53 protein-coding genes and 2 tRNA genes (1 of these 55 running past the window's edge) are annotated in these 57,671 nt (G+C 33.6%); 40 read left to right on the forward strand and 15 right to left on the reverse strand.

Going from position 1 to position 57,671, the window contains the following annotated elements:
* Window positions 1-39: 39 nt before the first annotated feature.
* Both J3T98_RS01300 and J3T98_RS01305 read right to left on the reverse strand, forming a co-directional pair.
* Window positions 40-312: a hypothetical protein gene (locus J3T98_RS01300; protein WP_220226181.1), complete on the reverse strand. Its 273-nt coding sequence runs from the start codon at window positions 310-312 to the stop codon at window positions 40-42.
* A 1,181-nt stretch (window positions 313-1,493) separates the two neighbouring features.
* On the reverse strand, window positions 1,494-2,189 hold the full coding sequence (locus tag J3T98_RS01305) for an XRE family transcriptional regulator (RefSeq protein ID WP_267353438.1): 696 nt from the start codon (window positions 2,187-2,189) through the stop codon (window positions 1,494-1,496).
* A 423-nt stretch (window positions 2,190-2,612) separates the two neighbouring features.
* Here J3T98_RS01305 and J3T98_RS01310 point away from each other — a divergent pair, with 423 nt between their 5' ends.
* The 21 genes from J3T98_RS01310 (at window position 2,613) to J3T98_RS01410 (ending at window position 19,355) form a co-directional block, all read left to right on the forward strand.
* Window positions 2,613-3,362 carry a hypothetical protein gene (locus J3T98_RS01310; protein ID WP_267356881.1) on the forward strand — a complete coding sequence of 250 codons (750 nt, stop codon included), beginning with the start codon at window positions 2,613-2,615 and terminating at the stop codon, window positions 3,360-3,362.
* A gap of 2 nt (window positions 3,363-3,364) precedes the next feature.
* A complete protein-coding gene (locus J3T98_RS01315) occupies window positions 3,365-4,018 on the forward strand; it encodes a hypothetical protein (protein ID WP_267331482.1) in 654 nt (217 codons plus the stop codon).
* Window positions 4,019-4,180: 162 nt separating this feature from the next.
* On the forward strand, window positions 4,181-4,591 hold the full coding sequence (locus J3T98_RS01320; protein WP_267356880.1) for an antiterminator Q family protein: 411 nt from the start codon (window positions 4,181-4,183) through the stop codon (window positions 4,589-4,591).
* 362 nt (window positions 4,592-4,953) lie between these two features.
* Window positions 4,954-5,262 (forward strand): phage holin family protein, encoded by a 309-nt coding sequence (locus tag J3T98_RS01325; RefSeq protein ID WP_267330257.1) that lies wholly within the window; start codon window positions 4,954-4,956, stop codon window positions 5,260-5,262.
* On the forward strand, window positions 5,262-5,702 hold the full coding sequence (locus J3T98_RS01330) for a D-Ala-D-Ala carboxypeptidase family metallohydrolase (protein ID WP_267361939.1): 441 nt from the start codon (window positions 5,262-5,264) through the stop codon (window positions 5,700-5,702). The genes J3T98_RS01325 and J3T98_RS01330 overlap by 1 nt, the downstream gene beginning before the upstream one ends.
* Window positions 5,699-6,052: a hypothetical protein gene (locus tag J3T98_RS01335; protein WP_267361940.1), complete on the forward strand. Its 354-nt coding sequence runs from the start codon at window positions 5,699-5,701 to the stop codon at window positions 6,050-6,052. Before J3T98_RS01330 ends, J3T98_RS01335 begins: the two co-directional genes overlap by 4 nt.
* Before the next feature lie 491 nt (window positions 6,053-6,543).
* Window positions 6,544-7,188, forward strand: a complete 645-nt coding sequence (locus tag J3T98_RS01340; protein ID WP_220226174.1) for a hypothetical protein — start codon at window positions 6,544-6,546, stop codon at window positions 7,186-7,188.
* A complete protein-coding gene (locus J3T98_RS01345; RefSeq protein ID WP_220226173.1) occupies window positions 7,178-7,363 on the forward strand; it encodes a DUF2635 domain-containing protein in 186 nt (61 codons plus the stop codon). The genes J3T98_RS01340 and J3T98_RS01345 overlap by 11 nt, the downstream gene beginning before the upstream one ends.
* Complete coding sequence (locus J3T98_RS01350) at window positions 7,353-8,852, forward strand: phage tail sheath subtilisin-like domain-containing protein (RefSeq protein WP_267361941.1); 1,500 nt, start codon at window positions 7,353-7,355, stop codon at window positions 8,850-8,852. Before J3T98_RS01345 ends, J3T98_RS01350 begins: the two co-directional genes overlap by 11 nt.
* Window positions 8,852-9,214 carry a phage tail tube protein gene (locus J3T98_RS01355; protein WP_220226171.1) on the forward strand — a complete coding sequence of 121 codons (363 nt, stop codon included), beginning with the start codon at window positions 8,852-8,854 and terminating at the stop codon, window positions 9,212-9,214. The genes J3T98_RS01350 and J3T98_RS01355 overlap by 1 nt, the downstream gene beginning before the upstream one ends.
* Window positions 9,214-9,513, forward strand: coding sequence for a phage tail assembly protein (locus J3T98_RS01360; RefSeq protein WP_065563249.1), 300 nt, complete (start codon window positions 9,214-9,216; stop codon window positions 9,511-9,513). The genes J3T98_RS01355 and J3T98_RS01360 overlap by 1 nt, the downstream gene beginning before the upstream one ends.
* A 148-nt stretch (window positions 9,514-9,661) precedes the next feature.
* Entirely contained in the window at window positions 9,662-11,950 is a 2,289-nt protein-coding gene (locus J3T98_RS01365) for a phage tail tape measure protein (protein ID WP_267361942.1), read from the forward strand.
* The gene (locus J3T98_RS01370) at window positions 11,950-13,320 is read left to right on the forward strand and encodes a DNA circularization protein (protein WP_267338525.1); all 1,371 of its coding nucleotides are present in this window, start codon (window positions 11,950-11,952) and stop codon (window positions 13,318-13,320) included. Before J3T98_RS01365 ends, J3T98_RS01370 begins: the two co-directional genes overlap by 1 nt.
* Window positions 13,317-14,351, forward strand: coding sequence for a phage baseplate assembly protein (locus J3T98_RS01375; RefSeq protein ID WP_267361943.1), 1,035 nt, complete (start codon window positions 13,317-13,319; stop codon window positions 14,349-14,351). The genes J3T98_RS01370 and J3T98_RS01375 overlap by 4 nt, the downstream gene beginning before the upstream one ends.
* Before the next feature lie 24 nt (window positions 14,352-14,375).
* A complete protein-coding gene (locus J3T98_RS01380) occupies window positions 14,376-14,939 on the forward strand; it encodes a phage baseplate assembly protein V (protein ID WP_267338527.1) in 564 nt (187 codons plus the stop codon).
* A gap of 54 nt (window positions 14,940-14,993) precedes the next feature.
* Window positions 14,994-15,407: a phage GP46 family protein gene (locus J3T98_RS01385; protein ID WP_267361944.1), complete on the forward strand. Its 414-nt coding sequence runs from the start codon at window positions 14,994-14,996 to the stop codon at window positions 15,405-15,407.
* Window positions 15,400-16,467, forward strand: coding sequence for a baseplate J/gp47 family protein (locus J3T98_RS01390; RefSeq protein WP_267361945.1), 1,068 nt, complete (start codon window positions 15,400-15,402; stop codon window positions 16,465-16,467). Before J3T98_RS01385 ends, J3T98_RS01390 begins: the two co-directional genes overlap by 8 nt.
* Window positions 16,458-17,048, forward strand: coding sequence for a YmfQ family protein (locus J3T98_RS01395; RefSeq protein WP_267361946.1), 591 nt, complete (start codon window positions 16,458-16,460; stop codon window positions 17,046-17,048). The genes J3T98_RS01390 and J3T98_RS01395 overlap by 10 nt, the downstream gene beginning before the upstream one ends.
* Window positions 17,041-18,099 carry a phage tail protein gene (locus J3T98_RS01400; RefSeq protein ID WP_267361947.1) on the forward strand — a complete coding sequence of 353 codons (1,059 nt, stop codon included), beginning with the start codon at window positions 17,041-17,043 and terminating at the stop codon, window positions 18,097-18,099. Before J3T98_RS01395 ends, J3T98_RS01400 begins: the two co-directional genes overlap by 8 nt.
* 13 nt (window positions 18,100-18,112) lie before the next feature.
* Complete coding sequence (locus tag J3T98_RS01405) at window positions 18,113-18,724, forward strand: tail fiber assembly protein (RefSeq protein WP_267361948.1); 612 nt, start codon at window positions 18,113-18,115, stop codon at window positions 18,722-18,724.
* 448 nt (window positions 18,725-19,172) lie between these two features.
* Window positions 19,173-19,355, forward strand: a complete 183-nt coding sequence (locus J3T98_RS01410; protein ID WP_065563258.1) for a hypothetical protein — start codon at window positions 19,173-19,175, stop codon at window positions 19,353-19,355.
* 442 nt (window positions 19,356-19,797) lie between these two features.
* Here J3T98_RS01410 and J3T98_RS01415 read toward each other — a convergent pair whose 3' ends face one another.
* The 7 genes from J3T98_RS01415 to J3T98_RS01445 form a co-directional block, all read right to left on the reverse strand.
* Window positions 19,798-24,783 (reverse strand): DNA repair ATPase, encoded by a 4,986-nt coding sequence (locus J3T98_RS01415; RefSeq protein ID WP_267361949.1) that lies wholly within the window; start codon window positions 24,781-24,783, stop codon window positions 19,798-19,800.
* A 106-nt stretch (window positions 24,784-24,889) separates the two neighbouring features.
* Window positions 24,890-26,992 (reverse strand): hypothetical protein, encoded by a 2,103-nt coding sequence (locus tag J3T98_RS01420; protein WP_065563261.1) that lies wholly within the window; start codon window positions 26,990-26,992, stop codon window positions 24,890-24,892.
* Window positions 26,993-27,020: 28 nt separating this feature from the next.
* Window positions 27,021-27,668, reverse strand: coding sequence for a hypothetical protein (locus J3T98_RS01425; RefSeq protein ID WP_267361950.1), 648 nt, complete (start codon window positions 27,666-27,668; stop codon window positions 27,021-27,023).
* Window positions 27,669-27,764: 96 nt separating this feature from the next.
* Window positions 27,765-28,457 carry a PspA/IM30 family protein gene (locus J3T98_RS01430; RefSeq protein WP_267361951.1) on the reverse strand — a complete coding sequence of 231 codons (693 nt, stop codon included), beginning with the start codon at window positions 28,455-28,457 and terminating at the stop codon, window positions 27,765-27,767.
* A 31-nt stretch (window positions 28,458-28,488) separates the two neighbouring features.
* On the reverse strand, window positions 28,489-29,130 hold the full coding sequence (locus tag J3T98_RS01435; protein WP_267330274.1) for a YjfI family protein: 642 nt from the start codon (window positions 29,128-29,130) through the stop codon (window positions 28,489-28,491).
* Between the two features lie 216 nt (window positions 29,131-29,346).
* Window positions 29,347-31,647: a TonB-dependent receptor domain-containing protein gene (locus tag J3T98_RS01440; RefSeq protein ID WP_065734405.1), complete on the reverse strand. Its 2,301-nt coding sequence runs from the start codon at window positions 31,645-31,647 to the stop codon at window positions 29,347-29,349.
* Window positions 31,648-31,724: 77 nt separating this feature from the next.
* Window positions 31,725-32,576, reverse strand: coding sequence for a heme/hemin ABC transporter substrate-binding protein (locus J3T98_RS01445; protein ID WP_267361952.1), 852 nt, complete (start codon window positions 32,574-32,576; stop codon window positions 31,725-31,727).
* Window positions 32,577-33,326: 750 nt separating this feature from the next.
* Between J3T98_RS01445 and hutW the strand changes: the two genes are divergently transcribed.
* The 8 genes from hutW (at window position 33,327) to J3T98_RS01485 (ending at window position 41,516) form a co-directional block, all read left to right on the forward strand.
* Window positions 33,327-34,754: a heme anaerobic degradation radical SAM methyltransferase ChuW/HutW gene (gene hutW / locus J3T98_RS01450; protein WP_416380600.1), complete on the forward strand. Its 1,428-nt coding sequence runs from the start codon at window positions 33,327-33,329 to the stop codon at window positions 34,752-34,754.
* Window positions 34,755-34,765: 11 nt separating this feature from the next.
* Window positions 34,766-35,266, forward strand: a complete 501-nt coding sequence (gene hutX, locus J3T98_RS01455; protein WP_065562481.1) for a heme utilization cystosolic carrier protein HutX — start codon at window positions 34,766-34,768, stop codon at window positions 35,264-35,266.
* 17 nt (window positions 35,267-35,283) lie between these two features.
* Window positions 35,284-35,922, forward strand: a complete 639-nt coding sequence (locus tag J3T98_RS01460; protein WP_267361954.1) for an NAD(P)H-binding protein — start codon at window positions 35,284-35,286, stop codon at window positions 35,920-35,922.
* A gap of 23 nt (window positions 35,923-35,945) precedes the next feature.
* Entirely contained in the window at window positions 35,946-36,932 is a 987-nt protein-coding gene (locus tag J3T98_RS01465) for a FecCD family ABC transporter permease (protein WP_267361955.1), read from the forward strand.
* A 13-nt stretch (window positions 36,933-36,945) separates the two neighbouring features.
* Window positions 36,946-37,722, forward strand: coding sequence for a heme ABC transporter ATP-binding protein (locus tag J3T98_RS01470; protein WP_416379931.1), 777 nt, complete (start codon window positions 36,946-36,948; stop codon window positions 37,720-37,722).
* 80 nt (window positions 37,723-37,802) lie between these two features.
* Complete coding sequence (gene zntB, locus J3T98_RS01475) at window positions 37,803-38,804, forward strand: zinc transporter ZntB (protein ID WP_267361956.1); 1,002 nt, start codon at window positions 37,803-37,805, stop codon at window positions 38,802-38,804.
* A gap of 36 nt (window positions 38,805-38,840) precedes the next feature.
* Complete coding sequence (locus J3T98_RS01480) at window positions 38,841-39,608, forward strand: GNAT family N-acetyltransferase (RefSeq protein WP_267361957.1); 768 nt, start codon at window positions 38,841-38,843, stop codon at window positions 39,606-39,608.
* A gap of 15 nt (window positions 39,609-39,623) precedes the next feature.
* Complete coding sequence (locus J3T98_RS01485) at window positions 39,624-41,516, forward strand: DNA topoisomerase III (RefSeq protein ID WP_267361958.1); 1,893 nt, start codon at window positions 39,624-39,626, stop codon at window positions 41,514-41,516.
* A gap of 77 nt (window positions 41,517-41,593) precedes the next feature.
* Here J3T98_RS01485 and J3T98_RS01490 read toward each other — a convergent pair whose 3' ends face one another.
* Window positions 41,594-42,283: a hypothetical protein gene (locus tag J3T98_RS01490; RefSeq protein WP_220226151.1), complete on the reverse strand. Its 690-nt coding sequence runs from the start codon at window positions 42,281-42,283 to the stop codon at window positions 41,594-41,596.
* 685 nt (window positions 42,284-42,968) lie between these two features.
* On the opposite strand from J3T98_RS01490, the gene mgtA reads away from it, so the two are divergent.
* Window positions 42,969-45,677, forward strand: a complete 2,709-nt coding sequence (gene mgtA / locus J3T98_RS01495; RefSeq protein ID WP_267361959.1) for a magnesium-translocating P-type ATPase — start codon at window positions 42,969-42,971, stop codon at window positions 45,675-45,677.
* 372 nt (window positions 45,678-46,049) lie between these two features.
* Here the strand turns inward: mgtA and J3T98_RS01500 are convergent, their stop codons facing one another.
* On the reverse strand, window positions 46,050-46,265 hold the full coding sequence (locus J3T98_RS01500) for a YdcH family protein (RefSeq protein WP_065562488.1): 216 nt from the start codon (window positions 46,263-46,265) through the stop codon (window positions 46,050-46,052).
* 102 nt (window positions 46,266-46,367) lie between these two features.
* On the opposite strand from J3T98_RS01500, the gene J3T98_RS01505 reads away from it, so the two are divergent.
* Window positions 46,368-47,885 (forward strand): helicase HerA-like C-terminal domain-containing protein, encoded by a 1,518-nt coding sequence (locus tag J3T98_RS01505; RefSeq protein ID WP_267361960.1) that lies wholly within the window; start codon window positions 46,368-46,370, stop codon window positions 47,883-47,885.
* 33 nt (window positions 47,886-47,918) lie between these two features.
* On the forward strand, window positions 47,919-49,004 hold the full coding sequence (locus J3T98_RS01510) for an AI-2E family transporter (protein WP_267332025.1): 1,086 nt from the start codon (window positions 47,919-47,921) through the stop codon (window positions 49,002-49,004).
* Between the two features lie 30 nt (window positions 49,005-49,034).
* Here J3T98_RS01510 and bcp read toward each other — a convergent pair whose 3' ends face one another.
* Together bcp and hemL are read right to left on the reverse strand one after the other, a co-directional pair.
* Window positions 49,035-49,508 carry a thioredoxin-dependent thiol peroxidase gene (gene bcp, locus J3T98_RS01515; RefSeq protein ID WP_065562491.1) on the reverse strand — a complete coding sequence of 158 codons (474 nt, stop codon included), beginning with the start codon at window positions 49,506-49,508 and terminating at the stop codon, window positions 49,035-49,037.
* Between the two features lie 69 nt (window positions 49,509-49,577).
* On the reverse strand, window positions 49,578-50,870 hold the full coding sequence (gene hemL, locus J3T98_RS01520) for a glutamate-1-semialdehyde 2,1-aminomutase (RefSeq protein ID WP_267361961.1): 1,293 nt from the start codon (window positions 50,868-50,870) through the stop codon (window positions 49,578-49,580).
* 158 nt (window positions 50,871-51,028) lie between these two features.
* Between hemL and erpA the strand changes: the two genes are divergently transcribed.
* The 6 genes from erpA (at window position 51,029) to aroD (ending at window position 55,481) form a co-directional block, all read left to right on the forward strand.
* Window positions 51,029-51,367 (forward strand): iron-sulfur cluster insertion protein ErpA, encoded by a 339-nt coding sequence (gene erpA / locus J3T98_RS01525; protein WP_065734199.1) that lies wholly within the window; start codon window positions 51,029-51,031, stop codon window positions 51,365-51,367.
* 194 nt (window positions 51,368-51,561) lie between these two features.
* Window positions 51,562-51,649 (forward strand) — tRNA-Leu (locus J3T98_RS01530).
* A gap of 22 nt (window positions 51,650-51,671) precedes the next feature.
* Window positions 51,672-51,747, forward strand: a tRNA-Gly gene (locus J3T98_RS01535).
* A 305-nt stretch (window positions 51,748-52,052) separates the two neighbouring features.
* Window positions 52,053-53,249: an MFS transporter gene (locus J3T98_RS01540; RefSeq protein WP_065562494.1), complete on the forward strand. Its 1,197-nt coding sequence runs from the start codon at window positions 52,053-52,055 to the stop codon at window positions 53,247-53,249.
* Window positions 53,250-53,748: 499 nt separating this feature from the next.
* Window positions 53,749-54,621 carry a shikimate dehydrogenase gene (locus tag J3T98_RS01545; RefSeq protein ID WP_220226146.1) on the forward strand — a complete coding sequence of 291 codons (873 nt, stop codon included), beginning with the start codon at window positions 53,749-53,751 and terminating at the stop codon, window positions 54,619-54,621.
* Window positions 54,622-54,716: 95 nt separating this feature from the next.
* Window positions 54,717-55,481 (forward strand): type I 3-dehydroquinate dehydratase, encoded by a 765-nt coding sequence (aroD, locus tag J3T98_RS01550; protein ID WP_267330280.1) that lies wholly within the window; start codon window positions 54,717-54,719, stop codon window positions 55,479-55,481.
* A 182-nt stretch (window positions 55,482-55,663) separates the two neighbouring features.
* Here aroD and J3T98_RS01555 read toward each other — a convergent pair whose 3' ends face one another.
* A complete protein-coding gene (locus J3T98_RS01555) occupies window positions 55,664-56,179 on the reverse strand; it encodes an endonuclease V (protein ID WP_267336912.1) in 516 nt (171 codons plus the stop codon).
* 194 nt (window positions 56,180-56,373) lie between these two features.
* Here J3T98_RS01555 and J3T98_RS01560 point away from each other — a divergent pair, with 194 nt between their 5' ends.
* Entirely contained in the window at window positions 56,374-57,030 is a 657-nt protein-coding gene (locus J3T98_RS01560; RefSeq protein ID WP_267361962.1) for a DUF421 domain-containing protein, read from the forward strand.
* 61 nt (window positions 57,031-57,091) lie between these two features.
* Here J3T98_RS01560 and J3T98_RS01565 read toward each other — a convergent pair whose 3' ends face one another.
* On the reverse strand, window positions 57,092-57,364 hold the full coding sequence (locus J3T98_RS01565) for a DksA/TraR family C4-type zinc finger protein (protein ID WP_220226142.1): 273 nt from the start codon (window positions 57,362-57,364) through the stop codon (window positions 57,092-57,094).
* A 152-nt stretch (window positions 57,365-57,516) separates the two neighbouring features.
* Between J3T98_RS01565 and msrA the strand changes: the two genes are divergently transcribed.
* Window positions 57,517-57,671: the beginning of a peptide-methionine (S)-S-oxide reductase MsrA gene (gene msrA, locus J3T98_RS01570; RefSeq protein ID WP_220226141.1), read on the forward strand. Its footprint extends 394 nt past the window's final position; only the first 155 of its 549 coding nucleotides appear in the window; the start codon lies at window positions 57,517-57,519; its stop codon lies beyond the right edge, outside the window.

Below are 57,671 nucleotides of genomic sequence, written 5' to 3' on the forward strand. Positions count from 1 at the left end.
AACTTTTTTATATGGGATAATTAATCTTTATTAAATTTATTAATATGATTGATTATTATATTCAAAGCGAGCTTGCGAATAACAGATGTCAACAATAAATTGGTTATAAATATCATCATCAATACTTTTACTTTCCAGTTTGATTTTGAGTAGTTCGATGATTTGCCAGTCATTGTCATTACCAAAGTTTTTAATTAGTTCTTCGGCTCGGCTTTCAATCCATTCATCCTTAGCATCTTGCATTTCAATATTGTTTAACATATTGCAGTAAGCGCTTTCGTAACCATTTTCAACCAATTTATGTAACTGCATAACTCACCTCGTAGCAATCTGTAGCATCCAGTAGAACAAGCAAAATAATCCACCTAAAATCACAAAGTATGTGCAAAAGAGGGCAAACTTTATTTCGCTGTCTGTTAACTCATAATCCTTGTGAAATCTATCTTTGATTTTCATATTCACAAAATCTTTATTAGTCATAATCACCTCGAAAAAAGACCTCGCTTGGAGGGCAAATAGGATGTAGTATTGCGCCGTCTTTCCGAGCTGTCAGTATTCATAAACTCGCTAGTAAAATTTTGTGAATAAAGTATTTGGTTGTATAGTGTGTTTTATTTATACACGAGAAACAGATATGAATATATTTAAGAGATTAGTTAAAGGCGAATTAAGCCTAGCAGTAACTTTTTGGGTGTTCGGTGTTTTATTTAGTGTGATTTTAATTGTAATTTACATTGCAACTACTTTTATACTCGACACATATCATGTTTCAACATTGTTCAGAATTAGCGTAATCTCATTTATTTATTCAATTAATTTTTTAAATTCGATTATGGTTCTCATTGGTATATTTAATCTATTAAAAAATAGTGGAGTTACGTATTGGAGAGTGATAGCTTTTGTTGTCTGGTTATGCGCTACTGTATATTCAGTGTATGATGATAGTAGCGACATATTACATTTAGTTACGCAGTAGTCTGAAACCCTTTATACCGGTATTTATTAAAATTTAAATGCACACTAAAGCACTATTAATCTAAGCAGGCAATTACAATAAGTTCCCTAATTATTAGGTCACCACTTGAGGAGAAGTGGCCACCATCAATTCTTTTCAAACTAGATATCTCTCACTGAAAGGCATTTAGTTTGATTGTATACCGCCTGTATTGAGTCACCGCCACAGTCCCGACGCATAGTTTAAAGTCGCGCCGTTCGACTATCAAATCAAAACCGCTGTACTTTCATATGCCCCAGCTAGCTACTTGAATCTCGTTAACTAGTTAAATAACTCGTAGTCTTGTTTAACTTTGTTGTTAAGTTGATTGGTTTTGATGTGATAATGATAACTTAGGTTATTAATTATGTCAATAATAAAAGTTATCAAATTTAAAATAAAGTTATCAAAGGTTGTTGGGTGAGGGGATCTTGATAGGTTAATGCTAGTCTTAGGTATGAAAAAAACCGCCGAAGCGGTTATTGTTATATCTTTATTATCAATCCAATATAGACGATTGCCACCAAACACGGCCTAAAATAGTTATTTCATCTTGAGGCACTATTTCATCATCATAGCCAATGTTATAACTTTTGATTTTTATTTGATTGCCAGGCACTTTTTCTAAAATTTTTATTCTTAATAATCCATCGTGATTGATTGCATAGATTTTGCCATCTCTAACATATGTATCAGCTTGATCGATTGCTACTGTAGAACCATCTCTAAATACAGGTTCCATACTGTCTCCATAGACAGTTAGACATACAGTGCATTCTTTATCAATGCCATATTTCCGCATAGTGGATTTGGATAAGCGTAATTTATATCCGTTATAATCCTCAATATCATCAGTGAAACCATCACCAGCTGCTAGCCGTACATCCTTATAAAATGGCACTTCAATCTCATCATCATCTAGCGGTGTTTTACTATCCCAATCTTCGATAGATCCTAATACTGTCGCATTAGATTTATTTTTGTTTACTTTGGCTTTACCAACACCTTTTGTTAGCCATATAGGATCAACGTTTAATGCGTTAGCGATTTCTAATATTTTTCGTGATGTACTGGATTTTCCTGAAAGCAATTTTTGAATAGCTGGTTGGCTAATTTTTACTTTTTCGGCTAGTTGATGCTGAGACATCCCAGATTCTTTTAATGCCAAATTTAATCTATCTGTAAATGTAGTCATGCTTTTTTCTCGGGGTTGTTAATTTTTTAATTATATAACTCAAGTTATCACTCATCAAATAACAATAGTTATTGATTTATTCAATAACTTTGGTTATTATTGATAATAAATATTATCAATAAGTTTAAGAATAATAATTGAGACTGCTGCAAAAGCTATCCATATTTTAGGAAGTTAAAGGAGATAAAAAATCACTATTAGATTACACAAAAGGGGGGATGGACACATTAAAAACTAAAGTCAATGCGTTCGAAACCTTACAACACTTGTAAGTGATAAAACAATCAATTTAGCACAAACATAAAATTTACCCGATTGTTAGATTAAAGGCATGTATCCACTATTTAATAAATTACCAAATAGTGACTGAAATTATTTATAAAAATGATAGCAATTTTGCTGAATGTTTTTTGAGGTAAAACAATGAATATAGTTGAAATATTGAAATTGAAAGGAAGACCAAATGCCTATTATCCAAAAATGGCTAAGCCGTTAGGTGGTGTTAATGCAGCTGTTTTATTTTCTCAATTATTTTATTGGCAAGATAAAGCTATATCTGATTTAGGGGTGTATAAAACGCGCGATGAACTAGAGGAAGAAACTGGTTTATCTCACAACGAACAAAGAACTGCTATAAAAAAATTACAAGATAAGGGCGTTTTGATAATTACTGAAAAGCGATTAGAACATAAAACTTTTTACAAAATTGACAATAAAAAGGTCAATGAAGTTTTAGCTAATTTCGCCAAATCTATTAATCATTTATCGCGAAATGAAGAAAGTAATCACCCCGAAGTAGACATCGTAGATTCCGGGGAGACTACAAAGTCGAGTTCGTTATTTCAAGAGATTACAACAAAGACTATTACAGAGAATACTACAAATATTATTGCGGATAAACCTCAACCCCAAAAACGAGAGTTGCCTAATGATTTTAAACCCAACGATCATCATCGAAACATAGCACTAAATGAAAATGTCAATTTGGATACTGAATTTATTAAGTTTAAAGATTATTGCTTGGCTAATGGGAAAAAATATATTGATTGGAACGCTGCATTTAATAATTGGCTACGTAATGCTGGGAACTATAAAAAATCGAATCACTCTCAATCAAGATTTATGACTCTCGCAGAACGTAATCGAGCTGTCTTAGAGAGTATGAGGAGTTGATTATGGCAAAAATCTCAGATGGTTTTTTAGCAATTATTGGTGGACTTCTTGAACTCTACGGACAGCAAGCGAGTACAACTAAAATCAATATTTATTGGTCAACACTTAGTCAATACCCAATTGATTCATTGCGCAGAGCAGCCAATGTATGGGTGCGTAAAAGTGAATTTATGCCGAAGCCTGCTGATTTAATTAATTTAATGGGTGGTCCTAATAACCATTTATCACCCGATGAGGCATGGGCAATAGCAATACTTGCTAGTGATGAAACTAATACTTTGGTTTGGACTAAGGAAATAGCAAAGGCATGGGCACAAGCTGAACTTGTTTATCGTAATGGCGACAAAATTGGAGCAAGAAGAACTTTTATCGAAGCTTATGGACGTTTAGTTAACTCATCAATGATGAATGGTAAAAATGTAGAGGTATTTGTATCACTTGGTAGCGATAAAACAAAACGTGCTGATGCAATTAATCGTGCTGTTTTCATTGGTTTATTAACACCAGAAAAAGCTAATTGCTATTTGCCAAAACCAGAAAACACGATCGCAATGCTTGAGTTTAAAGATGATCAAGTTTCAGCAAAGAGTATGGAGCATATCGCTAACATTAAAGAGATGTTAAAAAAAAGCAGAACTTGTATTAAAGCTAATTAGCCTTTGTTAATAGCGACTCTATTAGATGTTCAACAAAATAGTAATAGGTTGTGTATTAGGATTAACAACAAATGTAGCAAAAAATAAATATAAATCTGTAAAGCAAGTCAATAAAAGAAATATTCTGAACAAAGTAAGCAAATCGAAGGGATTAATACTGAAATGAATTACAAAACAACGGCAAAAGTGAACGAAGATTGGCAAAGTAGGGAGAGAGTAATGAGAGAAACTAAAGATATTTTAACTGCCTGGAAAAATACGCGTATATTGAAAAGAATTGGAACTGAATATCCTTCAAAATCGGCTGTTTTTTTGGGAGCACCAACAGATGTTGATTATCGCCAATATTTAACAGAAGATGAAGCTGAAATTGTTGATAATGCGGTACTGATTTTAAAAAATGACAATTATTCTCAATGGATTGTATTGACCGCATATTATCTGCGAGGTGTTTCGTGTAACTCGCAGGCAAAAGCAATTGGGAAGCGTCCACACGATATCATTAATTTATTGAATCAAGCCGAGATGTTTATAAGAGGAAATATTTATCAATATTTTAAAAAAGTTGCTTAACCGCTTGACTTTGCGCAAATGCGCATGTATAATAAGGTAAAAATGCGGTTTAGAACGCATATAGTTAAACCCAGCTAATTAGTTGGGTTTTTTTATATCTATATTATTCTGTTTTTTCTAGAAAAATAATAATCAACACGCTAGCTACTAGCTTAATTCTTTTTTTGCCAACCTCATTTGATGAAATACTCAATGTGATTTTATTTCTGTTGTAGCTATTTCAATTTATTTTTGTTTACTATTTTTTTTATATCAATATTTTGACTATTTGCTCATCACTGAATCGATAGCAATGCTAGACTCACCCATAACTCACATTCAGCTAGTATGCTGCCACTCATAATTAATAAGAAGATTTAAATATGCCGATAAAAGACCCTAACAACGTCAATTGGACAGTTGTTGTTTATTTATTTTTCGTCACTTTGCTTGGTTCTCTATCAAGTTATTGCTATCAGTTTCTAAATGGTAATAAATTTAATATTGGGGTGCTATTTGCGCAAATATTTATATCGATATTTGCTGGAACGCTTGTTGTATTAGCTGCAAGTTATTTTAATTGGGACTTTGAGTTAGCAGGAGGTATAGCTGGCTTAGCTGGATGGTCAGGTGCAGCGTTAATCAAGGCGTTAGAAGAACGATTAATAAGAAAAGCCAAAGGAGATGATTAATGAAATTAACTGAACATTTCACGCTAGAAGAATTTACACGTTCATTAACTGCTAGTCGTTTAAAAATTGATAATTCAGTCCCCCAAAATTTAATGCCAAATGTGCAGTTAACAGCCATAAAGCTAGAACTTGTTAGAAAAGCTTTAGATAAACCAATTATTATCACCTCTGGATATCGCTGTCCTGCATTAAATGCAAGAGTAGGCGGAGTCTCAACAAGCGCTCATACTAAGGGCTTAGCGGTTGATTTTCGTTCATCATATGGTACCCCTAAAGAAATATGTCAAAGATTGATTGATGCTGGTGTTCAATTCGACAAACTTATCCAGGAGCACAACCAGTGGGTACATATTGGATTTAGCCAAAATAATAACCGTCAGATAGTTTTGACGGCTGTTAAGCAAGGCGGTAAGACGATTTATAAGAGCGGTTTGCTATGAATAATGAAAAGATATTGAGCATATTATTAATCATTATCACTTTTGCTATTTATTTTTGTTTTAACAATTTTGAAGAAAAAAAACGATTAAAAGACGCTAATGCTGAGCTAACTAATCAAATAAATCAGTTAGAGCAAACCATATCTAGAAACAACCAAATCATCGCAGATAACGAATTATCAAAACGTGAACTAGAAAAACAATCACTAGAACGGCAGGAGCAAATTAATGAGCAACTCAAAGATAATGATTGTGCTAAGCAGTTTGTGCCTATGCCTGTTTCTGCAAGCTTGTACAACCGAGCGAAAGGCATACGTGAATCGACCTATAACAGCCAATCTATTAAGTGACTGTTTACCAAATTTACCACCTAATCCCATGACTTTTGGTGATAGCCTCCGATATAACGAGCATTTATTAAATGTCATTGAGAAGTGTAATGCAGATAAAAAAGCTATCAAACAAATTACTGATCAATAAATAGCGTATTAATTGAGTATTACGGCGATAAAATTATGACTTACTCAGCTAATTTATATAACTATCTTCTATTTACTCAAAAAAGTAAGTATATACATGGACCTAACTTCAAAAATGCCCATTGGATCAAATTGACAAATAATTAAAGAAACGATGTGGCGATGTTAACTGATAGGTTATTGTTGAATTGTAGTGGCTCAAGTTTGTTGTCTCATAAAGCTAAATAGAAATGTGGTAAAGGCTGGTGAGATTTTGCCAATGGTACTTCAAGTGCAAACTTTATGATTGAAGAATTAAATAAAAAATTACATATAGCAAATAAAAGCATGTCAAAAACACCTTAAATTATGCAGGTTAAACAATGAAATTATCTCATGTCGTCCATACATTACGCCATTTTGGCCTAAGTTTTGAAGGGCGAGTTAGTTGGATTGCAAAATTCTCATCTGTTAAAGATACGACATTTTCAGAACTACCAGCTGCTTATGTTGTTCCACTAGATGATAAAGCGCAGAACAATAAGTCAAAAACAGATTATTGGCAAAATGTAACAGAGAGTTTTGGAGTTATTGTTGTATTAAAGCTGATAGGAGAGCAAGGGAAACAAGAAATATATGATCTTGTTGAGAATATCAAAGTTGAACTTTGGCAAGTTTTACTTGGTCTTGAACTAACTCCATTTCATTATCCAATTCAATATGATGGTGGGAAATTACTCGATTTAGATAAAGATAGAATTTGTTATCAATTTAATTTCAGTTCGGTGCGTGAAATTGGCTTTGAAGATACTCGGCAATATTTTGATTTGAAAGTTGCTGATAATCCCATCCCCGTTCCTGATTGGCAATTTGATCCAAATAATCCCGGTATTACCAAACCTCCATTATATAACCCGTTAAATATCGGCAATTTTGATACCATTTCGGGTACAGCTAATGAACAAGACTCAGGAGTAACAATAACTTTTTTAAATAACAATATCTATGAGGATAATAATGATAATTAAACCAGTCAATAATAAACAGGTATATGACCCCAATAATGGGGATTATTTACCAGTAGACGGTCGTAATGTTGAGTATAACCAGTACTGGGCTAGACGATTGACAAATAATGATGTTGAAGAAGTTACAAACATCAAAGTGAAACAAGAAAAAAAGGTAGCTAAAAATGACAATTAGTTTTAACAATTTTCCTAGCAATATAAAGGTTCCTTTATTTTATGCGGAAGTAGATTCATCTGCGGCCAATACTATTCAAGATAACGGTGCTTCACTAATTATTGCTTATCCGTTAGCTGATAGTAGCATTGAACGTAATAAGTTAATTATTATGCCATCTGCAGATCAGGTTAAAAAACTTGCAGGGCGAGGCAGTCAATTATCAAGAATGGTAGAATCCTATCGTAATATTGATAATTTTGGCGAGCTTTTTGTTATCGCGGTAGATGAACCTACAGCTGGCTCGAATGCGACTGGTACTATTCAAATATCAGGTACTGCAGAAGAAACAGGAACATTAAGTCTCTATATCGGTAATAGTAAAATTCAATCACAAGTAACCGTCTCTGATAGTGCAGAAACCATAGCAAATGGACTGCATAATGCGATTAATACTCATCTTGATTTACCTGTCACCGCGGTCTTAAATAATAGCACAATTACGCTAACAGCCAAAAATAAAGGGTTGAGTGGCAATGATATTCCTCTATGTTTTAACTATTATGGTACAGTCGGAGGAGAAGATACTCCTGATGGTTTAAATATTGTTATCAATCAAATGAGCGGAGGAACAGGTACCCCTAATTTAACCCCCGTTATTGCAGCTATGGGCGACAAATTACTTGATTTTATAGCATTCCCATTTAATGACCTATCGTCTTTAGCTACATTTAATCATGAGATGGATGACACTACAGGACGTTGGAGCTATGCGCGCCAATTGTATGGACATGCTTATACCGCTAAAAAAGGTAATTTGACAGAATTAGTCGAATTTGGTGATAAATTGAATTATCAACATATTAGCGTTGCAGGCTATGAATCAAGGGTTCAAACAGGACTTGATGAATTAATTGCAATGCGCACTGCTCGTAATGCTATTTTTATTCGTAATGATCCTGCACGTCCAACTCAATCTGGAATGTTAAATGGTGCATTACCAGCTTCTGATAGTAATCAGTTTACACTAACTGAGCAACAATCATTGCTAAGTCACGGTATTGCTACGGCATATGTTTCAAGTGGTAATTTATTAATTCAACGAGATATCACTACATATCAACGTAACAGTTATGGTATTGCTGATAATAGCTATCTTGATAGTGAAACATTGCATACGCTTGCATATGTGTTACGTAAATTACGCAGTGTGATTACATCGAAATATCCACGACATAAACTAGCAAACGATGGTACTCGATTTGGTGCTGGGCAGGCAATTATTACACCGGCGGTTGCTAAAGCTGAAATTAACGCAACTTATCGTCAACTAGAATTAATGGGATTAGTTGAAAATTTTGATGTGTTTAAGAAGAACTTAATTGTTGAGCGAAATATCAATGATCCTAACCGATTGGATGTATTATTTCCACCCGATCTCGTTAATCAATTACGTGTTTTTGCTGTGTTAGCACAGTTTAGATTGCAATATCCAGAGGAGAAAAAATAATGACACAACAACGTATTTCAGGAACAACTTACATCAAAGTTGATTCTTTTCAATTGTCATTAACCGGCGGCATAGAAGTCCCAATGAATACTAACGTTAAAGAAAGTATTTTAGGGTTAGATAATAGTGTTCATTATAAAGAAACATTTCGTGCTCCCTACATTAAAGGAACATTTAAAGTGCCAGGTGATTTTCCTATAGACATGTTAGTTTCAAGTGATTCAATGACAGTTACAGCAGAACTAGCCAACGGAAAAGTTTATGTACTGTCAAACGCATGGATTGAAGGTGAAGTAAATCACAACGCAGAAGAAGGTACAGCAGAAATCGAATTTCATGGTCAAGAAGGATTTTATCAATAATGAAAGAAATCAAATTATCACAGCCTATTATGGCTCATGGCAACGAATTACATGTACTTGAACTTAACGAACCAACTGTTAAGGATATTAAAAAATTAGGCTTTCCATTTGATAGTAATATGATTGGGGATCCCAAAAAAATTGCTGAGTATATCGTTACACTAGGTAACGTTACACCCAGCTCCGTCGAACAACTTACACCTTACGATTTTTTAATGATTACCGGTGAAATCATGATGTTCTTTGGCCCAAAGGCGAAGGAAGTGACTACAGTGGAGGGAGAAGTGACACCGGAATAATCACAATAGAATATCTTGTAAACCTTTGTTTTGATATAGCCAAGTACTGGCAATTGTCACCATTTCACATCTTAGAAGAGCGTTCACTATCGGAAGTATTTGAATTAGTCGAACAAGCAAACCGCATAGAAAGCAGTAGGAAATCATAATGGCAGACTTTGACTCAAAAAAATTAGTGATAGGTGTTGATAAACTGTCACCAAATTTAAATAAAATGAATAATAAATTCAAAGAATTTCACAAAAACTTAAGTAAATCAGATTTTGGGAAACTTAATTTAAAGAATGCTGTTACTGATCTTCCTTTTTCTTCGATGTTTGTCAAAGGAATGAAGGATGCCATGGCATTTGAAGAAAAAATGGAAAATATTAGAGAAGTTATTAACTTTGATACGCCAGAACAATTTAAAGAAATGGGGCAAGATATTCGCGAAATGTCATTACGTTTACCAATTGCGTCTAAAGATATTGCTTCTATTGTTGCACAGGGAAGTCGTGCAAATATTCCAAGGGATGAATTAATACAGTTTGCTCAAGATGCCATAAAAATGGGGATCGCGTTTGAGACATCTGCTGAGGAAGCTGGTATTACAATGGCTACATGGCGAACGTCTTTAAAATTGACACAAAAAGAGGTAGTTAGCTTATCAGATAAAATCAATCTATTAAGCAATACACAAAATGTAAACGCAAAAGATATTTCTGATGTTGTTTCACGAATTGGTACTCTTGCAACACAATCTGGTGTTGGTGCTGATAAATTAGCTGCATTAAGTTCAACCATTATTGCAACAGGTACAAATACAGAACAGGCAGCAACTGGCCTTAAAAACTTTATGCTGACGTTAACATCAGGTAAGGCAGCTACAGCAGAACAACAAAAAGTATTACAACGATTGGGATTCACATCAACACGAATAGCCAAAGGCATGCAAAAAGATGCCGAAGGAACGATTATGAAGGTGCTTGAATCTTTGGGAAATATGTCAGCAGATAAACGCGCAACAGCGCTAACTATGTTATTCGGTAAGGAAAATGTTGAATCTATATCTCCATTGCTTAGTAATATGGACTTGTTAAAAACTAACTTTAACCGAGTTGGTGATGCAGCACAATATGCTGGTTCGATGCAAAAAAAATATGATTCGAGTTCAAATACAACGGCTAATAAATTACAGCTTTTTAACAATGCGTTAACTAATATTAGTTTATCGATAAATGATGCCTTATTACCTGCATTTACAGAGCTTTTAAATGAATTACAGCCACTAGTGGTTGAATTTGGTCATTTTATTCAAGAAAATCCTGAATTGGTAAAAATGGTTGCAATGGCAGTTATTGGGTTAATTGGTCTTCGTATTGCATGTGCGGGTGTAAATATTATTGTTGGCGCAGTTTCTAACACGCTTACAATAGCAACTGGTATAACAAAGGGATACATCTGGTTCATAAAGTCATTAGCTGTAGCTAAATTGAAATTAAAAAAAGCATTTGATTTTGCAAGAATAGGATTAATAGGATTTAACACTGCTTTGAAAGCAAATCCAATTGGATTTGCCATGAGCGCCATAGCATTAGCTGCTGGTTTAATTATTGAATATTGGGATGAAATAGTTCAATTCTTTAAATGGCTCTGGGGAATTATCAAACCTCACGTTATGCCATTTATTAATGATTTTATTGAAGTATTCAAAGATGGAGCAGCATTGATTGTAAATGGATGGGGAATTGTTAATCAATTCTTTAGCAATTTATGGTCAACAATTGAACCTTATGTTATGAAGATTATTAATTTCTTTGTTGAAGGTTTAAAAGCTGGGGCTTCTTTCATTGTTAATGCTTGGAGTGCTGTCAGTAAGTTCTTTAGTGGGTTATGGGAATTTATCAAACCATTTGTAATGCCTATTATTGACGTCTTTATAGCGGGATTCAAAGCGGGTGGTGAAATAATTGTAAAAGCATGGGACGCTGTCAGCAAGTTTTTCAGTGGTTTATGGGAAACTATAAAGCCATGTTTGATGCCTATTTTTGATGTATTCATAACCCCATTTGAAGCAGCAGGTGATTTGATTCCTAAAATGTGGGATAGTGTCAAAAACTTCTTCAAAGAGTTATGGAATAACGTTAAGTCTGGCATTGAACCGTTACTGAATGTGTGGAAATTTCTTTTCGGTGATGATAAAAAAAATATAAAGGTTAATATTGATACATCGAGCTTACCTCAAGAAGTAACAAAGCTGATGGATAATTATCCTTATTATCAAACACCTCAAATACCAATTAATAAATTTTCAAATACAGTTGGTAATGGCGAACTTGTTGTGAAGTTTGAGAATGCACCTGAAGGTACAATAGTAAAAGAAACTAAACAAGCATCAGGTTTTAATATGAAAACAGATGTTGGCTGGAATCCGTATGCGAATTTAGGGAGAGGTTGATGATAAATCTAAGTTGGTTGAATGATTTGCTTCCAGCAAGTTTTCGTGGTGTAGGGTTTCAAGTTAGAAGCACCTCATCTGAATTTGGACGGCGTAATCAAACTCATGAATATCCATTTAGAGATATACCGTATACTGAAGATATGGGGCGTTCAGCACGTAAAAATAAAATAGAAGCTTTTTTAATTGGGGATGACTATCAAGAACAAACTGAAAAATTAGTTAATGCTATTGAACAGGAAGGTTCAGGAATGTTAATTCATCCATTTCTTGGTGAACTTAATGTTAATATAGAAGGGCAAATAACAGTAAATAATTCAGTTGAAAACGGTCGAATGAGTGTAATTTCATTTTCATTTGTCGAAGCTGGTGAGTTAATATTCCCCGATTCTTCAGTAGCGACTGATGACATAGTAGAAGAAAATGCAGATAATGTAGATCAAGCACTTTTAGATGCGTTTGAGGATTTTGACTTAATTGATGCGCCTGATTTTGTACAGCACAGTATTCTTGATAACACCATGTCAATTTTAAATGACATAGCCGATGCTTTTAATGCAATAACCCCGTATGTTAATGATGCAGTTAAAATCCTAAATGGTAATTTATCGCCTATCCTCGGAACGGGTGGTTCATCAATCTTTAACTCAATCAGAAAGGTGTGGCATAGTGCGACAAAATTTTCCAATTCTATAAACGGGTTAATAGCAAGAGTAAAGGTGTTTAATGGTATATCATTTATAAAAAACATTTTTCCGAGTGCAATTTGGTCAACTGATAGCAAATCCACCAAAAAAAGAAAGAAAAATCAAAACTTGATTAATACTGCTATTCGAGTTACCGCACTTACAGAAGTATCACGAATAATTGCATCGTTACCTAAACAAGTTGAAGATAAAAGAAAACAAGCTTTTGCTCCTGTGGCGTTAGAGTCAACAAAAGGTAAAAAAGAGAATTATTTTGATCAAGAACATACGTTACCAACTAGTCATTTAACTACTAATATAACAAGCACACATGTATCAACACCATCAACAGTTGAAAAACATAATACCATTTCATTTGATGATTTGTTGGATATCAAGGAGTCCATCAATAAGTCATTTGATAAAGAATTATCGCGAACGGAGTATGATGGATTATACATTGCGTTAGCAAAATTAAAGGCCGCAGTAAATCAAGATATCAATGCTCGCCTAATCAAGATAGAAAAAACAATTGTCTATATCCCTAATGAGGTGTTGCCTGATTTAGTTTTAGCTCACTATCTCTATAACAATGCTACACGTTGTGAGGATATCTCGATTCGCAACAGTATTTTTCATCCTGGATTCGTTCCGGTTAAAGAACTAAGAGTACCCAAACCATGAATAATGTTTTATTAAAGGTTAATGGCAAATATTTCGGAGGATGGACTGAAATTAGTATCTCGGCAGGTATTGAACGACTGGCAAGAGATTTTAATGTCACTATCACCCGTCAATGGCCTTCATCAGGAGAAAATTTAGAAACTAAAATAGCTATTAAAAACGGTGATCTTGTTGAGGTGTTTATTGATGATGATGTTGTTTTAACTGGTTATATTGAATCGTTGCCGATTCGATATGATGCAGGATCGTTATCTATGGGCATCGTTGGTAGGAGTAAAACTGCTGATTGTGTTGATTGTAGTGCATTACCAAAACAATATAGTAATAGTTCAACAATACAAGTGATACAAGATTTAGTTGAGCCATTCAAACTAAATGTATTTAACCAAAGTACTGATGCAGGTTCTCTAAGCATTCAGGCAGATCAGGGTGATACTGTTTTCGATGTTATTAGCAAAATAATGGGCATGAAACAAATTATCGTATTTGATGATGAACAAGGACAACTAGTTATTGGTGATATTGGTTCAGATGAGGCAAAAACTGCATTGGTCCTTGGTGCTAATATTCTCTCTGGAGATGCTGAAAAAAGTATTAAAGATCGCTATTCAGATTATTTTGTTTCTGGACAGAGCATTGGTGATGATAAAAACTTTGGAAAAGCAACGCTTTCTTCAGTCAGCTCTTCATCTAAGGATGAAGAAATTATTCGTTATCGCCCTCTAATTATTAAACAGTCAGGGGATTCAAATAATGGTACATGCCAAGAACGCTGTGAAATGGAAAAAACGTTAAGAGCGAGTAAAACCCGAGAAGCGACTTATACCATTCAAGGCTGGCGACAAGGTGATGGGTCATTGTGGAAACCTAATCAAATGGTAGTTGTTGATGATCCTCTATTGGGATTTGATAGTGAAAAACTGGTTATTGCCGAAGTTAAATATAGTTTAAGTAGCCGCGGAACACTATGTGAATTGAAAGTTGGTCCAGTCGAGGCATATTTACCTGAGAAAAAGAAAAAAAATAGTTAAAGCAGATACTTGTGAGGTGTTTTAATGCGACAAGTTTTAAATAAAATAATGAATTTGGTTTCACGTGGTTATATAACATCTAGTAACAGTGGAAGTAAATGCCAAACATTGCAAATAAAAATGTCTGGTGGAGAGCAGAAAAGCGATATAGAACAAATAGAGTCTTATGGTTTTACTTCAAGGCCATTAGATGGAGCTGAAGCCGTTGCATTATTTTTAGACGGTGATAAGTCTCATGGTGTAATATTAGTAGCAGGGGATCGTCGTTATCGAATTAAGTCGCTTAAGCAGGGTGAAGTAGCCATTTATACAGATGAAGGTGATTACATTATTTTTAATCGCAATAATGAAATTAATGTAAAAACTAAAAAATTTATTGTGAATGCTGATGATGCAATAGAACTAAATACCAAAAACTTAGTTGTTAAAGCATCAGTTGGGACAAATTTTGCTACACCGTTATTAAAATCTACAGGTGAAATTGAAGACCAAACCAGCACTATTTCTGATATTAGAACCATTTATAATGGGCACACTCATAATGAAACAAACTCCATTACGCAGGTTCCTAATCAACGATTAAAGTAATTAACACTTCACTATATAAACCGTCTAATGACGGTTTTTTCATGAGTAAAAAAAATGATATTGACAGTAAATGGCAAAAATACCAATCCAACTGATATTCAAAATACGCTATATCGTGCGCTAATAATTTCCTTATTCACTTGGCGTAGAAAAAATACCAGTGATGATTCAGATCATCCATATGGCTGGTGGGGTGACTCATATCCTAGTATCGCTAATGACAAAATCGGATCACGACTTTATTTATTAGCCCGTTCAAAATTAAATAACCAAACAGCTAACTTTGCAAAAATTTATATAAAAGAAGCTGTGCAATGGATGATTAATGATGGGCTGGCATCACGTATCGATGTTTCTGTTAAGCGAATCGATTTAACTGTTTTAGTTGCTACTATTAATATCTTTAAAAAAGATGGAATTAATGAAGAATATAGGTTTGATAACCTTTGGAGTAAAATCAATGGCTAGTGAATTTTCAAGACCGACTTTACCAGATTTAATCACAACTATTCGCAATGATTTGTATGCACGTTTAGCTATTGATGATGAATTAATATCGTTACGACGCAATGATCCTGAAGTTTATGGGCGTGTTATCGCTGGAGCGACTCATATATTATTGGGTTATATAGAAAACATGGCAAAAAATATTTTACCTGATCAAGCTGATGAAAATTGGCTAATTCGGCATGGCAATATGAAGCGTTGCTATAGAAAACAACCTACATCTGCGGTTGGCTATATTAGGTTTGATGAAGTATCAGACGGCATTATTATCAAAAAAGATCAAAAAGTTAGACGCCAAGTTGATCAGTGTATGTATACAGTTACACAGACAATAACATCTGCAAATAATATCTTAAGAGTGCCTGTAATCTGTGATGAACTCGGAAAAAAAGGGAACTGTGATGATGGCACAAGCATGTCACTGATTTCACCGGTTACAGGGCTATCATCAACATGTTTTGCTGATTCTATTGAAAGCGGTACAGATGTTGAAGATATAGAAACATTCAGAAAACGAGTTATAGATAGGTGGTATTATACCCCTCAAAGTGGAGCAGATCAGGATTATGTGCAATGGGCTAAAGAAATATCAGGAGTTACAAGGGCTTGGTGTTATCGTCATTGGGCCGGTACTGGTAGCGTAGGTTTGATGGTTGCAAATAGCGATCCTGTTAATCCTATTTTAGACAATACCACAATTCAAAATATCAAAAAGCACATTGAACCTCTAGCACCTGTTGCTGGCTCTAGGTTAATCGTTTTTTCGCCTCTCCCTAAGCCCATTGATTTTAAAATTATAGTAACCCCAGACAACCCAGAAATTCGTTATCAAATAGAAGCAGAGTTAAAAGAATTTCTTCTACGCGAAGGAAGACCACAATCAACACTATTTAGATCTCGCATAAGTGAAGTAATCAGTTCTTCATTTGGTGAATATTCGCATGAATTAATGTACCCAAATAAAAATATTTTTATAGAAAAAAATGAAGTTGCAGTATTGGGGAATATTGAATGGATATAGAAAAACAATATCAAAGTATGGTTAGTCATTTATTACCATACGGCCCAGCATGGGATAAAGAAGAGCCAATACTTTTATCATTAGCATTAACATTATCAAAAACACATCATCGAGTTGATGACCTAATGCGAGAAATTGATCCGCGAACTACAACAGAACTTATTGACAGATATGAGCAAGTTTGTGGTTTACCTGATAGTTGTTATTCAGAGTTATTTCAAACGTTAACAACTCGTCGAAATCGTTTAGATTCTAAATTAAATCTGACAGGAGCAATCAATAAAGATTTTTATCTAAATCTATTAGCTATCAACGGTTATCCAGATGCAACTATCACTAACTATAACAATGATGTTTTTACATGTGAATCATCATGCGAAGATTATTTGTATGATGAAGAATGGCGTTTTTACTGGATTATTAACATTCCCCACAATTATAAAATAACAGAAATGACATGTGAGGATCATTGTGATTCATATTTAAGGGAATGGAGTGACAAACAGATCGAATGCATAATTGACAAATTATGCCCATCACATACCTATGTAATTTTTAAATACGGAGTAATCAATGCATAGAATTGACACACCAACAGCCCAAAAAGATAAATTTGGGCAAGGAAAAAATGGGTTTACTAGGGGAAATCCACAAACTGGTACACCAGCAACACAACTTGATTATTTTTATTGTGATTCGATTCAAGAGGAAATTGCTAATGCTATTGAATCAGCAGGTTTCGTGCTTGATAAAACAAAACATGATCAACTTGCCACAGCTATTAAAGAGTTTGTCAGTAAAGGTAGTGTAAAGCTTAACTCATCAACTAACAGCGAATCAGAAACCGAAGCGGCTACACCTCTGGCTGTTAAAAAAGCTAATGATAATGCGGCGAAAGCAAATACAAATGCTAACAATGCACATAATAGAATCGGCGATATTTCTGATAAATTTGAGTTGTGCTCTAATGAATCCCGGGTACATTCTCACGATAAACGATTTTTTTTGTTTGTACGTGATGACGGCGTTATCGCAATGTATAATCGTGTAACAAATAGAGCGGCGTGGGGATTTAATTCTGATGGGTCGCTATGTGAAGGCTATGTACCAGTTGAGCGAATTACAAATCTAGATTGGTTCGTTCGCAATAGAAGCGTTCCCGTAGGCGTTCCCATGCCATGGCCGCAGGCAACCCCGCCCGCAGGCTGGTTTGAATGTAACGGATCACCATTTAACACAAGCGACTATCCTCGATTAGCGGCCGCCTACCCAAATGGACGATTACCAGACCTGCGTGGGGAATTTATTAGGGGGTGGGACGCAGGGCGAGGTGTAGATCCTGGGCGAGGTATATTCAGCTGGCAGGTTGATGCCATTCGTAATATTAGAGCTGAATTTTGGCCTCTGGCATCGCCGGGTGTGCTATCTCAACCAGCGTCAACATCGGGGGCATTTGGAATGCGACCGATCGTGGGGACTACCAACACCATTTATTCGTCAAATGGTTCAGGTATTTATCAAAAACAAATAAACGTACCAGCAGCTTTTTTTGACGCATCTCGAGTCACCCCGGTTTCTCACGATAACCACCCGCGCAATATCGCATTTATGTATATAGTTAGAGCAGAATAATTTGGAGACTACAATGAAATATCAATTACAACCAGAAACAGCTATTTTAGATGAAAATGGACTAACAGCATCGGCTGGGTGGGCTATTGTTTACAATGTTAATTCTCAAACTGGCGAATATTTGGGGGCAACGTATCAATTTCTGCCTGTCGGCGTTGGATTGCCTGCTCAGTCATATTTAGACGCACCAAAAAAAGTAGACGATGATCATGCAATTGTACGCCAAGATGATAAATGGACATACCCAACCGATTATCGTGGTAAAACAATTTACTCGACAGAAACTGGCGCAGAATCAACCGTGAAAAATATTGGCGATATCCCAGCAGGGTTTACATTATTAAAACCTAATTCCGAATTTGATAGCTGGAACGGCAAAAAATGGGTACTAGATAAAGACAAACAACATCAATATGAGATAGCGATTGCTCAATCACAAAAATCACAATTGCTAAAAGAAGCTAATAATGAAATCAGCAATTTTCAAGATGCTGTTGACTCTGAAATAGCTACAGAACAACAAGTCGAAATATTGAAAAAATGGAAAAAATATCGTTTTGAGTTAAATCAGATAGATGTTAATACCGCACCTGATATCGACTGGCCTGAAAAACTGAATAACTAAATGCCATCAATCAGCAATTTTACATACTCAACCGCATTTTTATACGATCTAAAAATTCCGACTTTATTTAATCTGTCATTCTGATAAAAACACCTTCAGTCATTATAAATGTCGAGAGATGGGAAAATCAGGTACGAATCATTTTCGCAATCGTAAATTGAATCGCTATCTGGATCGGTTAGTATGTAAATTGCTTTTGTGTCGTGTATTGTGATCATGTTATGAAAGTTTAGTTAGTTTTATTCATCATAAACTAATACTTTTTGGTGTGTGAATTGAAGTGAAGAATAGGGACTTGGATCGCAAAAAGTGTTAAAATAATCGAAACCTATAAAACCTATCTTTGAATATTATGTTAAGAAATCCCTATGGTATTTTAAACGGTATATTATTTTGAATTTTAGTGTAAAAATTTGGCTTCAATACTATTGGTTATTTTGAAATAGTAATGCAACTGTCTGAATATTATTTATCAATTAATGTGAATGATGATACCAGTAAACTTATTGTTCATAATCTTTCCCAATTAGAAACTACCCCATATTTTATCCCAGATTGGGCAAATAACTTCACCAATAAACCAGTTATGCAATGTTGGGGTGTTAAAATGAAAAAGGATATTCTGATTTAATTTGTCTGGGCTTGATGAATTAATACCCATTATCGTTTTGTCTTCTTAAACTTCTGAAATAAAAGTCGGATTAGTCAATTATGATAAATAACTAGAAAAGGATAAAATAGAAAAAACAATAATTAATGGAGTTAATTAAATGATTTATTTAAATGGAATAGGTTTTTTTATATTGTCACTATTTATCTTTTGGTGGGTTTATTTATTAGTTTTCGTAATTGGTCTAATAATTTTATGCTTAGCTAAAACCAAAATTATGCGAAGATTAGGTATTTTGTTGATAATCACACCAATAGGTTGTTATATTTTTGCCTATTTATTATACGTTTTTTTATCATTAATGTGGATTTGACCTATTTCAATTACCTTTTTACCTAAATAATAAAAAAGCGGAAGTCTATTTCCGCCTTTTTTATTAACAATAAAATATAAATAAAATTCGCTATTTACCTTTTGTATTCCTTTTCTCTTTTTTCGGTTTTTTATTTGATGATAACTGCAAAGCCTGTACACTTTGCACTAAGTCAGCCAATTGCGTAACAATTTGGTTTCCGGTATCACTTTCATCACCACCTAGTGTTTTATTGCGTATAAAATCAGCTTTGATTTGTTGCCAACGTTTAGTTTGTGTATCAGTTAATACGCCACGAATTTCAGCGAGTTTAAGAAGATTTTCTTCAGCACCATTAGTTAATAGTTGAGCTTCACCCAAATAGTGATCGTTGATGATTTGATTTAGTTCATCATCATTCATAACAGAAGAAACCTTCTCAGCAAGTTTATTCATGTTTCGATAACTACCTTGAAGTTTGAAAGGTGGTTCTGTACGGTATTTATCTGATTGAGCAGCACTGACGATGTATTGTTGGTTAACTTTGAATACCACTTCTCTAATTTTCAATAGGTGAGTAAGTACTGCAATAATTTCGCTGATTTCTGCTTGGCTGTAAGCATAACTTAATTCATTGCTATTAAGTGGTTTACCTTGTGCATGATCAATGAGTTGATAAAGATCATTTAAGTCACGTAGCGCAAGTGGTGCTAAAATTGGATTTGAAGTTAAGCAGTTTTCAATATAACTTGAAGCAAAAACTTCATCCATACCACCAAGAACTTCACCTAAATTATAAATATCTGCACGGTTAGCCAACATATCTGGTATTTTGAATACTTCTCCTGATTCAGTATATGGGTTACCTGACATAATAACGCAGAATTTTTTACCTCGGAGATCATAGGTCTTAGTTTTCTCTTTCCAAACACCTTCTATTCGGCGTGAACCATCACAAAGGGAGATGAATTTTTGTAAGAATTCCGGATTGGTGTGCTGTATATCATCAATATAAAGCATGACGTTATTTCCCATTTCAAGCGCTAGATTAAGTTTTACTAACTCTTGTTTGGCAGTTGCATTCGGTGCTTGATTTGGATCGAAAGATAACACACTATGACCTAAAGCCGGACCGTTAATCTTCATAAAGATTAATCCAAGACGATTAGCAACATATTCCATTAACGTCGTTTTACCATAACCTGGTGGAGATATAAGCAGTAATAACCCCATTAAATCGGTACGTCTAGTTTCACCAACCGTTCCCATTTGTTTAGCTAAGTTATCACCAATGATAGGTAAGTAAACTTGATTAATGAGTTTGTTTCGCACAAACGAACTTAATGGTTTAGCCTTAAATTCCTCCAGATGTAGAAGATCACGTTGTTCATCGAGTACTTCCTGACGAAGACTTTGATAATGCTGAAACTCCGGAATAATAATTCTGGACTGTTTACGCATGCGACTAAAGAAATCATCAAGATTAATATTCAACACTCCCTGAATTATACTTGGATGATCGCCAAGTAAATCGTTGACGGAAATATCAAGCTCAAGCTCGCTAATTCCCAGCGTAATGCTACTTTCTTTATCTAACATACACAATACTAAAGCTTCAGCAATATAGTCTGATAGTTTTTGATATTGGGGTAGGGTACAAAGACCTTTAAACCAACTTTCGATTAGAATCCAGCGATCGGCAAGTCGTTTTTGAAGATTGCTTTGTGATTGGTTAAAATCACCCCACATATGAGATTCCTCGAGGCGGGCTTTTAAACCTTCAAATAGATAGTGGCCATATTTACTTAACGTAAATTCTTGTGGTGTTTCGGCTAATATATAGCTTAAATATTCAGTTGCTTGTTTTACATGATACTGTTCATGTTGAATAGGGTACTTTTCTAAAAATTGGGTTAATTCAAAAGACATCTCTGTTTGAAGATTTCTTATACCTTCATCATGACCAAATAACGCCTGTATATCTTTACAAGTTTTGGCTCGTTCTGGCCATAATTTGGCAATATCATTCTTTTGATTATGATGCCAAAAAAAGATAGCTAAGCTTCGTGCTAAAGGGTTATAGCGTAATAGACCGGCCGCTTCACCTAGCGGGATCAGTTTGGCTAATATTTTTAATGCATCGTGATCGTGAATCCCTTTTTCATAGCCCTCACGATATCGCATTGACGCATAATCTCTTACTGTTTTAGCGAATACCTCAGGTTGGTTTAATTGATTTTTTAAATCGTCATAACTTAAATCATGCTCTTTTTTAAGCGCTGAATTAATTATTGAATATGCTAAATATTCACCACGGTAAACACTAGGCGATTCGGATTCTAATGAAATTGACCAGAAAGGTTTATAACTTTCTAATTTAGGGTGATTAATTCTTTCCTGATAATCAGTACCCGTTAATTGCAAATAAAGATGCTCTTCTTTTGGTACAATGGTTAAATCAAGTTCTTGGGTGTTGACACTAAACTTATGTCTTGGCCCCAGTTTGATTACATTTCCGCCAGATTCAAATATTTCTGATTTATCTCGTAAGGCACGTATTGATTGATCTCTGGCACTTTGGAAACGAGATTCAATATCATCTGCTTTGACATTATCAAAAAGTGCTCTTAATTTTTCGACAATTTCACGAATTTTTAAAGCTAAAGCGTCGGCAACAAAAAAAGCATTTAACTCATTTTGATCAGAAAATTTAGCCGTTCTTCTTGGTATACTGTCTAAAATTCGATTGGCAGCCGTAAGTAACGCTTCTGTTCGTCTTGTTCTATCTTCAAGTAGTAATTGTTTGTGAGTTTCAAATGATTCTAATATCTCTTCCCGTTTAGCCAGAATATCATTAAGGAACTCTTCACTTTCACTGAATTGATTTTCAAGCTCTTCAAGTTGTACTAGAAGACGAGATAGCTCATCATCACATTTTTCAGGTGTTGTTGCCATACTCAAGGCATTGGCAATACTTTGGCCAAATAATTTAAATTGAGCACCAAATTGAGCAACCATTTCAACATTAGCTAAATTTTTTCGTTTTTGTTGAATTTTAGCTTTTGTTTGGTTAAGTTTTGCATAGACTTCAGCTATTGATTCTATGATTTTAGTTTGTAATGTGACATCATCAAATTTTAGGGTTGCTATCAATTGTGAAAGCATATCTAAATCAGTTGACATAGTTTCTGTTATTTCAACAGATTCAAGTAATTTTGCAACAGTATCTGCTTTGGTAATTTGCTGTTCAATATCGTCAATTTTTACATTGAATGGCTCTAATGCTTTATCACTTCCTAAAAACTCAGCAGTAGCTAGTGAAACCTCAGCTTGTCTAGCTTTTAGTTTATTTTCCATTTCATCGATTTGGTCTAAATCAATGTATCGGTAAGTTCTTAATGTGACTAAACTCCCAAGTTGTAATTTTATTGCATTTAATGCATCAACAAATTCTTGTGTTTCTTGCCAGCTATCAGGGTAAAGCTTGGTTAATAAATCTTGTTGATTAGAAATTGCCTCACGCATAGCGCTTTCGGATTGACGTCGAATGCTTTCGACTTTTTCATACTCATCTATAACCAATTCACTCGTTTGTGAAATATTACGAAGAATAGGGGAGAATGATAGGTGTTTCTCGTCATTGAGCCAAAAGTAATTATCAAAGAGCCGTTTTGTATCTTCACTTAGTTTGCTATAGAGTTGTGAAGAGACTGCCTGGTTATCGATTTCGCGCGAGATAAAATACAGATCTGAAATTCCGCGAACAAGTTCAGCATTACCTATTTTTCCGAGGAAGCTATTATTTGTCGGTTGTTGTGCTGCATATTCATCACTATAAAAAGGAGTTTGCCAAATTTGCATTGGATGAACTCTAGTTGGCTCATTACTTTCTCCTTCAAAAACGACCATTCGACCATCTTCAAAAACGGCATAGCCATGACCTAAAATTGGGTTATCTAGTTTGCGTTCAATCATATTATAATTGAACAGCGCTAGTCGCCCATTGCTCGGGTCATAGAAAATGTATAAAACATCTTCACCATTTGGCGAACGGCGAATTCGTCTGAAACGCATACCTGACATTGATTGGTCAAAAGTTTTATAATCGCCATTTTGTAAGTAGTATCCCCCAGGAAATATAATTCCATGATCTTCTGGAAGTTGAATACATGATTGACCAATAAAATCTATACGATGGACTTGCTGGGTTAGCGAGTTATAAACTAAATAGCGCCAATTCTCTTCGCGGTAAGGGAGAATTTTCAATAGGATTAATGAACCAACTTTTGCATATTCTATTTTAGCATCATTAATTGATTGATTTTTATCTATAACCTCTTCTCGATAAATTCCTAAACCATCATTAGTATTATTTTCACACTTTATTGTTAAGTCACCACCAATGGTTTCAACAAATACTGTATCAAGAACATTGATATGAGGAAATCGCCCATTAACAATATCTTCACGTGTTGTTTCGATCCATTCAAAATCGTAGGCAGGAGGTAGTGCGATATCTCGCTCACCTCGATTATCTATATACTCAATTGTTTTTTTATCGCTAGATATAGACCATCGAAATACACGAATATCACTAATTCGTTCTCCAATTTGAAAACTAGCAAGAAGTTTTCCATCACGTTCAACAAGTTGAAGTAACTGGGCATTTTTATAATAAGTATAAAGCTCATTAAAGTCTTGTATAAATCGATCTATATTTAAAAATGTATTTGAGAGATCAACCGGATCAGCTTCATAATTGTTATCACGTTCAACTAATTGATAAAGTGAAAATACATCTTCTATCTTGGTTTCTTTTTTTAATCCTAAATAGACGTTATAACCAAACAACAACCAATCACCAAAGCGAACAATATCTCGTGCTACACAGTTATTTTCCGTTCTAATACGAATACGGCTAATAATAGACATGTCACTTTTACCAAACTCAGATAGCCTTTCCTGATTTAGAGCTTCTGTCTTTTGATTAAGTTCTTGTCCTAAAGAGGTTAAACGTTTACGAAGAATTTCATAAGCTCCGCCTTCCGCGACTGCTTTATCAATTGATGTTTGTTGCTGATCTTGGGTTTCTGACATGTTTTACTCGTTGAAGATAATACTGAAATACCTAATGTTTTAGGTAGGAAATGAATCCTACCTAAAACTGATTACATTATAGATAAATGGCTATTCTAATAGTAACCTATTCATTTTCATTATTGGATGACAAAAATTGTTTTGCTAACGCTTTTAAATCAGTGTTTTGCAAAGTCTCTTTTATGTTTATGTTTTTGTCTCCCGATAAGCGAGATAGTACTGATTGTAATGCAGATTGTAGTACAGGGCTCTGATTAACAGTTCCTTCTATTGCTTTACCTACACTAATTGCTTTAGAGAAGCTATTAAAGAAGTTATCATTACCGCCTACAATTTCAATATTGGCTTTACTGAATGCTGCAGCAAGCACGTCAGCTTGTTCTCTAGCAATTTCTTTGTTAGCAGCAATAGCAGCCATGGCTTGTTCGAAACCTTTTTCAAGCGCTAAACGGAATTCCTCATGATTTTTCGATTGTTCATTCATCGTACCCATTGCTTGGAACTTATCTACTAAACCATTTGCCTCAGCAGTTAATTTTTCGCGAATTACTAACGCTTCTGCAAGACCTTGTTCTTTTGTTGCTGATGCTTTTGCGAATCCAATACGTTCATCACCACGAGCTTGAGCAGAAAGTTTTTCCTCAAGTACTTTAGCTTCAGTTAAACCTTGTTTTTCTACTGCAATTGCTTTGGCTTCAATAACTTTAGCTTCTGCTAAGCCTTTTTCTTGATTACCTTTCGCTTCAGCTAATAATGTCTCAGCTGTAATATTTGCTTTGACTAAACCTTCTTTTTCTTCTGCTTCTGCTCTTGCTTTACGTACTTTAGCTTCGGCAAGGCCTATTGCCGCTTCTTCGGCTTCTATACCCTGAGCTAATTGTTTTTTAGCTTCAGCTTGTTTAGCTGCAGCTTCTAATTCAGCTTGAGCCATCGTGCTGATTTCAATTGCGCGATGTTTAGATGATTGTTCATCTGCCTCAGCTTGTTTTACTTGTTTAACTAGCTCTTGTTCAGCTCTAGCTTCAGCTTCAATAATTGTTGTTTGTTTTTCACGATCTGCTCTTGAAACTTCACGAACTTCTTTAATGTTTTCCTCTTCAACTGCAACTGTTTTTTCAACTGCTACACGTTCACGAATAACATTAGCAATCTGTTTCTTTTCCTCTTCTACAACTTTGTCTTTCTCTATTCGTTGTAGTTCAACTTCACGTTCACGAGCAACAATTTCAAGTGAACGAGCTCGGATTACACGTTCTTCTTCAATCGCAATAGCTCTTAGGCGGTTATTCTGTGCAACTTCTACTTCACGTAAACGATTCTCTTCTCTTACTTCAATTTCTTGTTGGGTTTGAATTCTAGCTTGTTCAGCTTTCAAACGTTCTTCCTCTTGAACTTTTAATGTTTCAGCGGCTTCTCTAGCTCGAATAGTTTCAATTTCACGTTTTTGTCTAGCCTCAGCGTCAGCTTGTTGGCGCTCTAATTCAAGTTTAGCTTCGATAGTTTCAGTATCTTTTTTCTTAAGAGCTAACTCTAGATCGCGTTCTCGCTTATTGGTTTCATCTTTATGTACAGCAGTTATAGCTGTAATTTTATTAATACCTTCAGCATCAAAAATATTATCTGGGTCGAGTGATTTAATTGGAGTTTGTTCTAAATAATCGATAGCAACATCTTCAAGGGCATAACCGTTAAGGTCTTTACCTATTACATCAATGATACGTTCACGGAAATTCATTCGATCTTCAAATAGCTTTGCAAGTTCAAATTGTTTACCTACGGTTTTCAATGCTTCTGAAAATTTAGCACTAAATAATGTGCTTACCGCTTGTTGGTCTGATGCACGATCTACACCGATTGATTTGGCAACTTTAAGAACATCTTCTGTTGTTTCATTAACGCGTAAATAGAAGGCTACGCAGATGTCAGCCCTAAGGTTGTCTTGGCAAATTAAACCATCTTTACCTCTTCGTTCTACGTCAAAAGTGATCAAGGAAATTTTCATGAACTCTTTTTTGTAGATGATTGGATATACCAATGCACCAGTAAAATGAACTTTAGGTTTTGACGTCATGTCATTAACAATAAGCGCCGTACCTTGAGGAACCTTTATGTAAAATGCCTTAAATAATAGGAAGAATCCGACAATTACAAGGAATATACTTCCAACTATTACCAAAAAAAACATTATAGTATCACTGCTTAAAGACATATTTTTCTATTCTCCAAATTAACTTCTATTAGCCATTAAAATCTTTTAGGCTAATTATTTCATAACAATTTGTTGTTTCATCATACTGAAGGATTACGGCTTTATCACCGCGCTTGAATTGATAAGATTCATCACATCTTACCTCTAAAATAAGGCCCGCTCCTCCATCTTCACAGGTAGCTTGTCCTTTAGTTCTGGTTACGGTACTTGAGCGTATTTCGATAACTTGCCCTAACAATGATTTATGATTGTGGTTAATTATCAACTTTCTAAATAAAGGACGAAGTGGTTTAATAAAAAAAGCAGTTAAATAGACTGATAAAATAAATGAGATAATTAAAAGAGCTATCCCTGCCAAATAATAAAGAAATACAAAATTATACAAAGGTAGGATTAATAGACGAAAGGCAAAATAACTAATTGACCATCCAATTAAAGAGATCAAAGTGATGATGAGAGTCATTGGTACTTCATTGAAGCCAAATTTCATTAATAAACCACCTAATCCAGTAGATGGAACATCACTATAAACATCATTGACACTGATATCAAAATCTAAACAGTCAACGCTTAATAGTCCTAATGCTGCAACAAACCAATATAAGATACAGATTGTTAACAATACACTAAAGATAATTACGGGAAAAGAAAAAAATATTCCCCAAAACAGTTCCATTATATTCCCTTCATCTATCCAAACTAGTTTTAACTAATTAATTATTCTATAATTGTTTTTGCTATTCTAACTTAAAAATATCAAAACGCGAAAACTTTAATTCGATTGTTTTTCTTTTAATCTAGCTAAAATTGAAGCTGCATTATTATTGCCAGCTTTAATACCGGCCGCTTCTAATTTACTATCAAGCGAATCAGGATTTTCAGTTGCTGCTAATTCTTTTTTTGCTTCAAAAGTGGCAGCAGCTTTTTCTTGACGTTTTTTGATTCTATCTAATGAATCGAGTGCAGTATGCAATTTAGCTGTTGAACCACCGTAACGCTGTGCTACTGCAGATTGTGCTTTTTGGACACTTTCAGTAGCTTTAACTATATCAACTTGTTGTTTTAAATTACGAATATTGATTTCAGATTGTGAAATAGTTTGTCGTAAATTTTTAACACTTTCAGCAAAATAGTTAGCTTGCTTTTTGTTATTTTCATATTGATTTTCGAGTACCGAAAGTTTTTCCGCTACTTCCAAAGCTAACTCTTCATTGTTACTTTCAAGTGCTTTAATAGCATATGCTTCATATTCAGTTATTTGAGCTTTTGTTGATTCAACTTGTTTCTCTGCTAATTTTTGTTCTGCTAGAATATTAGCTAATGATTCTTTAGCTTGTCTTAATTCTTCATCAGCATCTCTAATTTCTTGGTCTAATATACGTAACGCTTGAGAATCAATTATTGATTCGCCAACTTCATTTATTCCACCACGTAATGCTGTTACTAATTTTTTGAAGATAACCATATTTAACTCCTTCTATAACTTTTCGCTTTAACTATTCAATATTAAAGAAATGCTCATAAGCTTCAGTCGCTTTGATCACATTGTCTGATAACATTTCGAGTTCATAAATAATATCGTTTAAGGTTGAGGATGAACTAAGTGCACCATACATAATGTAATTGATTTCTCCATCTCCTGTTTTTTCAATTGCTATAGTTGATAAAGCAAATAGTTTTCTAGCAGACAGAATTTCTTCATTAAATGATGAAGGATTTTTGATTAGTGAAACTGGCCAAAGTAGTGCTTCTACAATAATTTGCTGATTTGAAACGCTTAAAAAAAGTGGTAAATCACCATAGTCATGCATAATGATATGTAAACAAGCATCGACACCATCAATTATTTCAATACTTGCAGAACCTTGTTTGATTAAATCAGTTTGATTTAATTCTTGGAAAAGGTCATTAATTTTCCAGATTTCTTTATTTTTCATTTCATTGTTTTCCTTCACATGGTACAAAAAAGATTTATTTTCTACAGCTGGTTGACGAAATTTTTTTTCGATTTCAAGTAACTCAGCAGTATTTTCAGGCAAAATCCAAACTTCTTTTTTTATCAACCCCTGTTCTCTTAAACGTTGTCGGTATTGTTGTTGATAAAATGCTGAGCTTTTAGCTTCTTTGGTTTTTTTCATAAATTTTGGTTATTCTTTAATTTTTTATACAACTTATATTAGCATAATTTTATCACATGTAAATATTACATGTGATATTTTTTTATTAATTTATTGATGCTAATTTACTTTAATTTTAATAAAAAACTAAACACCTTTAGGGAGCTTTTATAGAAGGCTATAGAATAAATAACCCGCATGATGCGGGTTATTTATTTGAAAAAATGATATATCATTCTAGAAATCAACATCTAAACCTAATTGGAATGTTCTGCCTGGAGCAGTAAACATGTTTAGATATTTATGATCTGATGTGCTGTATAATTTATTATTACTTAGATAATCCCAATATTTTTGATCGGTAAGATTATAAACTCCACCATTCAATTTAACATTCTTAGTAATATTAATATAACCAGTTAAATCAATAATGCCATGACCGGCGATTCTAAAATAGTCATCTTTAGAATTAGGAAGTGGTCTACCATCATTACCATAAGATTCTCTAGATGTCGCTTCGGCTTTTTTACCTTTTTGGAATGTTGCTGTAACAGCCACACCATAAAATTTATTCGGATCATCCCACGCTAAACCGACAACACTTTTCATTGGTGCTATTGAATCCATTTCAATATATTTATCACCTAAATAGCTTGATTTTGATTTGCCTTGGTTATAACCAATTGCAAATTTAGCGCTTAAGCCATTAGCAGATTCTACCCATTTGCCGATATTGAATTCACTGCTCAATTCAGCACCATAGATGTATGCCTTATCACGATTTTCTGCTTGATAAACAATTCGGTTACCTGTTCCGACAAAGTTCTTTCTATAACGTGTATAAGCGATGAAATTTTTATATTTATTATAAAAAGCTGAAGATGTTAAAGTTACACCTGAAACAGGATGTCCTTTCAAACCTAATTCAAAATTGTCACTGGTTTCAGTGTTAAGATTTGAATCACCAACAAGTACATACATATTGCTATGCGCTAAATAAGATCCATATAATTGGTTCTGATTTGGCATTTGTGCGGAACGTTTGTATTGTAAATAAGCAGTGAAGTCAGGATTAATATCATACATAAATGACATAGAAGGTAAAACTTGGAAATCACTATTGCTACTATATTGTTTACCTAACTGGCTACCATTGATGTTTGTTACAGCCATATTTTCTAAATTACGAGGTTTAGTATTTTGGTAAATAACTCTAACACCAGGTACTAGATAGAAATTATTACTATCTTTAATATTAAAACTAATTCTGTCTTCGAGGAATCCCCCTAATTGATAACTTCGACTATCTGCTTGGGGTTTAGTGTAATCTCCGTCTGGAAATATTCTACCATTTTGAGATTGGGCTGAAGTAAAGAATGGTGATTCATCTTCACTCCATTTACCATTTAAACCAGCGCTAATTTTCTGATTTTCATAGTTTTTAACTAAAGTAGTAATAAAATTATAAGTTTTTGTATTGTAATTTGTTTGAGTATTAAAATTACCTTTAGTTGTATGTCTAATATCGGTACTATCATAGACATTGGTTCGTTGATAATTTAATTGAGTAGTTAAACTATCAATCCAGCTTATAGCAGTTGGTTTCCATTGATCTTTAATCGCAAGATTAAAGCGATTGTTTTTGCTTCTTTGATGATCAAGTGACTCAACTTTTTTACCGTATTTATCCCAAGTATCATAATGAGAATTTTTGGTTTTATTATTGTAATCAACTGTTGTATTAATTAAATGTTCTTCTGTCATTTGCCAGCCAAAACCAGCTAAAATCGAGTTGGAGTGCCAGTTTTCTGGATAACTACTTATTGAGTCTCCATTATTACGTGTTTGCTGGCCATCGCGTCGACTTAAAACCAAAATACCATTTAGATAATCATCACCACCAGCCATAGTTAAGCCCTGGTGGAAACTTCTATCTGAACTATCATAGTTATTTTGATAACCAAAGTAGGTCGTTTTACCTGGATAGAGATAATAACTTGCCGATTTAGTTTGGAATGAAACTGAGCCACCGAGGGCATTATTTGCATTACTAACCGATGTCGCTCCTGATTGAATATCAACTTTATTGTACATATAGGTATCAATATAATCTCGGCCAATACCGTAAGATCCAAACCCAGCTCGTCCAACAGAGTTAACCCGACCTTGAGCTATTGGTAAAGGCATACCATCAATATCGATTGACACGCGGTTAGCATCTAAACCGCGGATATTGTATCCAGTAAACCCACCACGGTCCCAACTACTTTTACCACTACCTGAACCTGAAATACTTCCTGGGGCAGAAATTAGAGGTTGATAACGCATTATAGTACCAAAATTAGTACCTCCATCACGGCGAATATCTTGCTCAGAAATTTCAGTATTCATTCCCGGATTTTTTGTTGCTTCATGAGCTGTTACAGTAATAGTATCAATGTCTTTTTCATCATTATGTTTATCAGTAGCGAAAGTAGGTAGTGCTAATGTTAAACCTATTGCTAATGAACTTGTCTTTTTTAAATATTTAAAATTCACATTTTTATCCTTTCAAACTTAATATGTTTAATGCGCGCATTTATTGCTTCAATTAATAAAAATATTATTAAAATAGTTTATTCAGGGTAAAATCTTTGGAATAGCAATTTTGCTGCTTCATCAACTCTTGGCCCGATTCCAAATAAGTAACTATCATCTATAACCGTAATACGATTATTTTTAAATGCACTTGTTTCAGTAATACCTGGAATAGTATTGACTTTGTCTAAACCACCTAATTGATCAATCGAATATTTATTTAAAATGATAACTTCTGGATTGATAGCTATAATTGATTCTGCAGTGTAACTTTTGAAGCTATTATGCGTTGCCAAATTTTCACCACCAGCGATAGTAATTAATGCATCAATTGTAGTATTTTTACCTGCTACAGAATTGGAACCACTCATACTCATTAGGGATAAAACTTTTGTTTTTTGTGGGTGAGTTGCGATTTTGGCTTGAATGTCGGCAAGATTGGTTTTAATTCTATTGATTAATTTTTCGCCTTCTTCTTGTTTATTTAATTTAGATGCAATTTTATTGATATTTTCGTATAACAGTTCAATTGTACCAGGTACACGCCTTAATGCTAATACATCTACTTTTGACTCAGAAACTTTTTCGATAACATTATCAGGTTCTACATCATTTAATGTTATAAACAAGGTTGGTCTAAGCGATAAAACACCTTCAATATTTAATAATTTCCAATAACCGATTTGTGGCAATTGTTTAACTTTCTCAGGATAACTGCTTGTTTTATCAACACCTACGACATCATCTCCAGCACCTAGTGCGAATACAATTTCAGTAAGAGATCCTCCAGCAATAACAATTCTTTCATTTGCTGAACTATAATTGAGAAGGCTGTTGAAACTAAATATTAGTAAAAATAGGCTAATCCTTTTTATAAAATTTTTCTTCATGATTTAATTTACCTACCATGGTTTTCAATTTTGGAAGAATAATATAGTGAAAATGATAACCATTATCAACATAAAATATTGGGGGATTTAATAGCAAAGCATTAGAAACTGATCAAGCACAAATGATAAATTAAAATTTATTCAAATAAATAATAATGTTATAACAAATTATTACAAAAATAATATATTGATATTTTGGGGGATATGAAAATTAGAATGATATCTTGTAGGGAAATTTTGGTACTTTTTATTTCTGTTTCAGTTTATTTAACTTAAATATAATTTTACTCATATTTTCATAGAGTAATTCTATTTTACCAGCTTCACATTTTGCACTTAATCATCAAGTTTTGATTGATTAAATAACTTAAGAAAATTATTGATTATGCTAAATATTATAAGGAATTAAGAAATAAAATTGACTTAAATTTACCGAAATATCAATACAAGATAAGCGTTTATTTGGGAAACAATAATGTTATCCATAGTAATTTCATCTTTAGCAAAATATGTAAATGCAATTTGTATAAAGGTTCCACGAGTTACTAATCAATACAATAAATCGATCAGCATTATTAAAAAAAAGGTTTTTATTTGCTAATTTTTTATGAAAATACTAGCGTTTAGTATGAAAACTGAGCATAAATTTTAAAAAATAATCAGATTTAAATAGATAAATAAGAAAATAATTAAAAAAATATTGATAAATGATAATAATTATTATTTAATTCACCGAGATTATTTTTATGAATGGATGTTATGAAATCATTTGATGTAAGTGCGTTTTACGCTTCAAACTCAGTTTTACCTTTTAAAGATCGTTGGGCAGTAATGCCTTTGCAAGCAAGTTTACCAGTATCACCTCAAGAATTGGAACAACAATGGAGTATTGTTCAAAATTCAGATTTATCTGGACGAAAACGTCTTATTTATATACATATTCCTTTTTGTGATATTCATTGTCAATTTTGTGGATTTTATCAAAATCCTTTGCGTAAATTTGATACCAACACTTATATTGATTACTTATTACAAGAGATATCCCTAGAAATTAACAATAAAGCGATGCAGTCTGCGCCAATACATGCTATTTATTTTGGAGGTGGAACACCTTCAGCTTTAGCTGCAGGACAATTAGCTCGTGTAATAAATTATCTAAAAAAACATGCTCCTCTAGCACCTGACTGCGAAATTACTGTAGAAGGGCGAATTTCTGATTTCGATGAGGATAAAATTGATAGTTACATTGAGGCTGGGGCAAACCGTTTTTCGATAGGTATTCAGACCTTTAATACTGAAATTAGACAGCGATTAGGACGCCAGTCTTCTGAAAAAGAAATTATTAAAAGTTTTGAACGTATTGCTGCACGAGATAGTGTTGCTTTAGTTTGTGACCTTATGTTTGGATTACCTAATCAAACTCCAGTTACTTGGCAAAGAGATTTAGAAATTGCTGATCAATTGCCTCTCGACGGAGTTGATCTTTACTCCTTAAATCTTTTACCAACAACTCCATTAGCTAAAGGTGTTGAAAATAAAAGAATAGAGATTCCAACAGTAACTGATAAGTGCGATTTTTATCATCAAGGAGCTAAATATTTAGATAGACAGGGTTGGACTCATTTAACCAATGCTCATTGGGCAAAAACGAGTCGCGAACGGAATTTATACAATTTTTTAATCAAACAAGGCTCACACTTTTTTGGATTTGGTTCTTGTGCTGGTGGAAAGCTAGACGGGCAATCATATATGATCCATCGTGATTTAAATCAATATTATGCCTTATTAGATCAAGGTAAAAAGCCCCTAATGATGTTAACCGGTAAACCATTACTCGGTGACTGGCTGCATAAATTACAAGCAGGTATAGAAAAAGGGCGTGTTGATCTAACGCAACTTACCAATCAAGCTGAATTATTTGATCCATTAATCAAGCAATGGCATGAAGTAGGATTACTACAAAATGAAGATCGTTGTTTACGATTGACTTTATCGGGACGTTTTTGGTCAAGTAATATTGTACAAGCTTTGCAACAGCTTTTACTACAGCTTAATAATCCTGAGCATATCGAATTACAAAACAAGATGGCACAAGCTAGACAAGCCATGCAACAAGGTAATGGTATGCCTAAATCTCACCCACATATGCAAAACATCCAAGTAAAAACAGAAAATTAAAGGAAATTACTATGGCAGATAAACAAACCCTTTTAAATAGTCTTGCAACTTATATGCAATCTAACCCTGAAGAATTACTAGAGAAAATTGCCCAAGATCATAAAGTCACTATGACGCAAGTGATCCAAGCAATACCTGATGCAAAAATCGTAGATGGAAGTAACTTTGATACAATTTGGGAAGAAGTAACAACTTGGGGTGACGTATTGTTTTTAGTTCATACTGGTGACATTATTGCTGAAATTTCAGGTGAATTGCCTCCTGGAACTCATAGCCAAAAATACTTTAACTTACGCCATCAAAAAGGGTTAAGTGGTCACATAAAAGCAGAACATTGCCAATATATTGCATTTATTGAAAGAAAATTTATGAAAATGTCGACTGCTTCTATTATATTCCTTAATCATTTAGGTCAATCAATGTTTAAAATTTTTGTTGGGCGTGATGAAAAACATCAATTAAAAGCAGAACAACTTGAAAAATTTAGAGCTTTAGCAAAAAAAATCAATTAATTTTAAGAAACAATAAAATGAAAACAGTAATTATTTTTGGTGTAAGTTCAAAGCGAGGAACTGGTTATCAAGTATCTCAATTAATCAAACAATGCCACCCTGAGTGGCGTTGTATTGTATTAGTTCGTGATGCCGATTTTGCAAAACAATTATCTGAACAAGGTATTGAAACTCATGTTGGCGATGCAACTGACGTTGAATTAGTGAAACAGATATGTCAACAAAACGGTAGTGACGCGACAGTAATTTCAACTTTAGGTGGAGAAACGGGTAATTACATTGCTCAGCGCATTATCATTGATTGCGCAGAACAGGTTGGAATTAAACAAATGATATTAGTGACCTCGCTTGGTTGTGGTGATTCATGGTCAACATTATCCTTACGAGCTAAGCAAGCATTTGGTAATGCAGTTCGAGAAAAATCACTAGCTGAAGTTTGGTTACAAACCAGTTCATTAAATTATGTGATCTTAAGACCAGGTGGTTTACGAGATGGAGAAATAACAAATAATGGTGAATGTTATTTCGCTAAAGAAGTTCATGGTTTTGTATATCGCAAAGAATTAGCCAAAATCATCATCGATAAAATAGCTAATCAACAATTTGATAATCGTGCATATAGTGTGGTTGACCCAAGCTTAACGGTTAGTTATTAGTATTAAATATATGAGGGTAGTCGGTGCGAAAATCTAGTCAACAAATATTGTTAGTGGGATTATTTGCTTTACTTTTAATTTTAATTGTCTATTCGGCAAACTCTGGAGCATTAAAATTATCTTTTACGCAATTAATTAATATGTCATTTGATGATCCATTATGGAATATTTGGTGTAACATTCGATTACCAAGAATTATACTTGCTGTAGTGGTCGGTATGGCATTAGCCACTTCTGGTGCTGTTATGCAAGGATTATTCAGAAATCCGTTAGCAGATCCGGGCTTATTAGGCATTAGTAGTGGTGCGAGCCTGATGGTAGGTGTAACGATACTATTTCCTGCTGTTTTTCCTCCTATAATGATGCTTTACGGTAAAATGATTGCAGCCTTTGCCGGTAGTCTATTTATCTGCGTTCTTATTTATCTTTATAGTCTCAACGAACAATGCAACCTAGCTAAAATGATTTTGTTAGGGGTCGCAATTAATGCCATCATTGGATCAATATTGGGAGGGCTCAGTTACATTAGTGATGAGTCACAATTACGTCAACTTTCGTTATGGTCCATGGGACATTTAGGAAAAGGCTCTTGGGATCTTGTAATTGTATCTATTTCATTAATTTTTCCAACACTTTTGTGTGTGATAAAACTTGCTCATCATCTCAACATATTACAGCTCGGGGATGAAGATGCTCATTACTTGGGGATAAATGTTGAACGTACTAAACGCTATTTATTAATACTTAGTGCGGTTTTGATTGGTACTTCTGTTGCGGTTAGTGGGATTATTGCTTTTGTTGGTTTAGTTGTACCTCATATGATTCGATTACAAGTTGGTGCAAATCATAAATGGTTAATACCAGGTTCTGCACTAGGTGGGGCATGTTTACTTTTATTAGCTGATACTTTAGCACGAACATTAGTTGCTCCAACTGAAATTCCTGTCGGTCTTTTAACCAGCCTAATTGGTGGTCCGTATTTTCTTTGGCTTATTCTGAGACATAAATAACTGATGGAGCTTTATTGTGTTAACCGCTAAAAATTTAACATTTGGTTATGGTCGTCGAATGATAATTAATGATGTATCTTTATCAATAAATTCAGGCGAAATTGTAATTATCATTGGTCCTAATGGCGCAGGTAAGTCCACTTTATTGCGTTTACTAACAGGTTATCAAAAACCATTATCTGGTGAATGTTATCTATTAGATAAACCATTATCACAGTGGCCACAAAAACAATTAGCAAAAATAAGAACAGTTATGCTTCAACAAAGCCAACTTACTTTTCCTTTTAAAGTAAAAGAAGTAATAGCAATGGGACGAGCTCCTTATGGCAAAATACATTTTGATGAATCAATTCACGAAGTGATGGTACAAACTGATTGTTTACAATTTGCTGACCGAGATTATAGAGGTTTATCCGGTGGAGAACAGCAAAGAGTTCAATTAGCTAGAGTCTTAGCTCAATTGTGGCAACCGCAATCTAATGAAAAATTATTATTTTTAGATGAACCTACCTCTGCACTTGATCTTTATCATCAACAACATACTTTAAGATTATTAAAGCAGTTAGCTATTAAACAGAAATTGGCTGTATGTTGCATCTTACATGATCTCAATTTAGCTGCTTTGTATGCTGATAAAATTATTCTTGTTAACCAAGGAAAAATTGTAGAACAAGGCGTACCATCTGAAGTATTAACTGTTGAAAATATCAATCGATGGTATGGTGTTGAATTAGGTGTTTATAATCACCCTAAACATTCATCAATACCTCAAATCTATTTAAATCCCTAAAGGATAAATCTAATATCATCCGCTCCATTTTCGTTCAAAATGAGTATATAATTAAGCAAACTTAACAATTGGGGCTGATGATGATTAACGAAAATAGTAATAATTCTATTCTGGTTTCAGATCTACTTGCAGCACACCCTGTCTTTAGTTGTCAATTGGATGGGAAGGGTAAAGCCAACCCTTTAAATGATAAAAGTGAAGCTTCAATTTCACAACCTTATTGGATACATCTTGATTTTGCTAAAAGCGAAACAATCAATTGGATTAACCAAACAAATTTAATTCCAGATCTTGTCAAAAATGAATTGATTAAACCCAATCAGTTTCCTAAAGAAATTCGCTTTGATACAGGCATTTTAGTCGTACTTAAAGGTGTCAATTTTACACCTAATGAGCTACCTGATCCTATAGTCACTTTCCGATTTTATATAACTGATAATTTTATAATATCGACTAGGCACCAAAAAATTGATGCCATCATCAAATTAAAAGAAAATTTAGAAAAAGGTATTGGCCCAGTTGATGTTGCTGATTGGTTAATTCAACTTTCTGAATTAATTTGTGATCAAGTTAATTTATCTTTTGATGGGGTTCACAATAAAATCATCAAATTGGAAGATCTATTATTAAATCAACGGATTTTCTCTCACAAGGAGATTGGAAGAGTTCGTAAACAACTTTTTATATTACGTCGTTTACTTTCCCCACAGCGCGATATATTTGTCAAAATTTCGACTGAAAGAATATCTTGGATTGATGACAATGATCGCCAGCGATTGCATGACATTTCTAGCCAACAAAATCACTATGTCTCTGAAATTGATAGTTGTTTGATTAGAATTGGTTCCGTTATGGAACAAATTAATAGCATTTTGGCCGAATCGACGAATAAACGTATTTATTTAATGTCCTTGTTTACCATCATTTTTACACCAATTACTTTTATCACTAGTTTGCTTGGTGTTAATTTGGCTGGCATTCCGTTCAATGAAAAAGAGTGGTCATTTATTGGGTTAATATTACTATTAATTCTGATCAGTATAATTTCAGTGGTATGGCTTAAGCTAAAAAAATGGTGGTAAAAAATTAAGCTTAAATATGAAAAAGGAAATATATTGATGTACTTTGATAAAATTATTAATAAAAAAAATATTGAATCATTATTTCAAAGTACAACTCAAACAATCATCCAAGCTTATTGGGAAGGAAAGATCGGTTTTGCATATGCTGATGATTTATTGCGGCCTACATCAGTAATAATTAATATTGGTTGCTTCTTTTTTTTAGCAGGTCAACCGAATCAGGAAATGCTTCACTATATTCCAAAAGTATATAGTGATGATTATGCAATTCTTATCCCTATTGATAAAACCTGGCAAAATTTAATTGAAAATATATATCGCAACAATTATGAAAAAATTACACGTTATAGTTTTTATACTCCTACAGAATTTGATATTCAGAGACTACAATTAATTATCTCAAAATTACCTAAAAACTATCAATTAAAAGCTATTGATGAAAATTATTATCAGCAAATTCTCAATCTTGAATGGGCTAAAGACTTGTGTAAAAACTTTAACTCATACTTGGATTTTGAAAAATCAGGATTGGGATTTATTATTTTAAAAGATAATGTTATTGTTTCTGGTGCATCATCTTATTTAGCATATAATAATAGTATCGACATTGAAGTCGATACAATAGTTGAGGAAAGACGAAAAGGACTTGCATTGATTAGTTCGGCAAAGTTAATTTTAGCTTGCCTAGATCGTCAAATAACACCTAACTGGGATGCTCACAACAAGCCCTCTTTAAAGCTTGCTACTGAGTTGGGTTATATTTTAAATCAACCCTATAATGCTTATGTCGTTTGGAATTTATGATTAACACTAATTATTATGCAATCTAAAGAACCTTATCGTCTATTTATTGCCGAAAAACCGAGCTTAGCTAGAGCTATTGCTGATGTTTTGCCAAAACCCCACCAAAAGGGAAATGGATTTATCAAAGCCAGTAATGGTGATATTGTTAGCTGGTGTATTGGGCACTTATTAGAACAAGCAACACCTGAAATATATGATGAACGCTATAAAAAATGGGTTTTAGACGATCTACCCATTGTTCCTGCAAAATGGATATTGATACCCAAAAATAGTACCGAAAAACAATTTAACACCTTAGTTGAATTAATTAAATCAGCTGAACAAATTGTACATGCGGGTGATCCTGATAGAGAAGGGCAATTGTTAGTTGATGAAGTACTTAACTTTTGCCAGTTACCACCAGAAAAGCGTAAAACTATTCAACGTTGTTTAATCAGCGATTTGAATGCTAGCGCTGTTGAAAAATCACTAGAGCAATTACGTAGTAATCAAGATTTTATCCCATTATCTACTTCTGCTTTAGCAAGAGCAAGAGCTGATTGGTTATATGGGATGAATATGAGTCGTGTTTGTACTCTTGTGGGGCAACGAAGCGGTTATCGTGGTGTACTTTCTATTGGGCGCGTACAAACACCGATTTTAGGATTAGTGGTTAGACGAGATTTAGAGATAGCGCAATTTGTTCCTAAACCATTTTATGAAGTTTATGCCATATTACAAACCAAGGATAACGAAACTTTCAAGGCCAAATGGCAACCAAGCGAGGCATGTGAACCTTATCAAGATGAAGAGGGCAGGGTTTTAGTTAAAGGTTTAGCAGAAAACGTTTGTCAACGAATTAAAGATCAGACAGGTACTATTGATAAAGTAAGTAATAAAAAGAAAGAACTTGCACCACCTATGCCATTTAATTTATCGGCTTTGCAAATTGAAATGGCAAAACGAAATGGTCTAAGTGCACAAGATGTGCTTGATATTTGCCAATCATTATATGAAAAACATAAATTAATTACCTATCCTCGTTCAGATTGCCGTTTTTTGCCTGAAGAACACTTAACACAAATTAATGGTGTAAAATCTGCGATTGAAAACAATTGTTCTGCGTTACAACTTGCAATTAATAATGCTGATTTCACTTTACGTTCTAAAGCTTGGAATGATAAAAAAGTTGAGGCTCACCACGCTATTATTCCAACATTGCGTAAAGTGAGAGCCGAAAGTTTATCTAGTAATGAGTTAGCCGTCTATCAAGTGATTGCTACACAATACTTAGCACAATTTTATCCAGCTTATAAATATGCTGAGTTACAGATTGATGTTGATATCAATGGTGGTAAATTTATCTCTAAAGCCAATCAAATGTTGGACGAAGGCTGGAAAGTACTGTTTAGAAGTAAAAATTATCAAGCAGAGAACGATACCGATAATAGTGAGAATAATGGTTTATTAACTAAATTAGTTAAAAAAGGCGAATCAGTCCTATGTATTGATACCGAATTACTCAGTAAAGAAACTCAACCTTCAAGACCATTTACGGATGCGACTTTACTTTCTGCAATGACAGGTATAGCTAGATTTGTTAAAGATCCTGAGATAAAAAAAATATTACGCGAAACTGATGGATTAGGTACTGAGGCAACAAGAGCTGGTATTATTGAGCTTTTATTTAAACGTCAATTTTTAACGCGTCAAGGTAAATCAATTCGTTCAACGAAGGTAGGCCAAAACTTGATTTTATCATTACCGGAAAGTGTTTCAATGCCAGATATGACTGCACATTGGGAGTTGCAGCTTGAAGAAATTAGTAAAAAAGAATTCAGTTATCAACAATTTATGTATCAATTAAATTCGTCTTTGCTTACATTAGTTGAACAGTTAAAAAATTCAAGATTGAAAATTCAATCATAAATTTCTATTACCAAAAGGACAATAAATAGTTTTTTTATTATTTATTGTCCTGTCTAATAATAAAATCTAAATAATAATTATTCTTCTAAATCCGTAGACTCTTTTTTGTCAATTTCTCTTGAGATTGTCTCAATTGGTCTATTTTCATCGAGGATTTTAGCAAATACTTTATTTGCTCTAATTAAAAATTGTTTATCCTTTAAAATGATGCGGTAACTATTTAATCTTTTTAATGGTCCTTTAGCAAATTGCGCAATAATGATTATTAGAACAAAAATCGTCAATACAGAAATAATGACATTAATAATCCATTCTGATTTGAAAATAGTATGGAGATTATATATAACCATAAAAAAGGTAAACAGACTAACAGCAGCAGTTAAAATCACGTCTTTAATTAAAAAAGGTCTAAGAAATGTAATACGGTTTTTTTCAATACCGAAATATTGAGTTAATTGATTTAATTGACTCAATTCAATAACATTATGAATATCTGCATTAACAACAGAAATAGCAATTCTTTCTTTGTTAATATTGCCTGGTTTATAAAAACAAACTTTTTCCCAAATCAGTTTTTTCTTGATATTGTTTAAATAATCTTTTTGATAACTAGGTTGAGGTACTTTTTCTAATATATCTGTATATCTAATAATATTGTCAAAGTAATTATTAGGTGTGTTTCTTTTATAAATAAAGCCAATAATTGATAGAGCGAAGATAATAAATAAATTAAACCAATTATCTTGCAACAATTGAGTAATATCCATCCAATTTAACCAGTGTTGTTAACAATTGGTTAATTGTAACTGATATTATGTAAAACGGGTATTAATTCTACATTTCATCATCCTAGTAGTGGTGTTTTTAATCAATTGCAACTTTATTACAAGTAATCGGTTGACTTCTTGAATGCAAAAGCGTATAAAGTGCTCGCCTTTGAGCTTTTCTTACTTTTTTAACGATAAGAGATGGTTAAAAATGAGGTTTAAGAAAAGTTGAAATACAAAGTGATGAGTTCAATTTACAGGAGAAATATGGACAGTCAATCGGGTCACCCCAAACTATGGGGAGATAAATTCAAACACATCATTATCGGTTAATGAACCTGTCTAAATAGTTATTTTTTCAGTTCACAAGCCGAAATTGATAAAAACGGTAACGGTGAACGATATGCAGTTTTCTACACGCTATCACACAAATTCAAAATACCTTTGTGCTCATAAAGCACTTTTGCGAGTGTTATATCTGACAGATAAGCATTTAGAGCCACCTAGTTGTATCTAACTTTTAATTAATATTATTTTTAATATTTTTATTTCATGTTAAGCCTTAACTGCAATGGTTAGTTATTGCTTTACGTTTAAATTTTAGTCGATAAGAACTTAATAACTCCTAGTTTAACGTTAACTAAGAGCGGGTTCCTTTTGCCTGAAAAATAGATAGGTACAAACTATGATTAAAAAAACATCTCAAGTAAAGACAGATAATACTTTAAACATAAAAGCACTTGAAGAAGCTCAGAATAGCTTAGATAGCATTTTGTCTAAATTTCAATCAAGTCTTTCGGGTTTAACTCAAGAAAATGTAAAATCTCGATTGGAACAGTATGGTAAAAATGAAGTGGCTCGAGAAAAAGTGCCATCAGCTTTTGTCCAGTTACTTTTAGCTTTTAAGAACCCATTTATATTTGTACTATTAATATTAGCACTGGTAAGTTTTTTTACTGATTACTGGTTGCCATTACAAAACGGTGAAGAGACAGATCTAACTGGAATTATTATCATTTTAACCATGGTAACACTTAGTGGATTATTGCGTTTTTGGCAGGAGTTTCGTTCAAATAAAGCTGCTGAAGCATTAAAGTCAATGATCCGAACTACAGCCACAGTTCTACGTCGTCGTAATAAAAATATGCCAACTGAGCATATTGAAGTTCCTTTAAGCGATATCGTTCCTGGAGATATTGTGTTTTTATCAGCTGGGGACATGATTCCTGCCGATATTCGTTTAATCGAATCGCGAGATTTATTTGTGAGTCAAGCGGTGTTAACCGGTGAATCAATTCCAGTTGAAAAATATGACACCTTAGGTGCGGTATCGCAAAAAACGACAGAAGAGATAGATTCTTCAAAAATTGATAAGGACAATGTACTTGATGTAAACAATATTTGTTTTATGGGCACCAATGTAGTGAGTGGAACAGCTAAAGCTATTGTTGTTGCAACAGGTGCTGATACACATTTTGGTTCATTAGCAAAATCAATAGTGGGTTCAAGAGCCGAAACCTCATTTGATCGCGGTGTAAATAGCGTAAGTTGGTTACTAATTCGCTTTATGTTAGTGATGGTTCCGATTGTATTACTAATAAATGGATTTACCAAAGGCGATTGGGGGGAAGCAACATTATTTGCATTAGCTGTTGCTGTTGGTTTGACGCCTGAAATGTTACCGATGATTGTTAGTGCAAATCTAGCTAAAGGTGCTGTTGGCATGGCAAAACGAAAAGTTGTGGTAAAACGTTTGAATGCTATTCAAAACTTTGGCGCGATGGACATTTTATGTACTGATAAAACAGGTACTTTAACACAAGATAAAATCATTTTAGAACATCACTTAGACATTAATGGGCAGATTGATCCATTTGTTTTACAACTGGCCTGGCTCAATAGTTACTATCAAAGTGGAATGAAAAACTTGATGGATAAAGCGATCATTCGTTTTGCTGAAGAAAAAACCAGTGTTAAAAAAGTGGGTGTTGGTCTTTATAAAAAAATTGATGAATTACCGTTTGATTTTGTTCGCCGTCGTTTATCGGTTGTTGTACAAGGCAATGATGAAAATCACTTAATGATCTGTAAAGGCGCAGTTGAAGAAATGCTATCTATTTCAGATTTTGTTTATGAAAACGGCGAGTATTTACCGTTAGACGAAAATCGTAAACAAGCATTGATTGAACTTGCACACAATTATAATAAAGATGGATTTAGAGTGTTAGCAGTAGGTGTAAAAGATATTTCAGCATCACAAACTAAAGCTCAATATAGTGTCCAAGATGAAAAATCATTAGCTATTCGTGGTTTTTTGACTTTCTTAGATCCACCTAAAGAGAGTGCTTATGAAGCTATTTCTGCATTGAATGAACATGGCGTTGGCGTTAAAGTTCTAACTGGTGACAATGAAATCATCACGATTAAAGTATGCCGAGAAGTTGGCTTAGAACCGGGTATACCTTTACTTGGTAACGACATTGAAAAAATGAGTGACGCTGAGTTAAAAGAGCAAATTGAGCAACGCACTATTTTCGCTAAGTTGACCCCATTACAAAAATCTCGAATCATTAGATTGTTACAAAGTAATGGTCATACTGTTGGATTTTTAGGTGATGGGATTAATGATGCGCCAGCGTTGAGAGATGCAGATGTTGGTATTTCAGTGGACACCGCTACTGATATCGCTAAAGAATCAGCTGATATCATTTTGCTTGAAAAAAGCTTACTTGTATTAGAAGAAGGTGTAATTTGCGGACGCGAAACTTTCGGTAATATTATGAAATACCTAAATATGACCGCAAGTTCTAACTTTGGTAACATCTTCTCTGTATTAGTGGCGAGTGCATTTCTACCATTTTTACCAATGCTTGCGATTCATTTGCTTATCCAAAACTTATTATATGATATCTCACAATTATCATTACCTTGGGATAAGATGGATGAAGAGTTTTTACAAAAACCTCGTAAATGGGATGCACAAAATATTGGACGTTTTATGATCTGGATTGGACCAACATCCTCTATTTTTGACATAACAACATATGCATTGATGTGGTTTGTTTTTGGTGCTAATAGTGTTGCAGCTGAATCATTGTTTCACTCAGGTTGGTTTATCGAAGGATTGTTATCACAAACTTTAGTTGTACATATGCTAAGGACTCAGAAAATACCATTTATACAAAGTACCGCGGCATTCCCAGTAATAGTAATGACTATGCTAATTATGGCGGTGGGTATTTATATTCCTTTTTCACCAATAGGTAGCCTAATTGGTCTTCAACCATTACCATGGTCCTATTTTCCATGGTTAGTTGCAACATTATTAAGTTACTGTGTGGTTGCTCAAATAATGAAAAGGATTTACATAAAACGCTTTGGACAATGGTTCTAAAATAACAAAATTGATGTAAGTGACGATGTTGCTTACATCATTAACTAAAGAAGTATAAATATTGAACTAGTGTGTTATAGTATTGATGAGTACACATTTGATAAATATAATTGATAATAATATTTGTATAAATAATCGAGCTTTTTAGAAATGTTTTTAAGGAGCCTATAAATAACAATAAGAGGAGTAAAAAATGAAAACCCCACACAAAAATTTAATTACACTAATCAAACATCGCAAACTGAAAAAAGAACAAGAGAAAGTTAATAAATAACTTTCTATAAATGATTTGCAAAAAATTGCTATAAAATTAAACCCCACAGCTTGGGGTTTTATAACACAATAAAGCTTTATAAGCTTATATTTGATGAGTTATTTAGAAGCTTTTTTCAAAATTTCGTAAAGTTCATCTTTTAATTTTAGCTTCAGTTTTTTTAGACTTTCAATCGTTTCCGAAGTATCAATTGCAATACCAGACTCGATATTTTTAATTTTTTGATCGAGCTCATTGTGCTCATCAAATAATTTTTGGAAATGTAAATCTGAGTTTTTTAGTTTAGAGATTAAATCACGGTATTCTGGAAACATACAGCCTCCTTATAAGATTAATTAAAATAATAGCAGTTAACAATAATTCAGCTTACAATATTCTCAATTGTTTTAATAGCAATTTTTGAATGGGAGATGTCTATGAATGAAAAGATCGTTATTGCAAAAAGTGAAGGTAATGATTTATACATCCTTGCATCGTTGGCTAATCGCCATGGTTTAATTACTGGTGCAACAGGTACAGGTAAAACCGTAACCCTACAAAAGATGGCGGAAAAATTCTCGCAGATTGGTGTACCCGTGTTTCTTGCTGATGTAAAAGGTGATTTGACCGGTTTAGGGGAAAATGGCCTATTATCTGAAAAATTAAAAGCACGGCTAGAAAGTATTGGTGTAAAAGATTGGCTTCCTAATTCTTCTCCTTTAGAAATATGGGATGTATTTGGTGAAAATGGTATTCCCGTTCGCAGTACAGTTTCCGATATAGGTCCTATATTATTAGGTCGATTATTAAATCTCAATGACATTCAATCTGGCGTTCTACAATTAGTTTTTAAAATTGCCGATGATAATGGATTATTATTACTAGACTTTAAGGATTTAAGAACATTCATCCAATTTATTGGTGATAACGCTAAAAAATTTACTACCCAATATGGCAATATAAGTTTATCAACTATTGGTGCTATTCAACGTGGATTTCTTACTTTAGAACAGCAAGGTGCTGAATTCTTTCTAGGTGAGCCGATGTTTGATATACATGATTTAATGCAAACTAATGTTGATGGTCGTGGTGTTATTAATATTTTATCTGCCAGTAAATTATATAATTCACCAAAATTATATTCAGTATTTTTACTTTGGTTATTATCAGAACTGTTCGAGCATTTACCAGAAGTAGGTGACCTAGATAAACCAAAACTTGTATTTTTCTTTGACGAAGCACATTTACTTTTTAATGATATTTCTCCCGCATTATTAGAAAAAATCGAACAAGTTGTTCGCCTTATTCGCTCTAAAGGAGTGGGGATTTATTTTGCTACACAAAGCCCAACCGATATTCCTGAAACTATCCTTGGTCAATTGGGGAATCGAGTGCAGCACGCTTTACGAGCATTTACACCTAAAGATCAAAAAGCAGTCAAAGTTGCAGCCCAAACCATGCGAGCTAACCCAAATTTTAACACTGAAAAAGCTATTATGGAGCTTGGTGTAGGAGAGGCTTTAATTTCATTTCTAGATGAAAAGGGGCGCCCTAATATTGTTCAACGAGGAATGATAATAGCGCCAGAATCAAAAATGGGACCTATGGATATAGAAAAACAGTTGACGATTATTCAAAAATCTCGCTTTTATGATAAATATTCAAAAACCATCGATCGCGAATCAGCCTACGAAAAACTTAAACAGGGTTTTAGTATAGATACTGAAAATAGTCAAAATTCAATAGAAACTGATTCCAATCAGAATTCATCTGATAAAGAGGAACATGGTGGTATAATGGACTTTTTAAGTTCACTTATTTTTGGTAGAACCGGCCCAAAAGGTGGACAGCATGACGGTATCGTTCAAAGTGTTGCTAAAAGTGCGACCAGACAGATGGTAAATCAAATTGGAAGACAAATTACTCGAGGAATCTTGGGTGGTTTCAAAAAATAGGTTAGATTAATAAACTACAAAAAGGAGTTATAGATGTTAAAATTGTTTATTGAATGGTACAAAAAACGCTTTAGCGATCCTCATGTGGTTTCGTTAATGATTGTTATCATTGTTTTATTTTTTATCATCTATTTTTTCAATAAGATTTTACTGCCTATTTTGATTGCTATTGTTTTATCTTATCTACTAGATAGACCGGTTAAGTATTTACAACAAAAGAGAGTTCCTCACACATTAGCTGTTGTTATTGTACTATTTGTATTTATGTTTGTCGGCTTAACCGGAATTATGATTTTGTTACCATTGATTTGGCAACAAGGTGTTAGTTTAATAACAAATATCCCAAATATGTTGAATTTTGTAAATAAATTCATCACATCATTGCCCGAACATTATCCGGAGCTTATCGATGTTGGTCTATTTGACTCAATACTCCAAGGTATAACTAATAAAGTTATGCAAACAGGTAACTCATTGCTCCAGTTTTCAATTAGCTCACTGTTTAGCTTAGTCTCTGTTGCTATAAATGCGGTATTAGTTCCGATTATTATGTTTTTCTTATTGAAAGATAAATCTAAGATATGGGGATATTGTTCGAAAATATTACCAAAAAATCGAACAATATTAAACAAAGTAGCTACAGAGATGGATCAACAAATATCTAATTACATAGTCGGTAATGTTTTACACATCATTATTTTAACTGCCTGTGTCTATATTCCATTTTGGTATTTTGGTTTAGATTATGGATTATTGTTAGCAGTGTTAGTTGGTGTTTCAGTACTTATTCCTTACATTGGTATTATTATTTCAAGTATCCCTATTGTCCTAATTGCACTTTTCCAATGGGGGGTTACTGCACAATTTGGATATTTAATGTTCTTTTATATCCTTATTCAGGCTCTTGATGGCAATTTATTGGTTCCTTATCTTTTCTCTGAAAAACTTAACTTGCATCCTTTAGTGATTATTGTAGCTGTTATCATTTTTGGCGGGTTATGGGGATTTTGGGGCGTATTTTTTGCTATACCGTTAGCAACTTTAGTTAAAGCGATTATAAATGCTTGGCCAAATCTTGAAGAAATTAATAATATTAAAAATGAAAAAAAAGCAGATTAATGAAAATATAATCTGCTTTAATTAGAAGTGTTAACTATGGTTCTTAAGATAATCTAAAACCACAGTGTGATGGTTGGTCGTTTTGAAGTCATCAAAGACTTTCTCGATCTTACCATCTTTACCAATCAAAAAGCTTATACGATGGATACCGTCATAAGTTTTTCCCATAAACTCTTTTTCGCCCCAAACACCAAACGCTTCAGAGGTTTTATGATCCTCATCTGAAAGTAGAGTAAAATTCAACAATTCTTTATCAACAAAACGCGATAGCTTTTCAGGTTTATCCGTACTAATACCAATAACAACTACATTATATTTCTTAAAATCGTCAGCACTGTCTCGTAAATTGCAAGCTTGTACTGTACAACCAGGAGTCATCGCTTTCGGATAGAAATAGAGCAAAATACGCTGACCTTTGAAATCTTTTGAACTAATTAGCTCACCATCCTGATCAGGCAGAGAAAATTGAGGTGCTTTTTCACCTTCTTTTAAAGGATTAACCATAAATTTATTACCTATGTTAATAGTTAAAATTTTAATCGCTATGGGTATAATTTACTATATTTTATCAAATTAACTTATTTTTTTAAAAAAACGACTTGCTGCATCAATCGTATGATCGATTTCTTTATCTGTGTGCATAAGTGACATGAAACCTGCTTCGAAAGCTGAAGGCGCAAAGTAAACCCCTTCGGCGAGCATATGATGATAGAATTTCTTGAATAATTCAACATCACAATTCATTACATCCTTATAACTGCTCACTTCTAGAGCATTTGTAAAGAAAAATCCAAACATTCCTCCTGCATGATTAACCACAAACGGAATATTATATCGTTTTGCTTCTGCATATAGGCCATTAACTAGTGAGGCAGTTTTTTCTTCTAACTCTGAATAAATACCAACATCCATTAACTTTGTCAACGTGGCATAACCCGCTGCCATAGCAACAGGATTCCCTGAAAGTGTTCCTGCTTGATAAATTGGTCCAGTTGGTGCTAATTGTTGCATAATTTCAGCACGCCCGCCAAAAGCACCTACAGGCATACCGCCACCTATAATCTTACCTAAGCAAGTCAAATCAGGAACTAAATCATAATATTCTTGAGCTCCGCCAAGTGCAACCCTAAACCCAGTCATCACCTCATCAATAATTAATAAAGCCCCGTAAGTATCACACAAGCTTCTTAATCCTTGTAAGAACGATTTTTTAGCTGGGACACAATTCATATTGCCTGCCACAGGTTCAATAATAATTGCAGCAATTTCATTAGGATATTGCTCAAATTGTTTTTTTACTGATTCTAAATCGTTATAATCACAAACTAATGTATGCTTAACAAAATCCTCAGGCACACCCGGTGAAGTAGGGTGTCCAAAAGTGAGCGCACCAGAACCGGCTTTAACAAGCAAATAGTCAGCATGTCCATGGTAACAACCTTCAAATTTGATTATTTTGTCACGTCCTGTATAGCCTCGTGCAAGGCGAATTGCACTCATAGTTGCCTCAGTGCCTGAATTCACCATACGTAACATTTCTATTGATGGAATCAATTGTGTAACTAGGTTAGCCATTTTTGTTTCGATTTCGGTTGGCGCACCATAACTCAAACCATTACGAACAGCGTTAATAACTGCATTGGCAACATCAGGGTCATTATGACCTAAAATCATAGGTCCCCAAGATCCGACATAATCAATATAAGCTTTTTCATCAACATCATAAATATAAGCACCATTAGCTTTCTCTATAAATAATGGCGTACCACCAACTCCATTAAAAGCACGTACAGGTGAATTAACACCACCTGGCATAAAAGCCATTGCTTCGCGGTAAAGTATTTCAGATTTAAATGTTTTAAGCATAATTATGGTCTTCTTTATAGTAATTGTTGTCGTATTTATTCATAAAATTAACTTAAATTCAAGCAAGCTATTACAAATTTAACTAATTGATGTTTTCATTTTGTATTTTATTTTTTCAAGAGTATATAATATATGAGTACTTAAAGTAGGAGAATAAAATGAGCGATGCGTTACCCATTAATTTTACTGATGCTGCTGCAAACAAGGTAAAAACTTTAGTAACGGAGGAAGAAAATCCAAATCTTAAATTAAGAGTCTATATCACTGGTGGTGGTTGTAGTGGATTCCAGTATGGTTTCACATTTGATGAAAAAGTAAATGAAGATGATCTGGCGATCGAAAAAAATGGTGTCTCACTTATTATTGACCCTATGAGTTTACAATATCTTGTTGGAGGCACTATAGACTATATTGAAGGATTGCAGGGTTCTCGTTTTGTTGTTGATAACCCAAACGCAACTACAACCTGTGGTTGTGGATCATCTTTCAGCGTCTAATTAGTAACAAAATATTAGCCAAAATTTTTATTTATATTAAATCCAAATTTTAAGGGAATTGATTAAAATTTCCTTAAATGTGACAAACATTGAGCAGTTAGACAATTATTTTAATTTTTTTATTGACGTAAATTTTAAGATAGGTAAAATGCACAGCATCCAAAACGCAGTTACCTTTCGGTAATAAGTTTTGAGCCCGGGTGGTGAAATCGGTAGACACAAGGGATTTAAAATCCCTCGGCCTTTTTGGCCGTGCGAGTTCAAGTCTCGCCCCGGGCACCATTAAAAACACTTTTTTTTGTAAGCGGGAATAGCTCAGTTGGTAGAGCGCAACCTTGCCAAGGTTGAGGTCGCGAGTTCGAACCTCGTTTCCCGCTCCAATTTTTTTTCAATCATTATGCTCAATCAAATTTATCATTGAAATTCATTACTCAATTCGTATTACAAATAAACTATCTAGATTTTTTTCATAGCTAGAAATATTCAATTTTTTATAATCTTTTAAAAAATGCTCCTCCATTTTCCAATTCTGAGATGATTATTTAAAAAATTTATCTAAATTAACAATAATTAATTAATAAAACTATTTCAAAGATTATTTTTCCTTTTATTCAGATACTTTTACCGCTAATATTGAGCCAGTTAATTTTATAAGATTTTTAAATTTGTATTGGAGTATTAACTAATGAGTAATCACAGCTCATATTCGATAGCTGGTTCTATCTATGCTAATTACATTATTCAAAGTATCGCTTTAATAGTAATTATGCAATTTTCTGTCGAAATTTCTGCACAATTAAAAACTGATGATGTTATAGGTATTGGTTACGTTGCATCAGGAATAGGATATGGAAAAATATTATTAATGTTTATTGGAGGAATACTATCTGATAAATTTGGACGCAAACCATTTATCCTTATGGGCATGTCTTGTTATATTATCTTTTTCGTTGGGACTCTCTTTTGTCACAATATACATGTTGCATTTTGTTTGGCTATGTTTATTGGTGCTGGAAACTCATTTTTAGATACCGGCTCCATGCCTGCTTTAACCGAATGCTTTCCTCGTTCGGCAGGTACTGCAAGTGTTTTAATTAAAGCATTTATTTCAATAGGAACGTTAGTCTTACCATTCATTGTTACATTCTTTCATGCTTATGATTTATGGTATGGCTATGCTTTCATCGGTTTTGTTACTTTTATCATTATTAATTTTTTACTTTTAGCGCCAAGAAAATTTCCTTCCAAAAATACAGTTATTTGTGGCAATGAAGGCCATAGTGACTATTTCATTGGTAAACCGAATATTTTCTTTGAAGGTATTTTATTAATAATTATGGGCTTCACCACCACTGCAACCTTTGTCATCATTTTACAATGGCTACCTGCGATTGCAGAGAAAGGTATAGGAATGGAACCAATCGCTTCTAAACAATTGATCAGTTATTATAGTACTGCATCAATAATTTCTGTGTTTACAACAGCCTATATTGTAAAAAAATTCATAAAACCAATTTATTGCATTATTATATTGCCGTTACTTTCTGCATTAACTTTATTAATGTTTTTATTTAATCTTAATCCTACAATGAGTTTAATTGTGGCAATAGGAATGGGATTAACAGCAGCAGGAGGTATATTACAACTCACCTTAGTTGTTATGCAGCAGCTATTTCCTGATCGTAAAGGGTTTGCAGTTGGAACAATGTATACTTTCAGTGGTTTATCATTTATTGTCATTCCACTAATAGTCCCTAAGTTAGCATTAATCAATGTTAGCTATGCTATTTTAGTCGATCTAGTTGTTGCATTATCAAGTGTAATATTAGGATTAATTGTTTATTCACGTTTCAAAAAAGTTATTGATATGAATAAAATTTAATGACTTTCAGCAATACTAAAAAAGCACCTTATCACGATAAGGTGCTTTACGATGATAAGTAATTTAAAGTAAAAAAATGGTAAATTAGTAAGCCTAAAATTTTTAGAAAGTTATCTTAAACATCAAAATAATACTGGAAAGTATTTATCGCTGATTTTCGTGTTTTTTATGGCTTAATGTTGGTGTTTTTAGTATTAATCCTAGGTTTGAAAAAACATCTAAGAATTATCAAATGCGATTATATAATTTGAGAAAAGCTTAATAACAGTTAGGAGTTACTTTATTAAGCAAGAATTATCAATTATCACCGAGCGAGGTGGTATTGAGGTAATAACATTACTAAAATCTTTACATGAAATGCCAATTTCAATTTAGCGTAGTGATGATGAATTTTTATTGAGTCATTCTCCAATTGAACGAGCAAAAATGTATCTATAAGATACGAAAAGATTACTTAAAAAACTCGCTGAATTTTAATCATTAATAATTGGAGAGAAGCATGAGAGCTAATATTGATGGACACTTTTTATTAATTGGATTAATGGCATATCCAATTCGGCACAGCTTATCACCAAAAATGCAAAATATAATTTACTCTAAATTAGATATTCCCTATGTCTATTTAGCTTTTGAAGTGACGCAAGAAAAATTACCTGATGCTATAAAAGGCTTACGTGCATTAGGTTTACGCGGTAGTGCTGTTTCAATGCCGAATAAACAACTTGTGTGCCAATACTTAGATAAATTAACACCAGCAGTAGAGCTTATTGGAGCCTGTAATACCATTTCAAATGATGATGGAGTATTAACCGGATATAATACTGATGGAATAGGATATATGCGTTCATTAAAAGAGGCGGGTGTTGATGTTATAGGTAAAAAGTTGACATTACTTGGTGGAGGCGGTGCTGCAAGTGCTATTGCCGTACAAGCCGCATTAGATGGCGTTAAAAAGATTTCAATTTTTAATCAAAAAGATGAATGCTTTGACAAAATTGTAGAAATAGTCAACCGAATAAATGCTAAAACTGACTGTGAAGCAGTAGTTTATGATTTAGCTGATCACTCAAAATTACGTCAGGAAATTGCTGAAAGTGCAGTATTATGCAATGCTACTGGTATTGGTATGAAGCCGTCAGAAGGAAAAAGCTTAATTACCGATCCAACTATGCTAAGAAAAGATCTCGTCGTAACCGATTGTATTTACAGTCCACGTAAAACAAAATTATTAGAAATAGCCGAATCGCAAGGTTGTAAAACGTTAAACGGTATCGGTATGATGTTATGGCAAGGTCATGCACAAATTAAAATTTGGACAGGAAAAGAAGCTCCAATTGATTATGTTAAAGAAAAAATGGGCTTTAATGACTAAAAAATTTTAGTTAACTTATTAAAATTATTTATAAATATAGACTATACTCTCAGTAATTTAAATTAAGAGAGTAGAAAAGATAAATTGGTGAAGTGATGTCAAAAATTACAGTTAAAGGTTTAGATATTGGTGTTGGAGCGCCTAAAATTATTGTTCCAATTGTAGGAAAAACAGAAGAAGAATTAGTTAATGAAGCTGAATTTTTGACAAAAATTGACTTTGATATGGTTGAATGGAGAGTAGACCATTTTCAAAAAGTTGATGATGTTGAAAAAGTAAAACAAACAGCAAATAAATTACAAACAATCATTGGCTACAAACCCATTTTATTTACATTCCGTACCGCTAATGAAGGCGGAGTTTATCCTGCTACGATTGAATTTTATATCAACCTTAATAAACAGATGATAAAAAGTGGTTTAATTGATCTTGTCGATATCGAAGTTTTCACTGGTGACAAATATGTTGAAGAAATTGTCCAGTTAGCTCATCAGCATAACGTTTTAGTGATAGCCTCCAATCATGACTTTGATAAGACTCCGCCAAAAGATGAAATTGTAGCAAGATTACGCAAAATGCAGGATCTTGGTGTAGATATTCCTAAAATTGCCGTAATGCCACGTTCGCGTGAAGATGTAATTAACTTACTTGCTGCAACAGCTGAAATGAAAGACAAATATGCACGTAAACCACTAATTACTATGGCAATGGCTGGAACAGGTGCGATTAGCCGAATTGCAGGTGAAACTTTTGGGTCAGACCTCACTTTTGGTGCAGCAAAAAATGCATCTGCACCAGGGCAGCTAGATGTAAAAGATCTAAGAAACATCTTAAATATATTACATAAAAGTTTGGCTTAAAAATTCTAGCGTTTTAATAAACAACTTAAGTTAAAAAAAGATAAACGAAAGATAGTCAATATATAAACTCTTTGGTTCAAATTATTAATATTAAATGACTAATATGAAGACTATATTAAAATCTATATCAATAGTATTTTGGTGAATTAATAACATAAACCAGTTTAACCATTTTTATTGTATTATTCGAATTTAAACAACTTAGTTTGTTGATCCAAATAGGTCAGTAAATCTGGTATGCGATATTTGCCGGCCATTGATTGAATATGATCTGCCGCCTCTTTAAGTAACATTCCTAATGATGTTATATAGATTGGATTATTACTTTTACCACGCATTACTTCAATGGCATATTGTTTATTATCGGTAAAAGATTTTTTTGCAACGCCGATAATAGGTATCTTTTTATCCAGTGCTTCATAAAGATGACCACCTAAACCAAGATTACCACCATTCAAATGAACATAACCATCGACTATAATCACATCAATCGAATTGAGATCAACCTGAGACAATAATGCTAATATACAAGGTAATTCACGTTTATAAAATTGGCCTGATTGATAAGGCAGAACATTCGATTGATAATCATTGATAACAGATTTTATCTCATTGATACCATCAGTAAATTGCTCAAATAAAATGCCAACAGTTTTTGCCTTATCATTTAAATAGTAAACATCTATTGCAAGTATCATTTTTTTAAAATCCTTTTTGGAGTAGAATAACAAAGCTCTCGTATTAAACTTTCTAATCTCTATTAAAAAACAAGTAGTCATTGATTTCAAATAAATAAAAATTTAGTTAATTCGTAATACATCTTTTATTTATCCGATTAGACCAGATAGCTAAGCAATGGTCGTTTAGATTGGATCTACACTTGGAGGCAGGAATGTATTTACTTGAAATGGCACCAAAATTTTTAATTGCACTTATCATTTTACTTATTTATGTCAAATTATCAGGAAAAAGCCAAATCGCACCGATGTCACAGCTGGATCAGGTTGGTAGCATGGTTATTGGTGCATTGGTAGGTGGAACATTACTTAATGCTAATGTTTCTGCGTGGGAAGCCGCTGGAGCTGTGGCGATTTGGGCAGGTCTTCTTATCTTAGTACGATTTATCAAATCTAAAAATTCAAAACTTCGAGATGCTATTGATGGTGAACCTATCCAATTAGTCAAAAATGGTAATCTAATCTCTGAAAATTTTAAAAAAGCGAATTTACCCGTTAGAGATTTTGAAACGCTAATTAATATTCAAGGAATTTGTGCATTTAGTGAATTAAAACAAGTGTGGTACGAATTAAATGGCTCTTTAACCATTATCAAGAAGGGAGATAAAGATATCGCAGTGCTGCTAATTGAAAATGGGGCTATTAGTCAAGACAACCTTGAACAACTTCATAAAAGTGAAACATGGCTTAAGAACGAAATCAAAAAACAAGGTTATAAAGATATCGATCAAGTTTTTTGTGCAGAATGGTTTGATGGTAAATTATTAGTTTACCCTTATGATGAAGTCCGTAATTCAAAAAATAAAGAATAATTGAGGAAAGAAAAATATAAAAGGGGAAGGAGTTTTACTCAATCCCCTTATTAAGAGCTTGTTATCTTAGTTGGCTATCTTTACTACCACGTCGATTATATAATATTGCAGATTTTGCCAATTGCTTATCTATTTCTTGTTGGCAAGCTAAACAGTATTGCACACCTGGTAAAGCAATTTGTCTGGCTTTTGCAATAGCATCGCCACATTCAACACAAAACTCGGCACTGGGTTTATCGTGTTTTAGTTGGCGTCTGGCGATTTCGATAGCATCTGTGATTGTACTTTCGATCTGTTGGTTAACGGCATCGTCAGATGCCCAGCCACTAGCCATAATTACACCTCCTAAAAATTTATATTAGATGAATAATATGGTGCTTATTTGACCAGTTTCAAGTAATATGAACACATCATTTAAAAAGCAAAGTAAGTGTTGTATTTTTTATAAAGATCGTTTCTGTTAATGTAAGTTAATTGGAGGTTTTTATGCAACAATATGAACAAGCAACATTTGCAGGTGGATGTTTCTGGTGTATGGTAAAACCTTTCGACAAATATGAAGGCGTTATTAATGTGATCTCAGGTTACACTGGTGGTCATACGGAAAATCCAACTTATCAACAAGTTTGCCAAGGCAACAC

Origin of the sequence: Gilliamella sp. B2772, assembly GCF_026536985.1 — a bacterium.
GTDB classification, from domain to species: domain Bacteria; phylum Pseudomonadota; class Gammaproteobacteria; order Enterobacterales; family Orbaceae; genus Gilliamella; species Gilliamella apicola_E.

Excerpts from the sequence above, each read along its gene's own strand:
- J3T98_RS01405 (WP_267361948.1), top strand. The coding sequence starts at position 18,113 with ATGAAATATCAATTACAACCAGAAACAGCTATTTTAGATGAAAATGGA.
- J3T98_RS01300 (WP_220226181.1), bottom strand. The coding sequence starts at position 312 with ATGCAGTTACATAAATTGGTTGAAAATGGTTACGAAAGCGCTTACTGC.
- hutX (WP_065562481.1), top strand. The coding sequence starts at position 34,766 with ATGGCAGATAAACAAACCCTTTTAAATAGTCTTGCAACTTATATGCAA.
- J3T98_RS01325 (WP_267330257.1), top strand. The coding sequence starts at position 4,954 with ATGCCGATAAAAGACCCTAACAACGTCAATTGGACAGTTGTTGTTTAT.
- J3T98_RS01510 (WP_267332025.1), top strand. The coding sequence starts at position 47,919 with ATGTTAAAATTGTTTATTGAATGGTACAAAAAACGCTTTAGCGATCCT.
- J3T98_RS01335 (WP_267361940.1), top strand. The coding sequence starts at position 5,699 with ATGAATAATGAAAAGATATTGAGCATATTATTAATCATTATCACTTTT.
- J3T98_RS01410 (WP_065563258.1), top strand. The coding sequence starts at position 19,173 with ATGCAACTGTCTGAATATTATTTATCAATTAATGTGAATGATGATACC.
- J3T98_RS01565 (WP_220226142.1), bottom strand. The coding sequence starts at position 57,364 with ATGGCTAGTGGCTGGGCATCTGACGATGCCGTTAACCAACAGATCGAA.
- J3T98_RS01445 (WP_267361952.1), bottom strand. The coding sequence starts at position 32,576 with ATGAAGAAAAATTTTATAAAAAGGATTAGCCTATTTTTACTAATATTT.
- J3T98_RS01425 (WP_267361950.1), bottom strand. The coding sequence starts at position 27,668 with ATGGAACTGTTTTGGGGAATATTTTTTTCTTTTCCCGTAATTATCTTT.
- J3T98_RS01545 (WP_220226146.1), top strand. The coding sequence starts at position 53,749 with ATGAGAGCTAATATTGATGGACACTTTTTATTAATTGGATTAATGGCA.
- J3T98_RS01540 (WP_065562494.1), top strand. The coding sequence starts at position 52,053 with ATGAGTAATCACAGCTCATATTCGATAGCTGGTTCTATCTATGCTAAT.
- J3T98_RS01345 (WP_220226173.1), top strand. The coding sequence starts at position 7,178 with ATGATAATTAAACCAGTCAATAATAAACAGGTATATGACCCCAATAAT.
- J3T98_RS01415 (WP_267361949.1), bottom strand. The coding sequence starts at position 24,783 with ATGTCAGAAACCCAAGATCAGCAACAAACATCAATTGATAAAGCAGTC.
- J3T98_RS01390 (WP_267361945.1), top strand. The coding sequence starts at position 15,400 with ATGGCTAGTGAATTTTCAAGACCGACTTTACCAGATTTAATCACAACT.
- J3T98_RS01490 (WP_220226151.1), bottom strand. The coding sequence starts at position 42,283 with ATGGATATTACTCAATTGTTGCAAGATAATTGGTTTAATTTATTTATT.
- hutW (WP_416380600.1), top strand. The coding sequence starts at position 33,327 with ATGGATGTTATGAAATCATTTGATGTAAGTGCGTTTTACGCTTCAAAC.
- J3T98_RS01420 (WP_065563261.1), bottom strand. The coding sequence starts at position 26,992 with ATGTCTTTAAGCAGTGATACTATAATGTTTTTTTTGGTAATAGTTGGA.
- J3T98_RS01375 (WP_267361943.1), top strand. The coding sequence starts at position 13,317 with ATGAATAATGTTTTATTAAAGGTTAATGGCAAATATTTCGGAGGATGG.
- J3T98_RS01430 (WP_267361951.1), bottom strand. The coding sequence starts at position 28,457 with ATGGTTATCTTCAAAAAATTAGTAACAGCATTACGTGGTGGAATAAAT.
- J3T98_RS01365 (WP_267361942.1), top strand. The coding sequence starts at position 9,662 with ATGGCAGACTTTGACTCAAAAAAATTAGTGATAGGTGTTGATAAACTG.
- J3T98_RS01385 (WP_267361944.1), top strand. The coding sequence starts at position 14,994 with ATGATATTGACAGTAAATGGCAAAAATACCAATCCAACTGATATTCAA.
- erpA (WP_065734199.1), top strand. The coding sequence starts at position 51,029 with ATGAGCGATGCGTTACCCATTAATTTTACTGATGCTGCTGCAAACAAG.
- J3T98_RS01360 (WP_065563249.1), top strand. The coding sequence starts at position 9,214 with ATGAAAGAAATCAAATTATCACAGCCTATTATGGCTCATGGCAACGAA.
- J3T98_RS01355 (WP_220226171.1), top strand. The coding sequence starts at position 8,852 with ATGACACAACAACGTATTTCAGGAACAACTTACATCAAAGTTGATTCT.
- hemL (WP_267361961.1), bottom strand. The coding sequence starts at position 50,870 with ATGCTTAAAACATTTAAATCTGAAATACTTTACCGCGAAGCAATGGCT.
- J3T98_RS01350 (WP_267361941.1), top strand. The coding sequence starts at position 7,353 with ATGACAATTAGTTTTAACAATTTTCCTAGCAATATAAAGGTTCCTTTA.
- J3T98_RS01480 (WP_267361957.1), top strand. The coding sequence starts at position 38,841 with ATGTACTTTGATAAAATTATTAATAAAAAAAATATTGAATCATTATTT.
- J3T98_RS01560 (WP_267361962.1), top strand. The coding sequence starts at position 56,374 with ATGTATTTACTTGAAATGGCACCAAAATTTTTAATTGCACTTATCATT.
- J3T98_RS01315 (WP_267331482.1), top strand. The coding sequence starts at position 3,365 with ATGGCAAAAATCTCAGATGGTTTTTTAGCAATTATTGGTGGACTTCTT.
- J3T98_RS01485 (WP_267361958.1), top strand. The coding sequence starts at position 39,624 with ATGCAATCTAAAGAACCTTATCGTCTATTTATTGCCGAAAAACCGAGC.
- J3T98_RS01320 (WP_267356880.1), top strand. The coding sequence starts at position 4,181 with ATGAATTACAAAACAACGGCAAAAGTGAACGAAGATTGGCAAAGTAGG.
- J3T98_RS01395 (WP_267361946.1), top strand. The coding sequence starts at position 16,458 with ATGGATATAGAAAAACAATATCAAAGTATGGTTAGTCATTTATTACCA.
- J3T98_RS01555 (WP_267336912.1), bottom strand. The coding sequence starts at position 56,179 with ATGATACTTGCAATAGATGTTTACTATTTAAATGATAAGGCAAAAACT.
- J3T98_RS01310 (WP_267356881.1), top strand. The coding sequence starts at position 2,613 with ATGAATATAGTTGAAATATTGAAATTGAAAGGAAGACCAAATGCCTAT.
- mgtA (WP_267361959.1), top strand. The coding sequence starts at position 42,969 with ATGATTAAAAAAACATCTCAAGTAAAGACAGATAATACTTTAAACATA.
- bcp (WP_065562491.1), bottom strand. The coding sequence starts at position 49,508 with ATGGTTAATCCTTTAAAAGAAGGTGAAAAAGCACCTCAATTTTCTCTG.
- J3T98_RS01500 (WP_065562488.1), bottom strand. The coding sequence starts at position 46,265 with ATGTTTCCAGAATACCGTGATTTAATCTCTAAACTAAAAAACTCAGAT.
- aroD (WP_267330280.1), top strand. The coding sequence starts at position 54,717 with ATGTCAAAAATTACAGTTAAAGGTTTAGATATTGGTGTTGGAGCGCCT.
- J3T98_RS01370 (WP_267338525.1), top strand. The coding sequence starts at position 11,950 with ATGATAAATCTAAGTTGGTTGAATGATTTGCTTCCAGCAAGTTTTCGT.
- J3T98_RS01340 (WP_220226174.1), top strand. The coding sequence starts at position 6,544 with ATGAAATTATCTCATGTCGTCCATACATTACGCCATTTTGGCCTAAGT.
- J3T98_RS01330 (WP_267361939.1), top strand. The coding sequence starts at position 5,262 with ATGAAATTAACTGAACATTTCACGCTAGAAGAATTTACACGTTCATTA.
- J3T98_RS01380 (WP_267338527.1), top strand. The coding sequence starts at position 14,376 with ATGCGACAAGTTTTAAATAAAATAATGAATTTGGTTTCACGTGGTTAT.
- J3T98_RS01435 (WP_267330274.1), bottom strand. The coding sequence starts at position 29,130 with ATGAAAAAAACCAAAGAAGCTAAAAGCTCAGCATTTTATCAACAACAA.
- J3T98_RS01305 (WP_267353438.1), bottom strand. The coding sequence starts at position 2,189 with ATGACTACATTTACAGATAGATTAAATTTGGCATTAAAAGAATCTGGG.
- zntB (WP_267361956.1), top strand. The coding sequence starts at position 37,803 with ATGATTAACGAAAATAGTAATAATTCTATTCTGGTTTCAGATCTACTT.
- J3T98_RS01400 (WP_267361947.1), top strand. The coding sequence starts at position 17,041 with ATGCATAGAATTGACACACCAACAGCCCAAAAAGATAAATTTGGGCAA.
- J3T98_RS01460 (WP_267361954.1), top strand. The coding sequence starts at position 35,284 with ATGAAAACAGTAATTATTTTTGGTGTAAGTTCAAAGCGAGGAACTGGT.
- J3T98_RS01505 (WP_267361960.1), top strand. The coding sequence starts at position 46,368 with ATGAATGAAAAGATCGTTATTGCAAAAAGTGAAGGTAATGATTTATAC.